47 protein-coding genes, 1 tRNA gene and 2 rRNA genes (1 of these 50 only partly in view) are annotated in these 47,500 nt (G+C 60.4%); 29 read left to right on the top strand and 21 right to left on the bottom strand.

The features are described 5' to 3' along the window. From ACTG2S_RS02035 to ACTG2S_RS02045, 3 genes are all read left to right on the top strand, one after another. Positions 1-1,477: ribosomal RNA gene (locus ACTG2S_RS02035) — 23S ribosomal RNA — on the top strand (it extends 1,413 nt beyond the left edge of the window). A 121-nt stretch (positions 1,478-1,598) separates the two neighbouring features. Next, positions 1,599-1,713 (top strand): 5S ribosomal RNA (gene rrf, locus ACTG2S_RS02040). A 97-nt stretch (positions 1,714-1,810) separates the two neighbouring features. After that, positions 1,811-1,887, top strand: a tRNA-Asp gene (locus ACTG2S_RS02045). Positions 1,888-2,153: 266 nt separating this feature from the next. Here ACTG2S_RS02045 and ACTG2S_RS02050 read toward each other — a convergent pair. After that, entirely contained in the window at positions 2,154-4,736 is a 2,583-nt protein-coding gene (locus tag ACTG2S_RS02050) for a bifunctional acetate--CoA ligase family protein/GNAT family N-acetyltransferase (protein WP_274161683.1), read from the bottom strand. A gap of 73 nt (positions 4,737-4,809) precedes the next feature. Continuing rightward, the gene (locus ACTG2S_RS02055) at positions 4,810-5,001 is read right to left on the bottom strand and encodes a hypothetical protein (RefSeq protein WP_274161682.1); all 192 of its coding nucleotides are present in this window, start codon (positions 4,999-5,001) and stop codon (positions 4,810-4,812) included. A 192-nt stretch (positions 5,002-5,193) separates the two neighbouring features. Between ACTG2S_RS02055 and ACTG2S_RS02060 the strand changes: the two genes are divergently transcribed. Beyond that, positions 5,194-6,054, top strand: coding sequence for a hypothetical protein (locus ACTG2S_RS02060; protein WP_274161681.1), 861 nt, complete (start codon positions 5,194-5,196; stop codon positions 6,052-6,054). Here ACTG2S_RS02060 and ilvY read toward each other — a convergent pair. After that, positions 6,043-6,936: an HTH-type transcriptional activator IlvY gene (ilvY, locus tag ACTG2S_RS02065; protein WP_005342097.1), complete on the bottom strand. Its 894-nt coding sequence runs from the start codon at positions 6,934-6,936 to the stop codon at positions 6,043-6,045. The genes ACTG2S_RS02060 and ilvY overlap by 12 nt on opposite strands. Before the next feature lie 221 nt (positions 6,937-7,157). Between ilvY and ilvC the strand changes: the two genes are divergently transcribed. Beyond that, positions 7,158-8,639: a ketol-acid reductoisomerase gene (ilvC, locus tag ACTG2S_RS02070; RefSeq protein WP_274161680.1), complete on the top strand. Its 1,482-nt coding sequence runs from the start codon at positions 7,158-7,160 to the stop codon at positions 8,637-8,639. 156 nt (positions 8,640-8,795) lie between these two features. Here the strand turns inward: ilvC and pgi are convergent, their stop codons facing one another. From pgi to coaBC, 5 genes are all read right to left on the bottom strand, one after another. After that, the gene (gene pgi, locus ACTG2S_RS02075; RefSeq protein WP_108572015.1) at positions 8,796-10,445 is read right to left on the bottom strand and encodes a glucose-6-phosphate isomerase; all 1,650 of its coding nucleotides are present in this window, start codon (positions 10,443-10,445) and stop codon (positions 8,796-8,798) included. Positions 10,446-10,792: 347 nt separating this feature from the next. Then, positions 10,793-11,629: a mechanosensitive ion channel domain-containing protein gene (locus ACTG2S_RS02080; protein ID WP_182938624.1), complete on the bottom strand. Its 837-nt coding sequence runs from the start codon at positions 11,627-11,629 to the stop codon at positions 10,793-10,795. Between the two features lie 165 nt (positions 11,630-11,794). Continuing rightward, positions 11,795-12,391 carry a nucleoid occlusion factor SlmA gene (gene slmA / locus ACTG2S_RS02085; RefSeq protein WP_005339495.1) on the bottom strand — a complete coding sequence of 199 codons (597 nt, stop codon included), beginning with the start codon at positions 12,389-12,391 and terminating at the stop codon, positions 11,795-11,797. Between the two features lie 68 nt (positions 12,392-12,459). Next, entirely contained in the window at positions 12,460-12,918 is a 459-nt protein-coding gene (gene dut, locus ACTG2S_RS02090; protein WP_005339498.1) for a dUTP diphosphatase, read from the bottom strand. An 80-nt stretch (positions 12,919-12,998) separates the two neighbouring features. Beyond that, on the bottom strand, positions 12,999-14,201 hold the full coding sequence (gene coaBC / locus ACTG2S_RS02095; protein WP_274161679.1) for a bifunctional phosphopantothenoylcysteine decarboxylase/phosphopantothenate--cysteine ligase CoaBC: 1,203 nt from the start codon (positions 14,199-14,201) through the stop codon (positions 12,999-13,001). A gap of 147 nt (positions 14,202-14,348) precedes the next feature. On the opposite strand from coaBC, the gene radC reads away from it, so the two are divergent. The 6 genes from radC to ACTG2S_RS02125 all read left to right on the top strand — a co-directional run bounded on the left by radC (position 14,349) and on the right by ACTG2S_RS02125 (position 18,011). After that, entirely contained in the window at positions 14,349-15,023 is a 675-nt protein-coding gene (gene radC, locus ACTG2S_RS02100) for a RadC family protein (protein WP_005339502.1), read from the top strand. A 136-nt stretch (positions 15,024-15,159) separates the two neighbouring features. Further along, positions 15,160-15,396 carry a 50S ribosomal protein L28 gene (gene rpmB, locus ACTG2S_RS02105; protein ID WP_005307492.1) on the top strand — a complete coding sequence of 79 codons (237 nt, stop codon included), beginning with the start codon at positions 15,160-15,162 and terminating at the stop codon, positions 15,394-15,396. A gap of 11 nt (positions 15,397-15,407) precedes the next feature. Continuing rightward, on the top strand, positions 15,408-15,575 hold the full coding sequence (gene rpmG / locus ACTG2S_RS02110; RefSeq protein WP_005307500.1) for a 50S ribosomal protein L33: 168 nt from the start codon (positions 15,408-15,410) through the stop codon (positions 15,573-15,575). Positions 15,576-15,668: 93 nt separating this feature from the next. Next, complete coding sequence (locus tag ACTG2S_RS02115; RefSeq protein WP_439981925.1) at positions 15,669-16,124, top strand: hypothetical protein; 456 nt, start codon at positions 15,669-15,671, stop codon at positions 16,122-16,124. Positions 16,125-16,148: 24 nt separating this feature from the next. Then, positions 16,149-16,961: a bifunctional DNA-formamidopyrimidine glycosylase/DNA-(apurinic or apyrimidinic site) lyase gene (mutM, locus tag ACTG2S_RS02120; protein WP_274161677.1), complete on the top strand. Its 813-nt coding sequence runs from the start codon at positions 16,149-16,151 to the stop codon at positions 16,959-16,961. A gap of 177 nt (positions 16,962-17,138) precedes the next feature. Next, positions 17,139-18,011, top strand: coding sequence for a VirK/YbjX family protein (locus ACTG2S_RS02125; protein ID WP_274161676.1), 873 nt, complete (start codon positions 17,139-17,141; stop codon positions 18,009-18,011). A gap of 105 nt (positions 18,012-18,116) precedes the next feature. On the opposite strand, the gene coaD is transcribed toward ACTG2S_RS02125, so the two are convergent. Continuing rightward, positions 18,117-18,599 carry a pantetheine-phosphate adenylyltransferase gene (gene coaD / locus ACTG2S_RS02130; protein ID WP_040069411.1) on the bottom strand — a complete coding sequence of 161 codons (483 nt, stop codon included), beginning with the start codon at positions 18,597-18,599 and terminating at the stop codon, positions 18,117-18,119. 134 nt (positions 18,600-18,733) lie between these two features. Here coaD and ACTG2S_RS02135 point away from each other — a divergent pair, with 134 nt between their 5' ends. Next, positions 18,734-19,771, top strand: a complete 1,038-nt coding sequence (locus tag ACTG2S_RS02135; protein ID WP_110304584.1) for a glycosyltransferase family 9 protein — start codon at positions 18,734-18,736, stop codon at positions 19,769-19,771. A 51-nt stretch (positions 19,772-19,822) separates the two neighbouring features. Here the strand turns inward: ACTG2S_RS02135 and ACTG2S_RS02140 are convergent, their stop codons facing one another. Next, positions 19,823-20,599, bottom strand: a complete 777-nt coding sequence (locus ACTG2S_RS02140; RefSeq protein ID WP_127008528.1) for a glycosyltransferase family 2 protein — start codon at positions 20,597-20,599, stop codon at positions 19,823-19,825. A gap of 276 nt (positions 20,600-20,875) precedes the next feature. Between ACTG2S_RS02140 and waaF the strand changes: the two genes are divergently transcribed. Next, the gene (gene waaF, locus ACTG2S_RS02145) at positions 20,876-21,910 is read left to right on the top strand and encodes a lipopolysaccharide heptosyltransferase II (RefSeq protein WP_064335094.1); all 1,035 of its coding nucleotides are present in this window, start codon (positions 20,876-20,878) and stop codon (positions 21,908-21,910) included. Position 21,911: 1 nt separating this feature from the next. Then, positions 21,912-23,177 carry a lipid IV(A) 3-deoxy-D-manno-octulosonic acid transferase gene (gene waaA / locus ACTG2S_RS02150; RefSeq protein WP_274161675.1) on the top strand — a complete coding sequence of 422 codons (1,266 nt, stop codon included), beginning with the start codon at positions 21,912-21,914 and terminating at the stop codon, positions 23,175-23,177. 98 nt (positions 23,178-23,275) lie between these two features. Here waaA and ACTG2S_RS02155 read toward each other — a convergent pair whose 3' ends face one another. The 3 genes from ACTG2S_RS02155 to ACTG2S_RS02165 are packed head-to-tail and all read right to left on the bottom strand — an operon-like array spanning position 23,276 to position 25,353. Then, on the bottom strand, positions 23,276-24,535 hold the full coding sequence (locus ACTG2S_RS02155; RefSeq protein WP_274161674.1) for a PTS ascorbate transporter subunit IIC: 1,260 nt from the start codon (positions 24,533-24,535) through the stop codon (positions 23,276-23,278). A 51-nt stretch (positions 24,536-24,586) separates the two neighbouring features. Continuing rightward, on the bottom strand, positions 24,587-24,874 hold the full coding sequence (locus tag ACTG2S_RS02160) for a PTS sugar transporter subunit IIB (RefSeq protein ID WP_005356014.1): 288 nt from the start codon (positions 24,872-24,874) through the stop codon (positions 24,587-24,589). Positions 24,875-24,909: 35 nt separating this feature from the next. Further along, complete coding sequence (locus tag ACTG2S_RS02165; protein ID WP_274161673.1) at positions 24,910-25,353, bottom strand: PTS sugar transporter subunit IIA; 444 nt, start codon at positions 25,351-25,353, stop codon at positions 24,910-24,912. A gap of 251 nt (positions 25,354-25,604) precedes the next feature. Between ACTG2S_RS02165 and ACTG2S_RS02170 the strand changes: the two genes are divergently transcribed. The 4 genes from ACTG2S_RS02170 to ACTG2S_RS02185 all read left to right on the top strand — a co-directional run bounded on the left by ACTG2S_RS02170 (position 25,605) and on the right by ACTG2S_RS02185 (position 28,310). Beyond that, on the top strand, positions 25,605-26,627 hold the full coding sequence (locus ACTG2S_RS02170; RefSeq protein ID WP_201993658.1) for a LacI family DNA-binding transcriptional regulator: 1,023 nt from the start codon (positions 25,605-25,607) through the stop codon (positions 26,625-26,627). 32 nt (positions 26,628-26,659) lie between these two features. Then, complete coding sequence (gene acuI / locus ACTG2S_RS02175; protein ID WP_111901316.1) at positions 26,660-27,640, top strand: acrylyl-CoA reductase (NADPH); 981 nt, start codon at positions 26,660-26,662, stop codon at positions 27,638-27,640. A 74-nt stretch (positions 27,641-27,714) separates the two neighbouring features. After that, positions 27,715-27,840: a hypothetical protein gene (locus ACTG2S_RS02180; protein ID WP_005339521.1), complete on the top strand. Its 126-nt coding sequence runs from the start codon at positions 27,715-27,717 to the stop codon at positions 27,838-27,840. Between the two features lie 137 nt (positions 27,841-27,977). Then, on the top strand, positions 27,978-28,310 hold the full coding sequence (locus tag ACTG2S_RS02185) for a DUF2799 domain-containing protein (RefSeq protein WP_201298783.1): 333 nt from the start codon (positions 27,978-27,980) through the stop codon (positions 28,308-28,310). A 20-nt stretch (positions 28,311-28,330) separates the two neighbouring features. Here ACTG2S_RS02185 and ACTG2S_RS02190 read toward each other — a convergent pair whose 3' ends face one another. Beyond that, entirely contained in the window at positions 28,331-28,495 is a 165-nt protein-coding gene (locus ACTG2S_RS02190) for a hypothetical protein (RefSeq protein ID WP_005339525.1), read from the bottom strand. A gap of 112 nt (positions 28,496-28,607) precedes the next feature. Then, positions 28,608-29,042, bottom strand: coding sequence for a flagellar basal body-associated protein FliL (locus ACTG2S_RS02195; RefSeq protein WP_005339527.1), 435 nt, complete (start codon positions 29,040-29,042; stop codon positions 28,608-28,610). Positions 29,043-29,187: 145 nt separating this feature from the next. Between ACTG2S_RS02195 and ACTG2S_RS02200 the strand changes: the two genes are divergently transcribed. Both ACTG2S_RS02200 and ubiA read left to right on the top strand, forming a co-directional pair. Next, positions 29,188-29,724 (top strand): chorismate--pyruvate lyase family protein, encoded by a 537-nt coding sequence (locus ACTG2S_RS02200; protein WP_005339534.1) that lies wholly within the window; start codon positions 29,188-29,190, stop codon positions 29,722-29,724. Next, the gene (ubiA, locus tag ACTG2S_RS02205) at positions 29,721-30,590 is read left to right on the top strand and encodes a 4-hydroxybenzoate octaprenyltransferase (RefSeq protein WP_005339536.1); all 870 of its coding nucleotides are present in this window, start codon (positions 29,721-29,723) and stop codon (positions 30,588-30,590) included. The genes ACTG2S_RS02200 and ubiA overlap by 4 nt, the downstream gene beginning before the upstream one ends. A 69-nt stretch (positions 30,591-30,659) precedes the next feature. On the opposite strand, the gene plsB is transcribed toward ubiA, so the two are convergent. Next, positions 30,660-33,083: a glycerol-3-phosphate 1-O-acyltransferase PlsB gene (gene plsB, locus ACTG2S_RS02210; RefSeq protein ID WP_139733740.1), complete on the bottom strand. Its 2,424-nt coding sequence runs from the start codon at positions 33,081-33,083 to the stop codon at positions 30,660-30,662. Positions 33,084-33,287: 204 nt separating this feature from the next. Between plsB and lexA the strand changes: the two genes are divergently transcribed. The 4 genes from lexA to ACTG2S_RS02230 all read left to right on the top strand — a co-directional run bounded on the left by lexA (position 33,288) and on the right by ACTG2S_RS02230 (position 36,811). Continuing rightward, the gene (gene lexA / locus ACTG2S_RS02215) at positions 33,288-33,911 is read left to right on the top strand and encodes a transcriptional repressor LexA (protein WP_005339540.1); all 624 of its coding nucleotides are present in this window, start codon (positions 33,288-33,290) and stop codon (positions 33,909-33,911) included. Positions 33,912-34,394: 483 nt separating this feature from the next. Further along, a complete protein-coding gene (locus ACTG2S_RS02220; RefSeq protein ID WP_019446524.1) occupies positions 34,395-34,610 on the top strand; it encodes a hypothetical protein in 216 nt (71 codons plus the stop codon). Positions 34,611-34,820: 210 nt separating this feature from the next. Continuing rightward, the gene (locus tag ACTG2S_RS02225; protein WP_439981929.1) at positions 34,821-35,447 is read left to right on the top strand and encodes an SCO family protein; all 627 of its coding nucleotides are present in this window, start codon (positions 34,821-34,823) and stop codon (positions 35,445-35,447) included. A 74-nt stretch (positions 35,448-35,521) separates the two neighbouring features. Continuing rightward, positions 35,522-36,811 (top strand): MATE family efflux transporter, encoded by a 1,290-nt coding sequence (locus tag ACTG2S_RS02230; RefSeq protein WP_274161684.1) that lies wholly within the window; start codon positions 35,522-35,524, stop codon positions 36,809-36,811. Between the two features lie 13 nt (positions 36,812-36,824). Here the strand turns inward: ACTG2S_RS02230 and trmL are convergent, their stop codons facing one another. From trmL to ACTG2S_RS02245, 3 genes are all read right to left on the bottom strand, one after another. Then, positions 36,825-37,289 carry a tRNA (uridine(34)/cytosine(34)/5-carboxymethylaminomethyluridine(34)-2'-O)-methyltransferase TrmL gene (gene trmL, locus ACTG2S_RS02235; protein WP_274161670.1) on the bottom strand — a complete coding sequence of 155 codons (465 nt, stop codon included), beginning with the start codon at positions 37,287-37,289 and terminating at the stop codon, positions 36,825-36,827. A gap of 74 nt (positions 37,290-37,363) precedes the next feature. Beyond that, positions 37,364-38,734, bottom strand: a complete 1,371-nt coding sequence (locus ACTG2S_RS02240; RefSeq protein WP_005339547.1) for an ATP-binding protein — start codon at positions 38,732-38,734, stop codon at positions 37,364-37,366. Beyond that, positions 38,716-39,411 (bottom strand): response regulator, encoded by a 696-nt coding sequence (locus ACTG2S_RS02245; RefSeq protein WP_040069396.1) that lies wholly within the window; start codon positions 39,409-39,411, stop codon positions 38,716-38,718. Before ACTG2S_RS02245 ends, ACTG2S_RS02240 begins: the two co-directional genes overlap by 19 nt. 85 nt (positions 39,412-39,496) lie before the next feature. Here ACTG2S_RS02245 and fieF point away from each other — a divergent pair, with 85 nt between their 5' ends. The 4 genes from fieF to ACTG2S_RS02265 all read left to right on the top strand — a co-directional run bounded on the left by fieF (position 39,497) and on the right by ACTG2S_RS02265 (position 42,953). Next, the gene (gene fieF / locus ACTG2S_RS02250) at positions 39,497-40,408 is read left to right on the top strand and encodes a cation efflux pump FieF (RefSeq protein WP_236294631.1); all 912 of its coding nucleotides are present in this window, start codon (positions 39,497-39,499) and stop codon (positions 40,406-40,408) included. An 8-nt stretch (positions 40,409-40,416) separates the two neighbouring features. Beyond that, a complete protein-coding gene (cysE, locus tag ACTG2S_RS02255; RefSeq protein ID WP_019446522.1) occupies positions 40,417-41,196 on the top strand; it encodes a serine O-acetyltransferase in 780 nt (259 codons plus the stop codon). Positions 41,197-41,216: 20 nt separating this feature from the next. After that, complete coding sequence (locus ACTG2S_RS02260; RefSeq protein WP_274161669.1) at positions 41,217-42,497, top strand: hypothetical protein; 1,281 nt, start codon at positions 41,217-41,219, stop codon at positions 42,495-42,497. Between the two features lie 246 nt (positions 42,498-42,743). Beyond that, the gene (locus ACTG2S_RS02265; RefSeq protein ID WP_005339554.1) at positions 42,744-42,953 is read left to right on the top strand and encodes a cell division protein ZapB; all 210 of its coding nucleotides are present in this window, start codon (positions 42,744-42,746) and stop codon (positions 42,951-42,953) included. A 72-nt stretch (positions 42,954-43,025) separates the two neighbouring features. Here ACTG2S_RS02265 and elbB read toward each other — a convergent pair whose 3' ends face one another. Further along, positions 43,026-43,676: an isoprenoid biosynthesis glyoxalase ElbB gene (gene elbB, locus ACTG2S_RS02270; RefSeq protein WP_274161668.1), complete on the bottom strand. Its 651-nt coding sequence runs from the start codon at positions 43,674-43,676 to the stop codon at positions 43,026-43,028. Positions 43,677-44,076: 400 nt separating this feature from the next. On the opposite strand from elbB, the gene polA reads away from it, so the two are divergent. Next, positions 44,077-46,842 (top strand): DNA polymerase I, encoded by a 2,766-nt coding sequence (gene polA, locus ACTG2S_RS02275; protein ID WP_274161667.1) that lies wholly within the window; start codon positions 44,077-44,079, stop codon positions 46,840-46,842. Between the two features lie 88 nt (positions 46,843-46,930). Here polA and ACTG2S_RS02280 read toward each other — a convergent pair whose 3' ends face one another. Beyond that, a complete protein-coding gene (locus ACTG2S_RS02280) occupies positions 46,931-47,470 on the bottom strand; it encodes a gamma carbonic anhydrase family protein (RefSeq protein ID WP_274161666.1) in 540 nt (179 codons plus the stop codon). Positions 47,471-47,500: the final 30 nt, after the last annotated feature.

The following is a 47,500-nucleotide window of genomic DNA, read 5'->3' on the forward strand; positions in this document are numbered from 1 at the left end:
ACGGAGAAGGCTAGGTGGGCCAGGCGACGGTTGTCCTGGTGAAAGTGCGTAGGTGGTGTTTCTAGGCAAATCCGGAGACACAACACTGAGACACGAGACGAACGCACTACGGTGCGGAAGCCATTGATGCCCTGCTTCCAGGAAAAGCCTCTAAGCTTCAGATTACAAGTCATCGTACCCCAAACCGACACAGGTGGTCGGGTAGAGAATACCAAGGCGCTTGAGAGAACTCGGGTGAAGGAACTAGGCAAAATAGAACCGTAACTTCGGGAGAAGGTTCGCTCCTGACAGTGAAGTCCCTTGCGGATGGAGCAGTTGGGAGTCGCAGTGACCAGATGGCTGGGACTGTTTATCAAAAACACAGCACTCTGCAAACACGAAAGTGGACGTATAGGGTGTGACACCTGCCCGGTGCCGGAAGGTTAATTGATGGGGTTAGCGCAAGCGAAGCTCTTGATCGAAGCCCCGGTAAACGGCGGCCGTAACTATAACGGTCCTAAGGTAGCGAAATTCCTTGTCGGGTAAGTTCCGACCTGCACGAATGGTGTAACCATGGCCATGCTGTCTCCACCCGAGACTCAGTGAAATCGAATTCGCCGTGAAGATGCGGTGTACCCGCGGCTAGACGGAAAGACCCCGTGAACCTTTACTACAGCTTGGCACTGAACATTGAACCTACATGTGTAGGATAGGTGGGAGGCTTTGAAGGCGTGACGCCAGTTGCGCTGGAGCCGTCCTTGAAATACCACCCTTGTATGTTTGATGTTCTAACGCAGGCCCATGAATCTGGGCCGCGGACAGTGCCTGGTGGGTAGTTTGACTGGGGCGGTCTCCTCCCAAAGAGTAACGGAGGAGCACGAAGGTTGGCTAATCCTGGTCGGACATCAGGAGGTTAGTGCAATGGCATAAGCCAGCTTAACTGCGAGACGGACAGGTCGAGCAGGTACGAAAGTAGGTCATAGTGATCCGGTGGTTCTGAATGGAAGGGCCATCGCTCAACGGATAAAAGGTACTCCGGGGATAACAGGCTGATACCGCCCAAGAGTTCATATCGACGGCGGTGTTTGGCACCTCGATGTCGGCTCATCACATCCTGGGGCTGAAGTCGGTCCCAAGGGTATGGCTGTTCGCCATTTAAAGTGGTACGCGAGCTGGGTTCAGAACGTCGTGAGACAGTTCGGTCCCTATCTGCCGTGGGCGTTGGATGATTGAAGGGAGTTGCTCCTAGTACGAGAGGACCGGAGTGAACGAACCTCTGGTGTTCGGGTTGTCACGCCAGTGGCACTGCCCGGTAGCTAAGTTCGGAATCGATAACCGCTGAAAGCATCTAAGCGGGAAGCGAGCCCTGAGATGAGTCATCCCTGACCCCTTGAGGGTCCTAAAGGGCCGTTGGAGACCACAACGTTGATAGGCGGGGTGTGTAAGTGCAGCGATGCATTGAGCTAACCCGTACTAATTACCCGTGAGGCTTAACCATACAACACCCAAGAAGTGTTCTAAGGCTTGTAGCAAACCTAAGCGAACTACCAATTCAGTGATAGTGACAAGGCAAACTAGCCAAGTTGTTATTCACTTCAGCTTTCTAGATTAAGAATTTGCCTGGCGGCCATAGCGCCGTGGAACCACCTGATCCCATGCCGAACTCAGAAGTGAAACGCGGTAGCGCCGATGGTAGTGTGGCATTCGCCATGCGAGAGTAGGACACTGCCAGGCACCCAATTAAACGGTGATGTGAAGAATCACATCACTGGCTGCGAGGTTGACACCTCAAAAGAAGCAGCAGAAGATTTAGCGAAAGCTAACCGAATGCGGAGCGGTAGTTCAGTCGGTTAGAATACCGGCCTGTCACGCCGGGGGTCGCGGGTTCGAGTCCCGTCCGCTCCGCCACTAATTCGAAGGCCTTCCCGATTGGGAAGGCCTTTTACTATGGGCGTTTTTATCAAGTGACCCACAGGTTTGCATACCAGAACAAATACAAAAGCCCGGCTTCATGACCGGGCTTTTGTATTTTTAGCGCCTTAAACCACCGATATCTGGCTTTTCTCTGCCAAGTAAGAGTGCCAGATAGCCGATTATTCCCACCATTTTCTGGCTATATCCGAGCCCTATCAGTTTCATTCACTGCCATTTGAACGACTCTACAGATGGTCAAATCAGCCTTCTGCTGCCTGCTGGTTGCAGGGCAGTTCCATATTGACCACCCCCTCTTCCATTTGCACATCGATCTTGAAGCCAAGCCGTTTGGCGAGGTTGACCATGCCACGATTGCTGGGCATGGTCATGCCAGATAACTGGCCAATCCCCTGCTCTTTGGCGTAACGGATGATCTTCTCCATCATCAATTTGCCGAGCCCCACCCCTTTCAAGTCCGATCGCACCAGAATGGCAAACTCGGCATCGCTCATGTCCGGGGTCGAGATAGCGCGTACCACGCCGAGGATTTGATCCTGCAGCTCGCCATCTTGCCCCACCGCCACAAAGGCCATCTCCCGGTCGTAATCGATCTGGGTCATGCGAGCCAGCTCTTCATGACCCAGCTCGCCCACATCGGCGAAGAAGCGTTTGTACCTGTCTTCATCGGAGACCCGCAGCACGAACTGCTTGTGAGCCGGTTCATCTTCCGGCCGGATCGGGCGCAGCAGGATATGGCGCTGATCTTTAAGCCAGGCACCCTCCTCCAGTTCGGTAGGATAGGGGCGGATTGCCAGTCGGTTGATTGTCGGGATGGTAGGGTCACTCAGTGTGAGGCTGGCATCCAGCACCACCATTTCGGCGCCGTACGCTTGCAGCGGGTGCAGGTCCAGCTCCTGAATTTCAGGAAAGGCGAGCAGCAGTTCGGAGAGCTGGCAGAGCACCTGACCGAGAGCATCGATATCCAGTCGTTCCGGCGTCGCTTGCTCACGGATCTTGCGGCTCTTGAGGGCTCCTATGATCTGGTAACGAGCCAGTGCCTGATTGAGCGGTGGCAGGGCAGCCACCATCTCCTGCGGTTCCGCACCCGACTCACCCAACAGAATGACGGGGCCAAAGATGGCGTCTTGCTGGATGCGTACCCGCAGCTCGAGGCCGCCGCTGCGGCGAGCCATGCGTTGCACCAGCAAGCCTTCGATGCGGGCGCCCGGATCATGCTGTTTGACCCTGTCCAGAATGGCATCTGCAGCTTGCGCCACTTCGGCCGAGGTGCGCAGATTGAGCACCACCCCGTGCACGGCAGACTTGTGCAGGATATCGGGCGATCGCAGTTTCACCGCCACCGGATAGCCGATCTGCTCGGCGGTCAGGGTCGCTTCGATGGCGTCGGTGACGATCCAGGTTGGCAGGGTCGAGAGACCTGCGGCTTGTAAAATTGGGTGAACCAGATGGGTATCCAATCTTAGCTGTTTGCGCTCCTGCGCCTGACGGATCAGCTGCTGGCACAGCTCGACATTGAGCTGGTTGCCATGTAGTGACGCCGGTGTCTCCATCAACTGCTTCTGGTTGCGGCGGTATTCCACCATGTGCATGAAGGCGGCCATGGCGCTTTCCGGTGTGCGGTAGGTCGGGAAGCCCGCTTCAGTAAAGAGTTTACGTCCCTCCTGCGCCGAGTATTCACCCGCCCAGTTGGTGAGGATGTTGAAACGGCGCGCTCTGGGGTGCTGTTTCAGATGGGCGATTAGATGGCTGGCCAGCGGCGCGCTCGGTGCCGTGAGCGAGGGGGCGTGGATGATCAGGATGGCGTCGATGCCATCCTCCTGCAACACGCTGTCCAACGCCTCCTGATAGGTGGCGATGGTGGCATCGCTGCCGATGTCGAGCGGCGGGCGAGCCAGCTTGCCGCCACGCTCCAGTAGTACATCTACCGCCATATTGGCCAGCCCTCGGCCGTTGGAGATGATGGCGAGCCGCTCTCCCTTGAGGGTCATGGAGTGGCTCAAGGTTTCTACCGCGGCGAATAGTTCGTGGGTATCCCGCACCCGTAACATGCCGGCGCGGCGGATGGCGGCATCATAGACATTGTCGAGACCGTGGGCCGGTTCGTGGCGCCCGCTTTTCAGTACCAGGATCGGCTTGTTGCGCGAGGCTGCCCGCGCCGCCGAGAGAAAGTGGCGGGCGTCGTGCAACTTGTCCATATAGATCAAAATGGCGCGGGTGACGCTATCGCGGGAGAGTTGATCCAGCAGCTGGCCGAAGTCGATATCGCAGTGATCGCCAAGGGAGATGAAGGCGGAGAAGCCCAGCTCATGCTGCTTGGCCCAATCCAGAATGGTGGTGCTGACGGCGGCGGATTGCGACAGAAAGGCGACTTGCCCCGGCTTGGCGGCAATGGGTGAAAAGCTGGCGTTGATCCCTTGGCCGGGCAGCAGCATCCCCATGCTGTTGGGGCCGAGCAGGCGAATGTCATATTGCTGGCAGACCCGTTTCAGCTCCAGTCGCTCCTCGGGGGAAAAGTCGGCGGCCAGTATGATGGCCGCCCCCGCCCCCTTCTGGCCAAGCGCTTCCAGCAACGGCAAGACCCGCTCCCGCCTGGTGCAGATGATGGCGAGATCCGGGGTTAGCGGCAGGCTGGCAATATCGGGATAGGCCAGCACGCCGGCGATGGACTTGTTGCGCGGGGTGACAGGGAGGATGGGCCCTTTGAACTGGCCCGCCAGCAGGTGGCGCACGATCACATGACCCGCCTTGAGCGGGTCGGTCGAGGCGCCGATCACGGCGATTGAGTGGGGTTTGAACAGCCGATCCAGACCGCTTGCTTTCATGGGCACTCCCGACAAAAGGGGGAAGATACCAGTCTAATACGCCTTTGCTGCGGGTTCTGTGACCGGATCCTGATCACCGTTTGTTCAGGGCATTGGCACGCAAATAAAAGCGCAGTTCGCCTTGTACCCGGCGAATGGCTCTCAGGTGGCGTTCCTGCAGATAGATATCCTGCTCCCGGTCGAGCGCCGTGCTGGGCACGCCCATGCTTTGCAGATACTCGTCAAACAGGGTTGAACCCTTGATCTCTACCAGATGCTGTTTCATGGCTCTCCTCCCTGCGCCTTGGCGTTTGTTGATGAACGTCCAGTCTGCGATAACCTGCCGGGTTTGCCTATTGTCACTTTTGACACGAGATTTGACACGAGAGCGCTCACACATCTTTCAGAGAGGGCGCCGTTGAGGCGCTGGCTGGCGTTATAGTATGGCGAGGAGCACGAGGCATAGTTGGTGCACAGGATGATCAGAGTCTGGTGGTGGTGCATGGCACTGTGGACGGTTGGCGTATCGGCAACCGAGCAGCCTATCCGCGCCTGGAATCTGCTGCTGGATCACCCCAACCCCGCCGTCGTCCAGTTGCTGCGGCTCTCCCTCGATCTCACCGTGCCCGATTATGGCCCTTACCAGCTGGTCTCCAGCCCGCAGATGGAGCAGGGGCGGGCGGTGAAGGAGCTGCACAGCGGCGAGCTGGTTCAGGTCGGTGTTTTTGCCCCCGATGGTGAGCGAGAACGGGAGTTGCTGGCAATCCACATTCCGCTGGCCAAGGGGTTGCTGGGATGGCGGGTGTGTCTGGTTCGGCAGGGGGATGAGGGGCGTTTTGCCGCGATCGGATCGTTGGCGGACTGGCATCGCGCCGGGCTCTCCATCGGCCAGCACAGATCCTGGCCAGACACCCAGTTGCTGCGGGCTAACGGCCTCAAGGTGACGGTGGGCAATCTTTATGAGGCGCTCTTCAACATGCTGCGCAAGAAGCGCTTTGACTGCTTCCTGCGTTCGGTCATCGAGATCGAGGATGAGCTAAGGCAGCATCCCGATCTCGCCATCGAGCCCCGTCTGGTGTTTCGCTATCCGCTGGCGCTGCTCTTCTTTGTCTCGCCAAAATATCCGGAGCTGGCCCAGCGCATCGAGCTTGGCCTGCTGCGAGCGCGGCAGTCTGGTGCTTTTGACCGGGTCTTTGAAGAGGGATTTGGCAGCACCATTCGGCGGTTGAAACTGGATGAGCGGGTGCGCCTCGAGTTGCACAACCCCGACTTGCCGCAGCCCAGTCGCGTCATGATGGTCGATCCGGCCCTTATCTATAATCCGGTGTCAGCGCAGTGAGCCCTGATTCTGCGCGGTATCCCAGAAGGCGCGGATCAGCGGCTCCTCCAGCCGCTTCTTGAGCACCCCGATCCCCACATCAAATGGCTTGAAGGCGGGTTTGAGGTCGATGATCCGTACCTTGTCGCCGAGCGGGCTGTGGTCGATCACCGCCGCCGGCACCAGTCCCACGCCACAGCCGAGCGCCACCATGGCGACGATTCCCTCGTTACCCGCCACTTCGGCATAGATGTTGGGGGCGATCCCCTTGTTGCGAAACCACTGATCGCTGCGTTTGCGGGCCAGCCCCTGCTCGGAGAGGATGACTGGCAGTTGCTCCCAATCAGGTTCTCCCTGACGGAACCACTGGTTCAGTTGCGGGGCGTTGCGCGGTGCGATAAAGACCAGCGGTACCAGCTGCAGGCTGGCGAACTCCAGCTTGGCGGGCAGGGCATCGGGGCGGGCGGCGATGGCGAGATCGGCCTCATCGGCCAGGATCTTGTCCACCGCCAGCGCCGGGTCACCGGTCTCCAGCTTGATCTCCAGCTGGGGGTAGCGGCGGCGAAAGCGCTCCAGTACCTCGGGCAGCAGAAAGTAGCTGGCAGTGACCGAGCAGAACACCCGCAGCCGCCCCTGCAGCGGTTCATCGCTGCGTTTGAGCTCCTGTTTGAGCTGACGCCACTCCTGCAACAGGCCGCCACCAAACTCCCGCAGCTTCTCGCCGGCGGGAGTGAGCCGTACCGAGCGGTTGTCCCGCTCGAACAGGATGCAGCCGGTCTCCTGCTCCAGCCGCTGGATGGCGCGGCTCAGGGTGGAGGGGCTGACCGCCATGGCATCGGCGCTTTTGCCGAAATGAAGGGAGTCGGCGAGGTGGAGAAACAGCTCGAGATTGCGAAGGTCCATCTTTCAGCTCCTGGCGCGGCATATGTGCCCGATATCCAGCGGTTGGCGGCTTGTTTCTGCCATCTCGCGGTACATTCAGCAGGCAATTATGAAGGGTGATCGTTTCAGTTATTGCAACGTACTGTTTCGAATATATCAGTTCAGGCAATAAGTGTCCCGCGCTATAGTGGTTCAGACAACGCCGCTATCCGGCATGGAATCAATCGAACGGAGCAATCACCATGGCTAACTATTTCAACACCTTGAACCTGCGTCAGCAGTTGGCCCAACTGGGCAAGTGTCGTTTCATGCAGCGCGAAGAGTTCGCGGACGGCTGCAACGTGCTGAAGGGCAAGAAGGTGGTGATTGTGGGCTGTGGTGCTCAGGGTCTGAACCAGGGTCTGAACATGCGTGACTCCGGGCTGGATATCTCTTACGCCCTGCGCAAGGCCGCCATCACCGAGAAGCGCGCCTCATGGCAGAAAGCCACCGACAACGGCTTCGCGGTCGGCACCTATGAAGAGCTGATCCCGACCGCCGATCTGGTGCTGAACCTGACTCCGGACAAACAGCACTCCGACGTCGTGAAGACCGTGATGCCGCTGATGAAGCAGGGCGCCGCATTGGGCTACTCCCACGGCTTCAACGTGGTGGAAGAGGGTCAGCAGATCCGTTCTGACATCACGGTCGTGATGGTGGCTCCCAAGTGCCCGGGCACCGAGGTGCGTGAGGAGTACAAGCGCGGTTTCGGCGTACCGACTCTGATCGCCGTTCACCCGGAGAACGATCCCAAGGGCGAAGGCATGGCCATCGCCAAGGCGTGGGCTTCTGCTACCGGCGGCGACCGTGCCGGGGTGCTGGAGTCCTCCTTCGTGGCGGAAGTGAAATCTGACCTGATGGGCGAGCAGACCATCCTCTGCGGCATGCTGCAGGCCGGTTCCCTGCTCTGCTACGACAAGCTGGTTGCCGAAGGCACCGACCCGGCCTACGCCGGCAAGCTGATCCAGTTCGGCTGGGAGACCATCACCGAAGCCCTGAAACAGGGGGGCATCAGCCTGATGATGGATCGCCTTTCCAACCCCGCCAAGCTGCGCGCCTTCGAGCTCTCCGAGCAGCTCAAGACCCTGATGCGCCCGCTGTTCGAGAAGCACATGGACGACATCATCGCCGGTGAGTTCTCCCGCGGCATGATGGCCGACTGGGCCGAAGACGATGCCAAGCTGTTCGGCTGGCGCGAAGAGACGGGCAAGTCCGCCTTCGAAAACGCCCCGGTGTTCGCTGGCAAGATTGCCGAGCAGGAGTACTTCGACAATGGCGTGGTGATGGTGGCCATGGTCAAGGCGGGTGTCGAGCTGGCGTTCGAGACCATGGTGGCCTCCGGTATTTACGAGGAGTCCGCCTACTACGAATCCCTGCACGAGTTGCCGCTGATCGCCAACACCGTTGCTCGCAAGCGTCTGTACGAGATGAACGTGGTCATCTCCGACACCGCCGAGTACGGCAACTACCTGTTCGCCAACGCCGCCGTGCCCTTGCTGCGCGAGTACTTCATGCCGACCCTGAAAGCGGGCGATCTGGGTGCCAGCAAGGCGGAAGGGCAGAGCGTCGACAACCTGGCGCTGCTGGCGGCCAACGAAGCGACCCGCAACCACCCGATCGAGAAAATCGGTCAGGTACTGCGTGGCTACATGAAGGACATGAAGCGCATCGCTGTTGGTGGTTAAGCCAGCATCGGGCTGGAGGATGAAGGGGCGGGGATGACGATCCCCGTCGCCGGTCGGACTGGACACCCGACCGGCCAGCCAGAAAAATCAGCCTGACAGTCATAAAAAAGCCCCGCTCATCGAGCGGGGCTTTTGCATTCAGAAAGGCCGGATAAATCAGGCTTTCCACGCTTTCCAGGTGTTGATCAGACCGTTGGTGGAGCAGTCGTGGCTGGTGACCGCCTCGTTGTTGCCCAGCTCCGGCAGGATCTTGTTGGCCAGCTGTTTGCCCAGCTCCACGCCCCACTGGTCGAAGGAGAAGATGTTCCAGATTGCGCCCTGTACGAAGATCTTGTGCTCGTACATGGCGATCAGGGCACCCAGGGTTTTCGGGGTCAGGCTCTTGAACAGGATGGAGTTGGTCGGGCGGTTGCCTTCGAACACCTTGAACGGCACCAGATCCTTGACCTGCTCCAGGGTTTTGCCAGCAGCCAGGAACTCGGCTTCGACCTCTTCCTTGCTCTTGCCGAAGGCCAGCGCCTCGGTCTGGGCGAAGAAGTTGGCCAGCAGTTTCGGGTGGTGGTCACCGATCGGGTTGTGGCTGATGGCTGGTGCCAGGAAGTCGCAGGGGATCAGCTTGGTGCCCTGATGGATCAGCTGGTAGAAAGCGTGCTGGCCGTTGGTGCCCGGCTCACCCCAGATGATGGGGCCAGTCTGGTAGTCAACCGGCTTGCCGTTGCGATCCACGTACTTGCCGTTGGACTCCATGTTGCCCTGCTGGAAGTAGGCAGGGAAGCGGTGCATGTATTGGTCGTACGGCAGAATGGCTTCGGACTCGGCACCGTAGAAGTTGTTGTACCACAGGCCGATCAGCGCCAGCAGCACCGGCACGTTCTGCTCATAGGAGGCAGTGGCGAAGTGCATGTCCATCTCGAAGGCGCCTTGCAGCAGGGCTTCGAAGTTCTCGAAACCGACGGACAGGGCGATGGGCATGCCGATGGCAGACCAGGAGGAGTAGCGGCCGCCAACCCAGTCCCAGAACTCGAACATGTTGTTGGTGTCGATGCCGAACTCGGCCACGGCCTTGCCGTTGGTGGAGAGCGCGGCGAAGTGCTTGGCAACGTGGGCCTTGTCACCGGCGATCTTGATGAACCAGTCGCGGGCGGTCAGGGCGTTGGTCATGGTCTCCTGGGTGGTGAAGGTCTTGGAGGCCACCAGGAACAGGGTGGTTTCCGGATCGATCTTCTTCAGGGTCTCGGCGATGTGGGTGCCATCGACGTTGGAGACGAAGTGCATCTGCAGGTGGTTTTTGTAGGGACGCAGTGCCTCGGTGATCATCACCGGGCCCAGATCGGAGCCACCGATACCGATGTTGACCACGTGCTGGATCGCCTTGCCGGTGTAGCCTTTCCACTCGCCGGAGATGATCTTCTCGCAGAAGCCTTTCATCTTGGCCAGTACGGCATTCACTTCCGGCATCACGTCCTTGCCGTCGCACTCGATGGGGCGGTCGGAGCGGTTGCGCAGAGCAACGTGCAGTACGGAGCGCCCTTCGGTCATGTTGATCTTTTCGCCATTGAACATGGCATCGATCGCGCTGCGAAGATCGGTCTCTTTGGCGAGATCAACCAGCAACTTGAGGGTTTCTTCGGTGATCAGGTTCTTCGAGTAATCAACCAGGATGTCGCCGCCGAAGGTAAGGGAAAACTTGTCAAAGCGCTTCGGGTCCTGCGCGAACAGATCCTTGAGTCGGGTCTCTTTGTTTGCTGCAAAATGGGCTTCCAGTGCCTGCCAGGCCTGGGTTTGGGTTGGATTGATATTTTTCATAGGATTCCTGAAATGCCAAGTTGTGTTTGAACCTTGCAGGCAAGGTCCCGCCAAACCTTATTATCCGAGCATTATAGCGAGCCGATCGGGCGGCCCGTGTAACAGATTTTTACCGATTGTCTTTTACCGCAATGGGTCACTGTCGGGAGCATACAACCAGAACATTGGGATTATGTGTCACGAAAGCAAGGCGGATCTTGCGCTTGCTCATGATTGGGGCCACCCCGATAGCCTGAAATTGTTTTCATCCGGTTGGCGTGGTTATGCACCGACATGGCCATGGGCTGGGGCCAGAAACGACAATGCCAGCCCGAAGGCTGGCATTGTGGGTTGCTGCTTTACCGCGATCACGCCTGCGGTTTTTGCATGTGCATCACCATCTGCGGGAAGGGAATTTCGATCCCTTCGGCATCAAAGGTGAGTTTCACCTTCTCGTGGAAGTCGAACCAGACACCCCAGTAGTCGCCAGTCTTGACCCACGGGCGCACCACGATATTGACCGAGGAGTCGGCCAGTGCGGCGACGGCGATGGTGGCGGCCGGATCTTTCAGGATGCGCGGCTCTTCGTTCACCAGACGCTCCAGGATCTGCTTGGCCTTGCGCAGGTCGGAGCCGTAGCCGATACCGAAGGTCATGTCGACGCGGCGGGTATCCATGCGCGAGTAGTTGACGATGGTGCCGTTGAGGATGGCGGAGTTCGGTACTACCACCATCTTGTTGTCACCTGAGGTGAGGGTAGTGGTAAAGAGCTGAACGGACTGTACTACACCCGCGGTACCTGCCACTTCGATAAACTCGCCCGCCTTGATGGGGCGGAAGATGATCAGCAGGAAGCCGGCAGCGAAGTTGGAGAGCGAGCCTTGCAGCGCCAGACCGATGGCCAGACCGGCGGCACCGATAATGGCGACGAAGGAGGCGGTCTGCACGCCGACACGGCCCAGCGCGGCGATCACTACGAACACCAGAATGGCGTATTTGAGGATGCTGCCGACGAAGTGGGTGACTGTGGTGTCCAGCTTGCGGGCCTGCATCACCTTGACCACGCCACCGCTGATGAGGTTGGCGGCGATATAGCCGACCAGCAGGGTCAGCAGGGCGGCGGCGATATTGACGCCGTATTCGATCAGCAGTCCCTGATTATTGACCAGCCAGGTCTGCGCTTCGGTAATGATTTCGGGTTCCATAGGATGTCCTGTCAGGTTCTAAAAGGTTTATGGTGGATAAATCTAACACCGCAGCGCGACAGTACGGGTCGCATCTGGTACTTCTTTTCTGCCATAAAAACCTGACACAAAAAAGAAGGGAGGCCAAAGCCTCCCTTCTTTTTGCTGAATGATGCGAAAAAACCATCAGCTCTGCAGCAGTTGGCTGCGGATAAATTGCCACTGATCTTCAAAACCGGCGGTCGGCTTGAGCTTGAACTCGGAGCGCACGAACTGGCTGATGCGGCCTTCGGTGTAGGCCAGCAGCAGATTGGCCAGCATAGTCTCGTCGAGCTGGAAGCCCTGACCTTCGCGTAGCCGCTTTTCGCGCAGCACCTGCTTGATCTGGGTCTCCAGCTTGTCGAACAGGATGCTGATGCGATCCCGCAGCCGATCGTGCTCGCCCAGCAGGGCGTCGCCATTGAGGATGCGGGTGATGCCGGGATTGCGCTCGGCGAACACCAGCAGCAGCTGCAGGATATGGTGACAGCGCGCCATGGTGTCCTTCTCTTCCGCCATGATCAGATTGACCCGTGACAGCAGGGAATCCTCGATAAAGTCGATCAGCCCCTCGAACATCCGCGCCTTGCTGGGAAAATGTCGATAGAGGGCTGCTTCAGAGACGCCGACCTCGGCCGCCAGACGGGCCGTGGTGATGCGCTGACCCGGACTGGTTTCCAGCATATGGGCGAGCGCCTGCAGGATCTGATCGCGCCGACTCTGTTTCTGATTACTGCTTGCCATGGATTCCCCTAAAAAAACAATGGCTTGATTCTATTATTAGGCACCGCCCATCGGGCTGGTGTGGTCTGTTATTGGCGACCAGAAGAACCAAAACCGCCTTCACCCCGTTCGCTCTGATTGAACTCATCGACCAGTTGGAAGCTGGCCTGAACCACCGGCATGATCACCAGCTGGGCGATGCGCTCGCCGGGTTGCATGGTGAACTCATCTTTGCCGCGGTTCCAGACCGATACCATCAGCTGACCCTGGTAATCGGAATCGATCAGACCGACCAGGTTGCCCAGCACGATGCCGTGCTTATGGCCGAGGCCGGAGCGGGGCAGGATGGTGGCACACAGACCCGGATCCTGGATGTGAATGGCCAGACCGGTCGGCACCAGGGTGGTATCACCCGGAGCCAGAGTCAGCGGCGCATCCAGCAGTGCGCGCAGATCCATACCGGCAGAGCCCGGTGTGGCGTAGGCGGGCAGCGGGTACTCGGTACCGATACGGGCATCCAGAATCTTCAGTTCAATTTGTGTAGTCATGAATCGCTTTTTCAGTTGGATCTTGTATTGGCGCCCCTCTTGGCAGGCGGGGTGCCGTGAGTCTTGTTCTTTCGGGACGCTCAGTGCCGGTAGTGGCGTGCAATCAGGGCGATCAGGTGACGAGCCAGCGTCAGCTTGTCGGCCAGCGGCAGCGGGGCCTGGCCCCCTTGCCAGAACACGGTCAGGGCGTTGTCATCGGCGTTGAAGCCTTGCCCCTCGCGGGACACATCGTTGGCGGCGATCATGTCCAGCCGCTTACGCTGCAACTTGTCGAGGGCGTATTGTTCCACATCCACGGTTTCGGCGGCAAATCCGACGGTGAAGGGTTTGTCTGAAAGGGCACCAACGGCCGCGATGATGTCGGGGTTTTTCACCAGCTTCACCACCATCTGGTCGTTGTCGCCGGTTTTCTTGATCTTCTGGCTGGCCACCTGCTCAGGACGATAGTCGGCTACCGCCGCGCAGCCGATGAAGAGATCGCACTCGCCCACCCGGCTCATCACCGCCTGATGCATCTGCTCGGCGCTCTCGACATCGATGCGGGTGACTCCAGCAGGTGTAGCCAGCGTCACCGGGCCGCTCACCAGCGTCACCTCGGCGCCTGCTTCACGGGCAGCGCGGGCGATGGCGTAGCCCATCTTGCCGGAGCTGTGGTTGCTGATGTAGCGCACCGGATCCAGCGCCTCGCGGGTTGGCCCTGCGGTGAGCAGCAGCTTGACGCCTGCCAGCAAGGGCTCGGTGGCCAGCTGCTGGCAGCAGCGATCCACCAGTTCGAGGGGATCCAGCATCCGCCCCGGGCCCACATCGCCACAGGCCTGGCTGCCGGCATCCGGCCCCCACAGCAGAATGCCGCGGCTGGCCAGGGTCTTGAGGTTGGCCTGGGTGGCGGCGTTGAGATACATCTGCTGGTTCATTGCTGGTGCCAGCGCGATGGGCGCCGGAGTGGCCAGACAGAGGGTGGTCAGCAGTTCGTCGGCCATGCCTGCTGCCATCCGCGCCATCAGGTTGGCGCTGGCGGGGGCGATCAGCACCAGATCGGCCCACTTGGCCAGCTCGATATGGCCCATGCCCGCTTCGGCGGAGGGATCCAGCAGGCTGTAGGCCACCGGATGACCGGAGACCGCCTGCAGGGTCAGCGGGGTGATGAACTCCTTGGCGGAGCGGGTCATCACCACCCGCACTTCGGCGCCCTGATCTTTCAGGCGGCGTACCAGCTCGGCACTCTTGTAGGCGGCGATCCCGCCACTGACACCCAACAGGATGCGTTTATCGGCCAATCTCATCTGCTGTTTCTCTATCCGGCTCATTCTGACTGGTCGGCTAAGATACCACAGGCAATGGATGACGACAGGGGTTGGCATCAAGGGGTGTGGTCGGGCGCGCGCAATTTTTTGCTATGTTTTTTCTCAACAGGGATGAGGGAGAGACAAATGAGCATCAAAGAGTGGCCGGAAGATGAACGCCCCAGAGAGAAGCTGCTGCGCCAGGGGCCCGCGGCGCTCTCCGATGCCGAGCTGCTCGCCATCTTTCTGCGCACCGGCGTCAATGGCCTGAGTGCAGTGGATCTTTCACGCAACCTGTTGAATCAATTCGGCTCTTTGCGCAGCTTGCTGGGGGCGGATCAACGGGCATTCTGCGAGGCGCACGGCCTTGGCCCGGCCAAATATGCCCAGTTGCAGGCGGTGCTGGAGATGGCCAGACGCCATCTGGCCGAGCAGTTGCAGCGGGGCGATGCCCTCACCTCGCCCCAGCTGACCCGCGACTATCTGCAGGCCCAGTTGCGGGATCGGCCGCGTGAGGTGTTTGCCCTGCTGTTGCTCGACAATCAGCACAGAGTCATTCAATTTGTTGAGCTTTTTTTCGGCACCATCGACTCGGCGAGCGTCTGGCCAAGAGAAATCGTGCAGATCGCGCTCAAACATAATGCAGCCGCGGTGATTCTGGCGCATAATCACCCGTCCGGCGTCGCCGAGCCCAGTAGGGCCGACCGCCAGATCACGGATCGGATCACGGCCGCTTTGGCCCTGATCGATATCAGAGTGCTGGATCACTTGGTGATCGGTGATGGCATCACGGTTTCTTTTGCCGAGCGCGGTTGGCTATAACTGTGCTCTGGCACCGTATTAGTTGATCTTTGATCACGGATGCTGTATAAAATGCCGCCTTCTGTTTGCCCCGCAATCGAAGGCCAGCGGGGCAGATATTTGCTCGAGCAATGAAGTAAGATTTGGAGAGACTGACATGTCTAGAGTATGCCAAGTAACCGGCAAGCGCCCGGCAGTTGGTAACAACCGTTCGCACGCTAACAACGCCACCAAGCGTCGTTTCCTGCCGAACCTGCACACTCACCGTTTCTGGGTTGAGAGTGAAAAACGCTTCGTAAGCCTGCGCGTATCCGCAAAAGGCATGCGTATCATCGACAAGCGTGGCGTTGAAGTGGTTCTGGCTGAACTGCGCGCCAGCGGTGTTAAGGTATAAGGAATTAGATCATGGCTAAAGGTATTCGCGAGAAAATTCGCCTGAACTCCAGCGCCGGTACTGGTCACTTCTATACCACTACCAAAAACAAGCGCACCATGCCCGAAAAAATGGAGATCAAAAAGTTTGATCCCGTTGTTCGTCAGCATGTGATCTACAAGGAAGGCAAAATCAAGTAATTACTTGATGCTGCATTCCCAAAAACCCGGCTTCGTGCCGGGTTTTTTTATGCGCCGAATTCAGTACACTGCCGGTTCAAAGGGAGGCTTGCCATGTTCAAATTGAGCCGCAAAGGCTGGAATAACGTGATCATTGTGGTGGTGCTGATCGTGATCACCCTGTTGCATCGTATGGAGACTGCCCAGCAGGAGAACAGCGCCAAGCGGGCTCGCCCCTTGCTGCCGGATGCGTCTGTGGTGCTCACCTGGCAGGGACCGAGCTGGCAGATTGAGCGGATCGGTCAGGGCTGGCGCAGCATGCCGGATCTGGGGCTCGACACGGTGCAGCTGGATGCCCGGCTGGCACGCTGGCAAGGCTGGTTGCTGCCCCCCGGCGAGGTGGTGCGCGGCACCCCGGTGACCATCAAGGTGTGGATTGCCGGCCAGAACGATCCGGTCGAGATCGGCCTCTATCAGAACAGCGGCCAATATGGCGCCCAGCCGCCCTCCGGTCTCTGGCTCGCCCTCACTGCCGAACAGTATCGCGATCTGCTGCGTCCTGCCCCCTGAGTTCCTTTTCCTTGCGAGGTGCCCATGCCCGAATTGCCAGAAGTTGAAGTCAGCCGCCAGGGGATCTCCCCCTGGCTCACCGGTATCAAGGTGACGCGCGTGGTGGTGCGGGATGGCCGCCTGCGCTGGCCGATCCCCGGTGAAATTCAGGAGCTGGTGGACCTCACCATCCATCGGGTGCGTCGCCGCGCCAAATACCTGCTGCTGGAGACCGATTTCGGCACCGCCATCCTTCATCTGGGGATGTCCGGCAGCCTGCGGGTGCTGGATATCGGCACGCCAGCCGAGAAGCACGACCACGTGGATATCGAGCTGGAGAATGGCAAGCTGCTGCGGCTCAACGATCCGCGCCGCTTCGGCGCCCTGCTCTGGACTCGCGAACCGGCCGAAGCCCACGCGCTGCTCGCCAAGCTGGGGCCAGAGCCGCTCACCGATGCCTTCAGTGCTGATTACCTGCAGGGGCGCGCCAAGGGGCGCAGCACCGCCATCAAACAGTTCCTGATGGACAATCAGGTGGTGGTCGGGGTGGGCAACATCTACGCCAACGAGGCGCTCTATGCTGCCGGCATTCACCCCAAACGGGCGGCGGGTAATATCAGCGCCGAGCGGCTGGGAACCCTGGTGGCCGAGATCAAGCGGGTGTTGGCCGAGGCGATTCGCCAGGGCGGCACTACCCTCAAGGATTTCACCAGTGCCGATGGCAAGCCGGGCTATTTCGTGCAGCAGTTGCAGGTTTATGGCCGTGGCGGTCAGCCCTGTTTCCACTGTCACACCCTGCTGAGCGAGATCAGAATGGGGCAGCGCACCACGGTTTTTTGCAGCCATTGCCAGCGCTGAGCGCACTTTTTGCCCCGATCCGGGGGAAGTTGTAACAGCGTATTTCCACTCTGTTGAAGATTTGCACAGTCAAGACTAGAATCGCGCCCGTTCAGGCAGTATGAGAATCGGATCGTGATAAAAAAAGCAGTAGATTGGGGCGATTTGTCTCAGTCAGGGCGTTACTGTGCCCAAGATATGGCTCGTTACTTATATCCGGAGGATAACGATAGGAAGGTTTTTAATCGTGGCAAGTTCGTTTTACGCAGCCTGCTATATCGTCGACAACTGAGCAAGGTTTTTGACCTGTTTCAGGTATCTCATCTGAATGCATTGCCAGCAAGTCATCCTGAGTTGCTTGATAAACCGATGCGCCCGTATTGTTTTGCTGGTTCTACTCCTGCCCAACGTGCCGACATGCTGGAAAACCACTATCGTTTGTTGCTGGAGAGCTACCCGCAACTGATCGACCCCCTCTATCTGGGTGAGGGGATCGCGCTGGGGCGTTATCCACTGAGCGGTTGTGGCATTGTCTTGCGTTACGATGGCACCTTCCGCCGCGAGGCCGAGCTGGCGCTCTCCATCGTCAACGGCGAGGGACAGCGCCTCTACAGCTGCGCCTTTTCGCTGGCGGGCAGCGTGGATCGTTTGATTCTGATGATCGGCTCCATGCAGGGGCCGGAGCCTGCAGTCGAGAATGCCCAGGATCGGGTGCGCGAGCTGACCAAAGAGGGGCACGGCCTGCGGCCCAAATCCCTGCTGGTGCAGCTGGTGCTGCAACTGGCGCAGAGCATGGGTGCGGCGGAGGTGCTGGCGGTGCGCAAACGGGCCCACGTGTTTCAGGCCAAGCGCTACAGCAGCAAGCAGAAAGCCAATTTGCAGGCCGATTATGACGAGCTGTGGCAGGAGTTCGACGCCCGGGATGTGGATGCCAACTTCGTCGCACTGCAAGCCCAGCCGCGCAAGCCGCTGGAGGAGATCGCCTCCAAGAAGCGGGCCATGTATCGGCGCCGCTACGAGTGGCTCGATCAGCTGGTGCAGGAGATGAATGAGCGGTTTGCCCGTCAGTAACCGGCAAGCAGGCTGACCTCTCCATGCGAGAGAGATACAACAAGGGCTACCCACGGGTAGCCCTTGTTCGTAGTTGCCGTCGGGAATGGCCAGTGTGGAAGGGGATCACCCTTTCTGTTTGGCTGCGATGGCCTGGGCCACCACGGGATCGACAAACTGACGAATGTCGCCACCGTGCAGCGCCACCTCTTTCACCAGAGTGGAGGAGATAAAGGAGTTCTCCTCGGCCGGGGTGAGGAAGACGCTTTCCAGCTCAGGCATCAGGCGGCGGTTCATGTTGGCCAGCTGAAACTCGTACTCGAAGTCGGAGACGGCGCGCAGGCCGCGGATCAGCACGTTGGCCTGATGCTCTTTGGCGAAATCGACCAGCAGACCGGAGAAGCCCACCACCTTGACGTTGGGAAGCGTGCTGGTCACTTGCTGGACAAGCTGGACACGTTCTGCCAGATCGAACAGAGGTCGCTTGCTCGGGCTGTTGGCGACCCCGACCACCACCTCGTCAAACAGCTTGGCGGCCCGGCCGATCAGATCGGCGTGGCCATTGGTAACGGGATCAAAAGTCCCGGGATAAATTACCCTGGTAGTCATCTTTGCGGTCCTGCAACCTGGAAATTTGGTCGCATTATAAGGTCGTCGCTTGAGAATAGCAGTGCATCAGGCAAGAATACGCCATCGCGCATCAAGCCTCCTTGCATTGGTGACAGGGAGCAAAGGGATTTTTTATGAAACGTATTCTGGTCGTTCGCAATGACAAGATTGGTGACTTCATGCTGGCGTGGCCGAGCTTCGCCATGCTCAAAGGCTCCATGGAGTGTCATGTGACTGCCCTGGTTCCGGCCTACACGGCGCCGCTGGCCCGGCTCTGCCCCTGGATTGACGAGGTGATCATCGATCCGGGCGTGCGGGCCGACAAGGAGCAACAGCGAGCGCTGCTGGCGCGGATCAAGGCGGCGGCGTTCGACGCGTCCATCTGCCTCTTCTCCAACTCCCGCAACGCCATGCTGGTGTGGAAGGCGCACATCCCTTACCGGCTGGCCCCGGCGACCAAGCTGGCGCAGGTGCTCTACAACCAGCGACTGGTGCAGCGTCGCTCCCGCTCCCAGAAGCCAGAGTCCGAGTACAACCTGGAGCTGATCCGCCGCTTCCTGGCCGATCAGCAGGTGGCCGTGGTGGAGCCCAAGACCCCCTTCCTGCAGTTCGATGATGAGACCCTGCTGCAGGTGCGCGAGCAGTTGGCACTCAAGCTCAAGCTCGATGCCAGCCGCCCCTGGCTGATGGTGCATGCCGGTAGCGGCGGTTCGGCCAACAACCTCTCCATCGAGCAGTATGCCCGCATCATCATCAAGCTCAATCAGGCCTGCCCCGAGCTGCAGTGCGTGCTGACCGCAGGCCCGGGCGAGGAGAAGATGGCCGAACAGCTGGCGGCCGAGTTGCTGGCCCACGGCGGCAACGGCTGGATCTACCGCTCCAGCGATGGTTTGCCGATGTTCTGTCAGGTGTTGGCCAACGCAGCCCTGTTCGTTGCAGGCAGTACTGGCCCGCTCCATATCGCCGGCGCGCTCGATGTGCCGACCATCGGCTTCTTCCCGATGCGCCGCTCCGCTACTCCGCTGCGCTGGAAGCCCCTCAACAGCGAAGGGCGTCACCTTGCCTTCAGCCCGCCGGAGGATAGCGACCATCCTGAGGATATGAGCCAGCTCGATCCCAAGACCATGGTGCCGGTGATGGCCCGCTGGGCGGCGCCTTTCTGGCGCAAGTAACGTATGCAGCAATGCAAACAGGGCCCCGCGGGGCCCTGTTTCGTATGACGGTTATTCCGGCTGCTGCGGCTGCTGGCGCACCCAGAGGTCGGCGTATTTGACGAAGGTAGAGTGGGCGGAGAGGATCGCCAGCAGCAGCCCCTGTTTGCCATCGAGGAAGCCCGCTTTGAGCAGGTACATCTTGAGGAAGCAGCCAACCGCGTGGATCAGCCCCTGACTGAGGGAGCCCTTCTTGCCGCGAGCGGTGCGCTGATCGGCCCAGGCGCGGGCATAACCGGCCGATTTGACCAGATAGTGCTCCAGATCCCGATAGGTGAAGTGGAGCAGGTCGCCATGAATATTGACGATCTTCATGTTGGCCCGTACTTCTACCTTTTCGTGAACCAGCGCCTCGTTGTAGCTGGTGAGCGCCTTGGGATAGAGGCGCAGCACCCGATCCGGATACCAGCCACTGTGGCGGATAAAGCGGCCAAACACCCAGGAGAGGCGCGGGATCGAGTAGATGGTATCGCTGGCCGGATTGGTCATCACGTTGGCTATGGCGGTTTTCAGCTCGGGGGTGAGCCGCTCGTCGGCATCCAGCCACAGCACCCAGTCGGATTGCACGTGGGACTGGGCCAGTCGGCGCTGTTTGCCAAAGCCGGGCCACTTGGCGTTGACGAAGAAGCGGGCCCCAAATTCGGCGGCAATGGCCGGGGTCTCGTCCTGGCTGCCGGAATCCAGAATGACGATCTCGTCTACCAGTCCGTCGAGGGAGGCGAGGCACTTGCGCAGGTTGTCGGCTTCATTCTTGACGATCAGAACGGCAGCCAGAGTCGGTTTTTTCACGAAATGGGGCTCACGGTTATTGCCCGGCTGGCGGGTCGAATGCGTATTGATGGGCCATTCTAACGGAAAAACGGGTCAAAGAGAGAGCCGCCATTGCCCGTTTCTATCAGCTGTTTGCCTGTCTCGTCTCGTCTGGTTGGAAGCGGGGCACCGCTGGAAAAATGGGGTGACGGCAGCGTCTGCCAAGGATCTTCTGTTATTTATCCAGTCATTCTTGGGGCATAATCTCGCCCAGTGATGATTAACTGCCGGGCCAGTCCCGAGAGAAGACGCGTGATGAAAATATTGGTGATCGGCCCCTCCTGGGTCGGCGATATGGTGATGTCCCAGAGCCTCTACAAGGCGATCAAGGCCAACCATCCGGAGTGCGAACTGCACGTGATGGCCCCCGCCTGGTGCTGCGCCCTGCTGGAGCGGATGCCGGAGGTGGACAAGGCGATCACCATGCCCCTTGGCCACGGTGACTTCAAACTGGTGGCGCGCCGCCGCCTCGGCAAGCAGCTGGCGGCGGAGAAGTACGATCAGGCCATCGTCCAGCCCAACTCCATGAAGTCGGCGCTGATCCCCTGGTTTGCCCGCATTCCGGTCCGTACCGGCTGGAAGGGCGAGAGCCGCTACGGCCTGCTCAACGACCTGCGTAGCAACAAGTCCGCCTTCCCGCTGATGGTGGAGGGCTATCTGGCGCTCGCTTATCCCAAGGAGCAGATGAAGAGTCGGGCCGATATCCCGACCATTCCGCATCCGGCGCTCCATGTCGATCTGATAAACCAGAGCAAGGCGCTGGAGCGACTGGGGCTGGATCGCGCCCGCCCGGTGCTGGTGCTCTGTCCCGGTGCCGAGTTCGGCCCGGCCAAGCGCTGGCCGGAAGGGCACTACGCCGTGGTGGCCCAGCAGCATCTGGACGAAGGGTGGCAGGTGTGGATCTTCGGTTCCAACAAGGATGTGCCGGTGGCCAATACCATCCGGGATCGGGTCAATCTGCTGACTCGCCCCAACTGCCACGTGCTGGCGGGCAAGACCAGCCTGCACGAGGCGATCGATCTGATGGCGCTAGCCAGCCGGGTCATCTCCAACGACTCCGGCCTGATGCACATCGCCGCCGCCCTCAACCGGCCGCTGGTGGGCGTCTATGGCTCCACTTCGCCGCTCTACACCCCGCCGCTGGCGGATCGGGTCGAGATCGTTCACACCGACATCGAGTGCCGCCCCTGCTTCAAGCGCACCTGCAAATTCGGCCATCTCAAGTGCCTGATCGACCTGGCGCCGGAGCAGGTGGTCGATGCCTGCAAGAAGCTGGAGCAGAGTCAGTAAGATGCCCTACCGTCTGCTCTACAACCTGCTGATCCATCTGGGATTGCCGCTGGCGCTGCTGGTCCTCTACAAGCCGAAGAAAGGCAAGCCCGGCTTTGGCAAGCGCTGGGCCGAGCATCTCGGGCGGCAGCCCGCCACCGGACAGGATGCGCCACTGTGGATCCATGCGGTGAGCGTGGGGGAGACGCTGGCCATCACGCCGCTCATTCGCGCCCTCAAGGCGGAGCGGCCCGATCTGCCGATCCTGCTCACCACCACCACCCGCACCGGCGCCGATCAGGCTGCCAGGCTGGGAGATCTGGTGCTCCATCGCTACGCGCCGCTCGACTACCCCTGGGCCATTGCCGCCTTTCTCGACACCTTCAAGCCGCGCGCGCTCTGGGTGATGGAGACCGAGCTGTGGCCGAACTGGCTGGCCGCTTGCGAGGCGCGCCATCTGCCGGTGACCATTATCAACGCCCGCCTTTCCGAGCGATCCTGCCAGCGTTATGCCCGCTTCCACGGCGCCTTCGACGCCCTGAGCCGGCCACTGACCCATCTGCTCTGTCAGCATCAGGATGACGCCGACCGCTTCGCCCGCCTCGGCATCGATCGTTCGCGGCTGGCGGTGACCGGCTCCATCAAGTTCGACATCCAGTTTGGTGACGAGGTGCAGACCAAAGGGCGTGCCCTGCGCCAGCAACTGGGGGCGGATCGGCCGGTCTGGATCGCCGCCAGCACCCATCAGGGTGAGGATGAGCAGGTGCTGGCCGCTTTCGACCTGCTGCTCAAACGCCATCCCGATGCGCTGCTCATTCTGGTGCCGCGCCACCCCGAGCGGTTCGACCGGGTGGCCGAGCAGTGTGCCCCTTACGGCTGCGTGCGGCGCACTGATGGTGCTGCGGTGAGTGCGGAGGATAAGGTCTACCTCGGCGATACCATGGGCGAGCTGCCGCTGATGCTGGCGGCGGCCGATGTGGCCTTCGTCGGTGGCAGTCTGGTGAAGATTGGCGGTCACAACCTGCTGGAGCCGGCAGCCCTCGGCAAGCCCTGCCTGACGGGGCCCGCCTACTTCAACTTCAGCGATATCACTCGTCAGCTGGTGGCTCAGGGGGGCGCCGCCATCGTGGCCGATGCCGCCGAGCTGGGCGAGCAGGTGAGCCAGCTGTTTGCCGACGAGAGCACCCGCCGCGAGATGGGCGAGCAGGCCCGCGCCGTGGTGCTGCGCAATCAGGGTGCGCTGGCGCGCACCCTCTCTCACAGCCTGGCTGCGCTGGAGAACGACTGAGTGTCAGCCTTTCATACAGCCCGCCATCCATCATCGATGGCCTACCATAAAAAAACGGAGCGCGATGCGCTCCGTTTTGTTTTTGGCGGTGGCCGGGATTAGCGAACGATCAGCCCCAGCAGGATGCCGACCACACCGAAGTCGGAGTCGCTGAAGGTGGTGTTGGCGAAGCCGAGGTCGCCCAGCACCGGCAGCAAGAACACCGGCAGAATGGTGAGCAGCAGCAGGCCGTTGGCGAAGGAGCCCAAAATCGCGCCGCGACGACCACCGGTGGCGTTGCCGAAGACCCCGGCAGCGGCGCCGACGAAGAAGTGCGGTACCACGCCCGGGATGATGACGGTCAGGCCCATGGCGTAGAGCAGCGCCATCCCCACCAGACCGGCGGCAAAGCTCGCCAGGAAGCCGATCAGCACGGCGTTGGGGGCATAGGGGAAGACGATTGGGCAGTCGAGTGCCGGCTTGGCGTTCGGCACCAGCTTGTCGGAGATCCCCTTGAAGGCCGGTACGATCTCGGCGATGACCATCCGCACACCCTGCAGGATGACGTAGACACCGGCGGCGAAGGTGATGGACTGCATCAGGGAGAACATGAACCAGTGCTTGCCCTTGGCGACGCTGGAGACAAACTCTGGGCCGGCGAAGGCGGAGGTCACCAGGAAGATGATGCCCATGGTGAAGGAGATGGCCACCGGGGTATCGCGCAGGAACAGCAAGCTCTTCGGTACCTGCACATCTTCGCAGCTGTGGGCCTTGTTGCCGAACTTGGCGCCGATCAGGGCGGAGAGCACGTAGGAGCAGGTGGAGAAGTGGCCCAGCGCCACGTCATCGGAGCCGGTGATCTGCTTCATGAAGGGGTGGGCGATGGCCGGGAAGAAGACCATGGCGACACCGACCACCAGACTGCCCACCGCGATCAGCGGCACGCCGCTCATGCCACCGGCGGAGAGGATTACGGCTACCATCATCGACATGAACAGGGTGTGGTGACCGGTCAGGAAGATGAATTTCCACGGGGTCAGACGGGCGATCAGGATATTCACCAGCATGGCGAAGAACATGATCATCGCCATCTCCTTGCCAAACGAGGTCTGGGCGATGGAGACGATGGCTTCGTTGTTGGGGACGACCCCCTTGATGCCGAAGGCGTGCTGGAAGATGACGGCAAAGTCACCCAGCGAGTTGATCACCAGAGTGGCACCGGCCCCCAGAATGACGAAACCCATGATGGTCTTGACCGTGCCCTTGATGCACTCGGTCACCGGTTTCTTCTGGGCAATCAGGCCGATAAGCGCGATCAGGCCGACCAGCACGGCGGGCTCGGACAGCACGTCAAACATCAGAAAGTTGAAAAATTCCATGGTCAGCTCCTGGCAACGGAAGATGCGGCCCGCAGGCCGCATGGAGGATCCTTAGAGGGCGCCCAGTTCGCGCAGGGCGGTGGCGAGCTTCTCTTTCATCGCGGCCTTGTCGACCATGTTGTCGAGGGCCACCAGACGGCCGTTGACCCCCATGGATTGCAGCTGCTCGGCGATGTCGCGGGTGGCGACAAAGATCTCGGCGGTTTCGCTGCCGGCGGAGGCCAGATCGCGGTGATCCACCTCGGCGGTGACAGCCAGCTCTTTCAGGATGCTCTTGATGCTCATCTCCATCATCAGGCTGGTGCCCAGACCGTGACCGCATACAACCAGAATTTTCATTGTCTCTTCCTCTGTCAGGTGCGCCGTGGCGCAGATCAGTAGCGCGCCAGAATGCGCAGGATGTCGTCTTTGGTGTCGGCCGCAATGATGGCCGCCACGTCCTCTTCATTCATAAACAGCTCGGCCAGCTGGGCGATGGTCTCCACATGGGAGCTGCTGTCGCTGGCGGCCAGGGTGATCAGCAGCCGGATCGGGTCGTTGCCCTCGGAATCGAAGTTGACACCCTGCTTGATGACGGTCAGCCCCAGACCCAGCCGGTTGACGCCGTCTTCGGGGCGGGCATGGGGCATCGCCAGACCGGGGCCCAGCACGTAGTAGGGGCCGAGCTCTTCATGAGAGCGAAACAGTGCTGCCACGTAGGAGGGCTCGATGGTGCCATTGGCCAGCAGGGGCGCCGTCGCCAGTTCGATGGCTTGGCGCCAGTCGCGGGCTGCGGGTTCGATGCGGATGACATCCTCGGTCAGCAGTTGAGTCAGCATGGTGGTGATCCGGCTAGTTAAGATGGCGCCAATCTATCGATCTTGCGGTGGTGAAACTGTGAGGGTGATCGCGAAAGTTAGCGCTATCAGATAGCGCTAACATCAAACTGTGATAGCGCTATCACTTCACCCATTAACGGGAGTCATCTTGCCCCCGTGATCCGGGAAAGAGGGTAGAATCGGCCCTGAGCAAATGGTCAGTGGCGCTCTTTTGCCTTAAAGTGAGCAGCCGCAAGTCGAGGATGGGATGGATGTCAGAAGCAAAGAAGCGCCGTAGCACGGGTCGGGTGACCCTCAACGATGTGGCCCAGCTGGCTGGTGTGGGGGCCATGACGGTTTCCCGTGCCCTGCGCACGCCGGAGATGGTCTCCGACAGGATGCGTGAGCGCATCGAAGCTGCGGTGGAAGAGCTCGGTTATATCCCCAATCGGGCCGCCGGGGCGTTGGCCTCTGCGACTTCCCAGACCATCGTAGTGATCGTCCCGAGTCTGGCGGAAGCGGGCTGTGGCGAGATGATCGCTGGCCTGCAACAGACCCTGCTCGACGAGGGTTACCAGATCATGCTGGGGGATGCCCAGCATCTGAAGCAGCAGGAAGAGCGCCTGCTGACCAGCTTTTTGCAGCACAATCCGGCGGCGGTGGTGCTGTTTGGTGGCGATCCCGGTGAGACGATCCGTACCCGCCTGAAAGCCTCCCGCCTGCCGGTGGTGGAAGTGGGCGCCATGGCCCGCAGCCCCATCGACATGAATGTGGGAGTCTCCAACTTCGATGCCGGTTATCAGCTGACTCGCCACCTTATCGAGCGGGGCTACCGCAATATCGGTTTTCTCTGCGCCCGTCAGGAGCAGTGGATGTTGCAACAGCGGATGCAGGGCTGGCAGAAGGCGCTGCTCGACAACTACCTCTCCCCCGATGCCATCATCAACACCTCGGAGCGGCCCAGCTTCAGCACCGGTGCCACCATGCTGGGTGAATTTCTGCTGCGCTGGCCCGAGCTGGACGCGCTGATCTGCGTCAACGACGAACTGGCGGCCGGGGTACTGTTCGAGTGCCAGCGTCGCCATTTGAATGTGCCGGGCAAACTCGCCATCGCCGGATTTGACGATCTGGATGTGGCGCGCGCCTGTTATCCGACCCTTACTTCGGTCAGGATCCCCTATCGCAAAATGGGGCAGGAGGCTGCCGAGCTGATCCTGCGCCAACTGGCCGGGGAGCCCGTGATGGGCACTGCTCTGGCTCTCGATTTTCAACTGCAAAAGCGCCAAAGCAGCTGATCCCCGTTTCACACGTCATCAAAGAGGCAACCATGTTCAAGGCTCTGTTACTGGAAAACCAAGACGGCAAGACTGTTCCGACTCTGACCCGGCTGGCCGAGAGCCAGTTGCCGGAAGGTGAAGTGCGGGTTGCGGTCGCTTACAGCTCCATCAACTACAAGGACGGGCTGGCCATCACCGGCAAGGGCAAGATTGTGCGCCAGTGGCCGCTGGTGCCCGGTATCGACTTTGCCGGTACCGTGCTCGAATCTGCCGACAGCCGCTATCAGCCCGGTGACAAGGTGGTGCTGACCGGTTGGGGCGTCGGCGAAGGGCATTGGGGCGGCATGGCCGAACAGGCGCGGGTCAAGGGGGACTGGCTGGTGCCGTTGCCCGCCGGGCTGGATGAGCGCCAGGCCATGTGCATCGGTACCGCCGGTCTCACCGCCATGCTCTGCGTGCTGGCGCTGGAAGAGGCGGGCATTACTCCCGAAAGCGGCGAGGTGCTGGTCACCGGCGCGGCTGGCGGCGTGGGCTCCACCTCGGTTGCCCTGCTGGCAGCCCTGGGCTATCAGGTGGCAGCGCTGACCGGTCGGCCCGAAGAGCAGGGCGCCATGCTCACTGCGCTGGGTGCCAGCCGCATCGTGCCGCGCAGCGAGCTGCTGGTGCCCGCCAAACCGCTGGAGAAGCAGCTGTGGGCCGGTGCCATCGATACCGTCGGCAGTCAGGTGCTGGCCAAGCTGCTGGCTCAGATGAACTATGGCGGCGCCGTGGCGGCCTGCGGGCTGGCGGGTGGCTTCGATCTGCCGACCAGTGTGATGCCCTTTATCCTGCGCAACGTGCGGTTGCAGGGGGTCGATTCGGTGATGTGCCCGTTTGAACGTCGTCAACTGGCGTGGCAGCGACTGGCACGGGATCTGCCCGCCAGCTTCTTTGAACAGGCGGTTACCGAGATTGGGCTGGAGCAGGTAGTGGAGGCCGCCGAGGCCATCACGCAAGGCCAGATCGCCGGCCGCACCCTGGTCAAACTTTGAACTCTCTCTGACTGGCGAGCCCGACAATTCCGGATAAAATTGGAGTGCGGGTGAACTATCCAAGGAGAGTGAAGATGGGTGGACACAAGCCGGATTACGACTCCTCTGATGATGATTGGGAGCCGGATTCCTGGGAAGAAGAGCTGGATCAGTGGGAAGATGAAAGCTGGCAGGATGATGACACTTTCGATGACCAGTGAACCACGGCATTGAACGAACAGGCGGGCTTTGGGCCCGCCTGATTTTTTTGCCGCGCTCACACGGCTGAGCGTTCGTCCTTGGTCAGGGGCGGGCCGCTGGGTAGAATGAACTGCCCAAATGACGCTCAAGGATGACTATGCGACTCTCCATCATATTGTTGGCTGCCCTGCTGGGTGGCTGTGTCTCCAACGATGATCCCTGCGAGAAGGTATGGAGTGAGGTTGGGGAGGCGGATGGCAAGTTGGGCTTCACCACCGAACGGGTCGAGTTCCATCAGGGCCAGTGTGGCAAGAAGGTGGATGCCGAAATGTGGAAGCAGGGACACCAGAAGGGATTGGCATGGTATTGCCGCCCCGAGCACCTCTATCTGGCTGGCCGCTCAGGCGAGGAGTATCGCGGCGTTTGCCCGAATGATACCCAGGCACGCAGATTGTTCGAACAGGGGCGTCAGGGGTGGACCGATCAATAACGCCCTGACAGGGAGGGGCGTTACTCCTCTTTCAAGCGCAGCGGTTGGCAGAGGTAACCCTTGTCATTGGCACTGCGGGCACACTTGCTGCAGACAAACTTGGGTTTGCGGACTATCTTGCGCAACGCCTTGAGATCGGTGGGGATCTCGTGACGGCGCCATTCACACAGGGTTTTGCTGCCCATAACGACTACCTCTACGACTTGACGGCCGTATTGTAATCGATTTTCATTTCGAATAAACCGGCAAAGCTCGCTTATTGGCCGATATGCCAATAAGCGATTGTTTCGGGAGGGATTACTGGTAGAGGAACTTGGTGAAGATAAGCTCGCGCACCGCTTTCTTGCCGGTCTCTTTCACCAGCAGTTCGTTGACGGTTGTCTCGCACTCCTTGCGCAGCTCTTCTCTGTTGGTCAGGGACTTCACTTGATCGGCATTTTTGCTGCCAATCAGACGGATGATGGCATCGCGGATCAGCGGGTCATGCTGCTCCAGCAGCTTGAGATCGGCCTCGTTTTCCGCCATCAGCTCTACCGTGACCCGGATATAACCGAGGGTTTTGCTATCACTCAGGTAGTTGGTGATGATGTCGGGATCGAGCGCGTGGTAGGAGAAACCGGGCTTGGCAGCCCCCTCTGCGCCCTCGGCGGGCGGCTCATCTTCAGCCAGAGCTTGCTGCTGCAGGGCGCCACAGCTCAGTAACAACACCAGCAGAATTTTGAAGATCTTCATATAGATGGCTCATCAGCAAGAGATAACCCATTTTTGATGTTGCCATCGGGGCCGTCAAGCACGGATGTTCTTACATTTCGCTATTGATTTACGGATAATAAACCGGATTTTAACCTGAACACGGAAATCTCTGGATGGTGAAGCTGTGAAGTCCGAGTTGACTGTTCCCCTCACGCCGTTAAGCGGGTGGCTGGCCCCCGAATGTTGCGAATTGCCCGCCAGCTTGCGCCCCTGGCTGCTGGAGCCCGGCTCCATGACCCGGCGGCTGCGTCAGCACAATCGCCACTTTTCGGTGGAGTGGCTGGGCAATCACCCGGTCGCCCTTACTGCCGATGAGCAGTGGCTGGTGGATTCGGCCTCGCCGGCCGGTACCTGCCGCGAGGTGATCCTGCACGGGGATCGTGGGCCCGCCGTGCTGGGCTGGACCCTGTTTGCCGATGACGCATTGCAAGGGAGCGGCATTGCCGAGCTTGGCGAGCAGCCGCTGGGTGAGCGGGTATTTGGCCATGAGCCTGCCCGCCGCGATCACCTGCAGCTGGCCCGTTTCGATATTGCCGCCAATCCCCGTTGCCCGGCCGCCACTGTCTGGGGGCGTCGTTCCCGTCTGTTTCTGGGGCAGTGGCCACTGCTGGTGCACGAGCTGTTTCTGCCCTCTCTCGTCTGTGACAAGGAGCTGGAGTGAATCTGTTAACCAAGGAGCGGGGACTTGCCTACATGCAGTTGGCCCGCGTCGACAAACCCATAGGTACTCTGCTGCTGCTGTGGCCAACCCTGTGGGCGCTCTGGCTGGCCGCCGGTGGCCTGCCCAATCTCTGGGTGCTGACCGTGTTTGTGGTCGGGGTCTTTCTGATGCGCTCGGCAGGGTGCGTGATCAACGATTATGCGGATCGCAACTTCGATGGCCACGTCAAACGCACCGCCGGTCGCCCCTTGCCCACGGGCAGAGTCAAGCCGTGGGAGGTGCTGGCGCTCTTCTTCGTGCTGGCGCTCATTTCGTTTGGTCTGGTGCTGACCATGAATCCGCTCACCATCGGTCTGTCGTTTGTCGCCCTGCTGCTGGCGGTGAGCTACCCCTTCATGAAGCGCTTTATCTCCAATCCCCAGCTGGTGCTCGGGATGGCCTTCTCCTGGTCGATCCCGATGGCCTATGCGGCGCAGGCGGATGCTCTGCCGCTGGTGGCCTGGCTGCTCTTCTTCGCCAACCTGCTCTGGACCGTGGCTTACGACACCCAGTACGCCATGGTGGATCGGGATGACGACCTCAAGATCGGCCTCAAATCCAGCGCCATCCTGTTTGGTCGTTACGACAAGCGGATCATCGGCGCATTGCAACTCTCGACGCTGCTGCTGCTGCTGGCGGTCGGGCAGCTGATGACGCTGGGGGGCTGGTATTACTGGGGATTGCTGGGGGCGGCGGTGCTGTTTGTCTATCAGCAGCGGCTCATTCGCGAGCGGCAGCGGGAAGCCTGCTTCCAGGCGTTTCTCAACAACAACTATGTGGGGGCGCTGGTGTTTGCCGGTCTGGTGCTCGATTACCTGCTGGCGTGACATGTTCCCGCGCAGACTCCGATAAAAAAGAAGGCCGCATGATGCGGCCTTCTTTGTTTGCGTTGCAGATCAGAGCTGATTGCCTGCCTGAATGGTGCGACGGATCTTGTTGCTCAGCAGCGGCACTATGTTGTCGGCCAGCGCCTGGAAGCGGCCAAGATCCGGCTTGCACTCGGGAGAGAGGTAGCCCTCTTTGCGCAAGGTGTGGATCAGGGTGCTAAACAGCTTCTGGTCGAAGAACTCGGGGGCGTTGATGCCGTGCAGGGTGCCGAGGCGCTCTGCCATCATCAGGCCATCCGCCTCCAGCTGCTCCGCCTCGATATGGGGCTGGGCCAGCACCCGGGTCAGCACGATGGCGTAGCGTTGCAGGGTCTCCTGAATGCTCTCCGCCAGCAGTAGCAGGCGCATCTGGTTGGCCGGATTGACCCAGTAGCCGTCATCGCGGGTCTCGATCAGTTGCTGGGTCTGCAGCGCGTCGAGCAGGCTGTCAACCAGCGCCGGCAGCTCATCCTCTTCATAGCGCAGGAACAGCTCGGTCTTGAGCAGCGGATAGATGTCGATGCAGCGGGCCATGATCTCGCTGCGGGAGATCCCTTCGCACCGTTCGATCAATGCCGCCACCAGAGAGGGCATGGCGAACAGGTGGAGGATGTTGTTGCGGTAGTAGGTCAGCAGGATCGCCTGATAGCGGTCGAGACTGATGATCTGACCCAGCTTGTCCTCGCTCACCTCGAACTTGTTGAGCTCCATCGCCTGATCCAGCAGGGTCTTGGCATCCTCATCCGGAATGGTGCTCTGCGGGCTGTAAGGCACCGCTTTGAGCAGATCCAGATAGGTGTTGAGCTGGGCCTGCAATTCGTCGCGGGTCAGGGCGTGGCGCTCGGCGGCCAGCAGCGCCAGCGCGCTCAGGGTCAGGCCGTTGACCGCGGCAGCGCCGTTGATGCGGGTCATCAGCAGTTCGGCCAGATTGTTGACGGTGCCCGCCATCCACTCCGGACGCTCCTCTTCCCCGATGTGCTTTTTCCAGTCGGGGATATGTTCGCTCAGGTAGCTGTTGAGGGTCAGCGGCTCGCCGAAGTTGACGAAACCACGGCCGTAGTTGCGCAGCTTGCGCAGGATACCGAGCACCTGCAGGAAGCTCTCTTTCTCCTTGCGACTCCCCTTGAGCTCGTTGTGGTAGGTGTTCACCTCCATCACGTGCTCGTAACCCAGATAGACCGGCACCAGAGTGACCGGCCTGTCCAGCCCGCGCATCATTGCCTGCAGGGTCATCGCCAGCATGCCGGTCTTGGGCGGTAGCAGACGGCCGGTACGGGAGCGACCGCCTTCGGTGAAGAACTCTACCGAGTAACCCTTGGCAAACAGCAGGTTGAGGTATTCCCGGAATACCGTGCTGTAGAGCGGGTTGCCCTTGAAGGTGCGGCGAATGAAGAAGGCGCCGCCGTGGCGGAAGATGGGGCCCGCCGGCCAGAAGTTGAGGTTGATGCCTGCCGCGATATGGGGCGGCACCATCCCCTGGTGGTAGATGACGTAGGAGAGCAGCAGGTAGTCCATGTGGCTGCGGTGGCAGGGAACGTAGACGATCTCGTGCCCTTCCTGCGCCAACTGGCGTACCTTCTCGGCGCCATTGACCGACAAACCGCGGTAGAGCTTGTTCCACAGCCAGCCGAGGAAGCTCTCGCCCAGGCGGATCAGCCGGTAGGAGAAGTTGGAGGCGATCTCGTCCATGTAGCCATGGGCGCGCTTTTGCGCCTTCTCGAGGCTGATCCCCTCGCGCTGGGCCTCCTCTTCAATCGCCTGCTGGATCACCGCGGAGTCGAGCAACTGCTTGAACAGCAGGTTGCGGTTCGGCAGTTTCGGGCCGGTAGCGGCCAGCTGCTGGCGGCTGAAGTGGGTACGGGCCACTCGTGCCAGCTTGTGGGCGATCGCCTCGTCGGTGCCATGCTTGTCGGCCATGTAGCGCAGGGAGAGCGGCGGCGAGAAGCGCACCAGATTTTCGCGACCCTTGAGGATCACGATAAGTGCCTTCTTCAGCCGGTTCGGCGCCAGGCTACTGATGATGTTGAGGCCGGAGGCTTCTTCCCCTTCCCGACCCGGAGCGCGGCCCCAGAACAGGGTGACGGGCACTACCTGGATATCCAGCGCGGGATCCTGCTTGTGCAGATCCAGCAGCTGGTGGAACTCCTGCAGGAAGGGGAGCGGTTTGCTGCGTTTGCCAAACAGGGGAGGCGGACGATCCAGACAGACATAGCGCGGCAGCAGCTGGCCGTTCAGTTCCAGCGGCGTGAAGGGGCCGGGCAGACCGAGATCCTCGCAGCACTGCTGCAGGGTCATCAGGTCGGTGATCGAACTGGTTTTCAGGGCATAGACGATGGGTCTGGCCGGATCCAGATTGAGTTCTGTGATGGGATTTTCCGGCAGGCTCTTGTGATTGACCAAGCCGCTGACCGGCCATTGCAAGATGGCTCTGGAAATCTTCTGTCCTAGGGACATGTGCGTCTGCTCTCCAAAAAAATGCGGCGTGAGCATAGCAAATCGGCGGCCCCTTGTCGCCGAGAGGTACGATGAGTCGGCTGCGCAGGATCAAAACAGTAGTAAATGAGGGGTTGGTTGCGACAAATGTCAGCTGCGCCTTGCCTTGGCCACTGCACTGTATATACTGCCAGTGTGCTGTATAAAAAGACAGGTGCCAATTCTATGAAACCCCTTACCCCCCGCCAGGCCGAAGTGCTGGAGCTGATCAAGGTGAACATGAGCGAGACCGGCATGCCGCCGACTCGTGCCGAGATTGCCCAGAAGCTTGGTTTCAAGTCGGCCAATGCGGCCGAAGAACATCTGAAGGCCCTGGCCAAAAAAGGGGTCATCGAGATCATGCCGGGCACGTCCCGCGGCATTCGCCTGTTGCTCGAAGAGGAAGAGGTGCTGGAAGAGAGCGGCTTGCCGCTCATCGGCAAGGTGGCCGCCGGTGAACCTATCCTGGCTCAGGAGCATATCGAGAGCCACTATCAGGTTGATCCCGCCCTGTTCCATCCGCGCGCAGATTTTCTGCTGCGGGTACAGGGGATGAGCATGAAGAACATCGGTATTCTGGATGGCGATCTGCTGGCGGTGCACAAGACCCAGGAGGTGCGCAACGGTCAGGTAGTGGTCGCCCGTCTCGATGAGGATGTCACCGTCAAGCGCTTCCAGCGCAAGGGCAGTCAGGTATGGCTGCTGCCGGAAAATGAAGAGCTCTCCCCCATCGAGGTGGATCTTTCCTGCCAGCAGCTCACCATCGAAGGGCTGGCGGTCGGGGTGATCCGCAACGCCGACTGGATGTAATCATCCCCGCCAACTGCGTTTGCCACACGGCCTCCTTTGGGAGGCCGTGCTGTTTCTGGCGCACTTTCCTTGTCATATCAAACAGATCATCGGTGGCGGCATTTTTGTCCTGCGCGACCGGCTACCAATCATCCATTTCAGATATATGCTCAGATCAGTGCCCTGTCGCCGAGACAGGGCTTGGCACCTCCCTCTGACCATCACAATGCGCAGGACGGGAGGGCCGGTAACAACGAGAATCGGGCAGTACACCTTCACGGGATATGAAGGGGGAGTGGGGAGATCCCGAGCCTTGTCAGGCAAAGGGGACCACTCGTAATGGTTGCAGATAGTCGTGACGGGCCTGTTCCCAGTTCAGGCCGACGAAGCAACATGACCTGTCGGTCAAGGAGGACTGGTATGGCATCAAGATCGCCATGGGATTCAGAGGCTGGGGCTGCGCCAGCGGAATCGTCAATCACCCGTTTCGTCAAAGGTAGCCGGATGACCTGGTTTTACGGTCTCTGGCTGCACCATCGTGGTTCGCACTGGACGCTCTGGCTGGGATGCCCGAAAGAGAAGGTGGTGCGTCTGGTGCTGCTGTTCAAGCGTGGTCACGGTGATCGCCAGGGGGAAGAGGGCTGGCTGGCCCCCGTGATTCCCATCGGCGTGCGGGCCATCGGCAAGATGTTGCAGCAGGGGCGTAACGCTCGCCCCTGAGCAGAAGAGACAAACAAATCCATCCATAACCGGCACCCGAGGGGGCCGGTTTTTTTATGGCCGCAACTGGCGATTAATTATGCCAAATGGTCGACTCCTGACAGGGCGTTGCACAAGGTTGAACCACCTTGGCGGCTCGCTGGGGTACAATGCCCCCCTCTTGTCCGGTCACTGCTGGCCATCTGCCTCGAACTGAAAGGGTCTCTTGTTATGATGAAGCTCCGCTATCCCCTGCTCTTTCTGCTGCTGACAGCCTGCCTGATCCTGGTGTTTTACGCCACGCAGCCAGAGCAGCCGGAACAGGCCGACTACTATCCGGCGGGGCGGGACATCAATGAGTTCGCCTTTACCGATGCGGACAACCAGCCGTTCACCCCTGCCAACCTGAAGGGGCACTGGACCTTCCTGTTTGTCGGCTACACCTTCTGCCCCGATATCTGCCCCACCACCCTGGCAGATATGCGCTCCGTCTATGACCAGCTGAAGAAAATGGCGCCCGACAGTCAGGTGGTGTTTATCTCGGCGGATCCCCAGCGTGACGACATTCCACGCCTCAAGACCTATACCGCCTTCTTCAATCCCGAGTTCAAGGCGGCCACTGCCCCCCACGACAAGCTGTTCCCGTTCGTGCGCAATCTGGGGCTCATCTACTCCATCGCTAATCAGGGGGAGAAGGATTACCTGATCGATCACTCCGCCTCCATCGTGCTCATCAATCCCAAGGGCAAGCTGCAGGCGGTATTCCGTCCGCAAGTGGCGCCGGGTCAGGTGCCCAGGGTGCAGATGGCCACCATGCTCTCTGACTTCTCCCGCATCCTGAAGCTGGCAGGCCACTGAGCGTGACCCCAGCTGTTGCCCCCTGGTGGCGAGATCCCTCTCGCCACCGCGCTGTCTTTGCGCTCGCCCTGCCCATGGTTTTCTCCAATATCACCACCCCCTTGTTGGGGCTGGTGGACACCTGGGTGATCGGTCATCTCGGTCAGGCCTGGTTTCTGGGGGGCGTTTCGGTCGGAGCGACCCTGATCAACCTCATCTTCTGGCTGCTCGGCTTTTTGCGGATGTCGACCACCGGCCTGACGGCACAGGCGTACGGCGCAGCTGATGGTCGTGCCCAGCTCGATACCCTGCTGCGGGCGCTGGGGCTGGCCATTGCTCTCGGTCTGGCGCTGCTGCTGTTGCTCTTCCCCCTGTTGCCACGGTTGATCGCCCTGAGTGGCGGCTCGCCCGAGGTGCAGCTCTATGCGGGCCAATATGTGGCGGTGCGGATCTGGAGCGCCCCGGCGGCGCTCTGCAATCTGGTGATCATGGGGTGGCTGCTGGGGATGCAGGATGCCCGCAGCCCCATGGTGATGTTGATCCTCACCAATCTGGTCAATATGGCGCTCGATGCCCTGTTTGTGCTCGGGCTCGGCTGGCAGGTGCGGGGTGTGGCAGCGGCCTCGGTCATGGCTGACTACTGCGCGCTGGCGGTCGGGATCTGGCTGGTACGCCGTCAACTGCGGCAACTGGCGCCGACGGTGTGGCTGGATGGCTGGCAGCGCTGGCGGCAGCTCGCGCCCATGGTGCGGTTGCTCGGCCTCAACCGCGATATCTTCCTGCGCTCCCTTTGCTTACAGCTCTGCTTTGCCTTTATGACTCTGCAAGGGGCGCGGCTGGGGGATGTGGCGGTGGCCGCCAATGCGGTGCTGCTCAACTTCCTGATGCTCATCTCCTACGGACTCGATGGTTTTGCCTATGCGGTGGAGGCCATGGTAGGACGAGCCATCGGTCAGCAGGATCGGCAGAAACTGCGGGAGGCCATCGTGCTCAATCTGGGCTGGGCCGCCCTCATCGCCAGTGGTTTTACCCTGGTGTTTGCCCTCTTTGGTGCCCACCTTATCGGCTATATCACCGATATTCCGGCCGTGGTGGCGGAGGCACATCATCAGCTTCCCTGGCTGATCGCCATGCCGTTGCTGGCGGTCTGGTGCTTCCTGCTGGATGGCGTATTTATCGGGGCGACCCGGGCGCGGGAGATGCGCAACAGCATGTTGCTGGCCGCGTTTGGCGGCTTCTTCCCGATCTGGTGGCTCTGTCAGTCGTGGGGCGTGGCCGCGTTATGGGCGGCGATGGCAGCGCTGATGGTGGGGCGCGGTCTGTCGCTGGGGGTCACTTGCTGGCGGCTGGAGCGCAGCGGGCATCTGCTCGACGCCCGCCACTGAGCATCGGTGGCGCTTACATGGCGCCGTCGTAACCGAGTTGGCGCCAGCTCTCGTAGACAAAGACAGACACCGCGTTGGAGAGGTTCATGCTGCGGCTCTGGGGCACCATAGGGATGCGCAGCCGCTGCTCGAATGGCAGGCTCTCGATGATCTCGATGGGCAGGCCGCGACTCTCCGGGCCAAACAGCAGGGCATCGCCAAGGGCATATTGTGCTGCCGAGTGCGCGGTGCGCCCCTTGGTGGTGCAGGCAAACACCCGCTTGGGTGCCACGGCAGTCAGAAAAGCCTCATAGCTCGTCCAGCGCTTCACCTCGGCAAATTCGTGATAGTCGAGTCCCGCCCGTTTTACCCGCTTGTCATCCCACTCAAACCCCAGCGGCTCGATCAGATGGAGCCGGTAACCGGTATTGGCGCAGAGCCGGATGATATTGCCGGTGTTGGGCGGAATTTCCGGCTGGTAGAGGACGATATCGAGCATGACGAGCTCCTGCAAAGAGATGTAAAGCCAAGAAGGGGCGCCAGCATACCCAGCGCCCGTCCGGATGAAAAGGATCAGGCGATGGGCAAGCGGATGGTGATGGTCAGCCCGGTCGGGTGATTGTTGCTGGCCGCAATGGTGCCGCCGTGGCGCTGGATCGCCTCCGAGGCGATGGCCAGCCCCAGCCCGGTACCGCCAGTTTTGGCGTTGCGGGCATCATCGACCCGGAAGAAGGGCTGGAACAGCAGCGCCTGCTGCTCGTCAGGCACGCCGGGGCCGTCATCCCGAATGGTCATCACCCACTCCTGCCCCTCCCGATACCAGTCCACCTTGATGAACTCGCGGGCATATTTGAGGGCGTTGCGCAGGGGGTTCTCCACCGCCCGGGCCAACAGCTCTGGCCACATCTGGATCGACTCTGCGGGCAGCGGCGGCAGTCTGAGTTGTTTGCCGCTCTGATTCGCTTCGAACATGGCATCTTCGAGGATGGGTTCCAGCAGGTCGGCCAGCGGGTGCACCACCGGTGCCTCCACATGCTGCTGCACCCGCGACAGATCCAACAGATCGCCGATCAGCTTGTCCAGCCGTCCGATCTCCGATTCGATCCGCGCCAGCTCGGCGCTGTCACCCTGCTTGCGGCGGATCAGCGCCTGCGCCAGTTGCATCCGGGTGAGAGGACTGCGCAGCTCGTGGGAGATATCGGAAAGCAGCTGTTTCTGCTTCTGGATCATGCTCTTGAGCGTCTCCACCATGCGGCTGACGTTATCCGCCAGCTGGCCAATCTCGTCGCCCCGTCCCAGGTTGGGGATCTGTACCTCCAGATTGCCGGCCGCCAGTTGGGAGACCGATTTCTGCAACTGCAGGATGGGGCGGGTCAGCCGCCAGGCGAGCAGCAGGCAGAGCGGGGTGCTGACTAGCATCGAGATGCCCAGAATGCGGATCGGGTGATCCAGCACCTGAATAAACAGGAACAGGTAGGGATTCTCGGCATTGAGGCCGAAATAGACGTGATAGCGATGGCCGTGGTGCTCCATCAGGAAGGGGCCGGCGATCGCCTTGCGATCCTCGTTGCCCAGCATGGGATTGGCCGGGTCATCGGCATCCACCATAAAGCGCACCACGAACTTGCGCGGATGGGTGGTGGACTGGATCTGCCCCTTCTCGTCGCGCAGGTAGACGTTGTCCACCGGCAGCATGGCGATCTTGTCCATCGCCTTGGCCAGATCGAAATCCTGATCCGGTTCGGCGGCGTTGAGCAGAGCCTGCACGTTGTTCTGCATCCGCGCGACTTCGTGGGTCGGCAGCGGGATCTGGTTGCGGGGATCCAGGGTCGGCAGGCTGATCACGGCGGCCAGCATCACCAGCAGCATGAACCAGAACCAGAGGAAGATGTGGGTCGAGATCCCGTTGAGGGAGTTGATGCGCTCTATTCTTGCTCTAGCCACAGGTACCCGCGCCCCCGTACGGTTTTGAAGCGGGGCTGGCCATCGGTGCGGTCCGGCAGCTTCTTGCGCAGGTTGCTCAGGTGCATGTCGATGGCCCGATCGAAGGGTTCCAGCTTCTTGCCCAGCACCTGCTCGGAGAGGTGGCTCTTGCTGACGATCTGGCCGGGATTGCGCAGCAGGCACTCCAGCAGCCCAAACTCGGTGGCGGTCAGCTCCAGCAGCTGTTCGCCGCAGCGGGCCTGCTGCAGGCCGGGTTGCAGCACGATATCCATGAAGTGCACTTCGTCGGAGGAACTGCCGCGCTGGGGCGGGGCGCTCTGGGTACGGCGCAGGATGGCGCGTACCCGGGCCAGCAGCTCCCTGTCATCGAATGGCTTGGCCAGATAGTCGTCGGCACCCGCTTCCAGACCGTTGACCCGATCCTGGCTGTCACCGCGGGCGGTCAGCATCAGCACCGGGGTATCGTGGGTCTTGCGCAGCTTGGTCAGCATGGCAAAGCCGTTGAGTTTGGGCATCATTACATCCAGCAGCACCAGATCGAAGCTCTGCTCCGCCAGCCGTTGCAGCCCCTCTTCACCATCCTCGGCGACCGTGACCTGAAATCCCTCCAGGGTCAGAATTTCGGTGAGCAGTTGGGTCAATTCAAGATCGTCGTCGACCAGGAGTATTCTGTTCATCTGGTGTTATTCCGCAGATTTTCGCGCCAAACTGACGCCGGGGTCAGGGTATAATAAGTTTTTCATCGCCAGAGGAAAGCCGGTTTTGAGCCATCAACAATATTCCCGTTGGGTGACCTTTGCCAGCCTAGCGGCGGTCACCACCGCTACCTTGCTGATCATCGGCAAACTGATCGCCTGGCTGATGACCGATTCGTCGACCCTGCTGGCGTCGCTGACCGACTCCTTCATGGATGTGAGTGCCTCCATCATCAACCTGCTGGCCATTCGCTATGCGCTGGCCCCCGCCGATGACGAGCACCGTTTCGGTCACGGCAAGGCGGAGTCGCTGGCTGGCCTCATCCAGTCGGCCTTTATCTCCGGCTCCGCCCTGCTGCTGGTGATGCACGGAATTTCATCCTTGCTCAATCAGGCGCCGATTCTGCGGCTGGAGGCGGGTCTCTGGGTCAGCGGCGGATCCATCGTGCTGACCCTGCTGCTGGTCAGCTTCCAGAGTTTCGTTATTCGCAAGACCAACAGTGTGGCCATCAAGGCCGACATGCTGCACTACCGTTCCGATCTGCTGCTCAATGCCGGTGTCTTGCTGGCGTTGGTGCTGGCGGGGCAGGGATGGTACTGGGCCGACGGCCTGTTTGCCATCCTGATCGGGCTGTTCCTGCTGTGGGGGGCGGGACACATCGGCTACGAGTCGGTGCAGGCGCTGCTCGATCGTCAGTTGCCAGCGGAAGAACAAGCGAGAATAATGGCGCTCTGCTGTGCCGTAGAAGGTGTACACGGCGTACATGACCTGCGCACCCGTCAATCCGGGCCGACCCGATTCGTACAGTTGCATCTTGAACTGGATGATCAGATCCCCCTGGTCAAGGCCCATCAGATCGCCGATGAAGCCGAACTGGCGGTACGCCAGGCATTCGAGCGGATGGATGTCATCATCCACATGGACCCCATCTCGGTGCTGACAAAAGAACAACAGAGCCCTCACCCAGAACAACAGTAGGCTGCAACATGGATGAACTGGTTGCCAAAACCTGGCACAAAATTCAGCAAGAAGCACAGTGCATGGCGGCCCAGGAGCCGATGCTGGCCAGCTTCTTCCACTCCACCATTCTCAATCACAAGAATCTGCGTTCGGCCCTCAGCTTCCAGCTGGCCAACAAGCTCGACAGCGCCACCATGCCCGCCATCGCCCTGCGCGAGGTGATCGAGCTGGCCCTGCGCAGCGAGCCCGAGCTGCTGACGGTAGTGGCGGCCGACATCTGCGCCGTGCAGGAGCGCGATCCGGCGGTCGACCTCTTCTCCACCCCGCTGCTTTATCTCAAGGGATTCCATGCCCTGCAGGGTTATCGGGTCGCCAACTGGCTGTGGCGTCAGGGGCGCCGCTCGCTGGCCCTCTATCTGCAAAACCAGATCTCGGTGGTGTTCGGGGTGGATGTGCACCCGGCCGCCCGCATCGGCAAGGGGATCATGTTCGACCACGCCACTGGCATAGTGGTGGGCGAGACGGCGGTGATTGAGGATGATGTCTCCATCCTGCAGAGCGTGACCCTCGGTGGTACCGGCAAGGAGAGCGGCGATCGCCATCCCAAGATCCGCGAAGGGGTGATGATAGGGGCGGGCGCCAAGGTGCTCGGCAATATCGAAGTGGGCGTGGGTGCCAAAATTGGCGCGGGCAGCGTGGTGATCAACCCGGTGCCGCCTCATACCACGGTCGCTGGCGTACCCGCCAAGATCGTCGGCCGTCCGGAGTGCGACAAGCCTTCACTGGATATGGATCAGTGTCTCTGATCTCCCGGCCGGAGTAGTCGATGGCCAAACGCTGGTCGGGTTATCTGATTTTGGGGATGTGGCTGCTCAACCTGCTGCATCTCTATCTAGGGCTCTCCCCCTGGCCAGCGGCCATTGCGGCCTGGGGGGCATCACTGCTCACCTGGCCCTGGCTGGTGGGAGCCGCCAAGCGGCAGGCGCTGGCCCTGTATGGCGCCGCCCTGCTGCTGCTCATCTTCTCCTGGTGGCAGGGCGCGCCCCTCACCGCCGGTGACTGGCTGCTGCCCAACATCAATATGCTCACCATGTTTGCCGCGGTGAGCACCCTCAACCTCGCCACCTCAGGTCTCTTGACCGGCACCACCTCCTGGACCGGGCGTAAAGGTCTGTGGAGCACCATGGCCAGCCTCAATCTGCTGGGGGCGGTCATCAACCTCTCGGTGTTGTTCATCATCGGCGATCGGCTGGAGCGCAATGGCACCCTGGAGCGGCGTCAGGTGATGGTGCTGAGCCGGATCTTCTGTGCCGCCGCCTTCTGGTCGCCCTTCTTTGTCGCCATGGCGGTAGCGCTCACCTATGCGCCGGGCTTGCAACTCTCCCATATTCTGCCGTTCGGGATCCTCGCCGCCTTGCTGGCGATGGGGCTGACCGCCTGGCAGGTTGAGCGGATCGGGGTGGCCGACTTTGCCGGTTATCCGCTGCGGTTGCAGACTCTGGGGTTGCCGGTCACGCTGGCGTTGCTGGTACTGCTCATCAAGCAGATCTGGCCCCAGCTCGGCATTCTGGCGGTGATCGCGCTGGTGGCCCCGCTGCTGGCGCTGCTCTTTATGCCGAGGGTCGGGCGCAAGGCGGCCCTCAAGCGGCAGGTGGTGGAGCGCTTCCCCGCCATCGGTGGCCAGCTGGTGCTGTTTCTGGGGGCCGGTTTGCTGGCGGCAGGCATCAACAGTGCGTTGTCGGTCATCGATCTCGGTGCTGGTCATGGCCTGCCACTGTTCAACCACTTTGGCTGGCTTGAGGCATCCGTCACCCTGCTATTGATTTTGCTGGTGGCCATCGTCGGGGTGCATCCGCTTATCAGTATCTCCGGGCTGGCGCCGCTGCTCTGGCCGCTGGCGCCGGATCCCAGCTTGCTCGGCATGTGTTTCCTGCTGGGGTGGGGGCTTGCCACCGGCACCAGTCCGCTCTCCGGCTCCAATCTGGCGCTGGCTTCCCGCTACAACCTCAGTGCCGGGCTGATCCTGCGCTGGAATCTGCTCTACGGCCTGCTGATGTATGTGGTCGCCTGTCTGTTGCTGGGGGCTTATATCGCCTTGCATGGATAACGGCGGCGCCGTCAGGAGGGGGCAAATGATGCGCGGGTGGCGGGGCCTTTTACGCACGGTTCAGTGTGTTGTCGCGGCTCGGGCGCAGGATGCGAGAAAAATAGACGCATATTTAGACAATACATCTATGGAAGGCGCATTTTACAGCGCACTGGCTTGTTTGTGCCGATGCGCTCGGGGTATGCTGGCTTCACGCGCTTGAATCGCCCTCTGTGGGGCATCGCAATTGAACAAACAGGTATGCATATGTCACTAGAAGTCCTTGAGCAACTCGAATCCAAAGTACAATCCGCCGTCGACAACATCTCCTTGCTGAAGATGGAGCTGGACGAGCTGAAAGAGCAGAACAGCAAGCTGCAAGACGAGAACCATCAGCTGCGCAACGAGCACACTGCATGGCAGGAGCGTCTGCGTGCCCTGCTGGGCAAAATGGATCAGATGGGCGAAACCATCTAATTCATCGCCTTCAGGCAGAATTGAAAACGGGCCGCTCCATGAGCGGCCCGTCTGTTTTTGGCAGGGTGAAGATTACAGCGCCAGCAGTTGCTTGACTGTCTTCTCGATGCCGTCTGCCGCTTCGACTATGTTGTTGGCCAGCATGTAGGCGGGGGTCGAAATCACCTTGCGCTCCTGATCCACCACGAATTCGTTGACCGGGCAGTTGAGATGGTTGCCGCCCATCGCCTCGATGGCGTTGGCGGTGCCTTCGTCATGGCCGATGGTCGCCAGCGTCCCGGCACCATAGATCAGCGGGATCATGGCGGGCGCGATGCAGATATAGGCGGCCGGTTTGTTGGCGTTGGCAAAGCTCTGGCACGCTTTCAGCACATCGGGCTGGATGTTGCATTCGGCTCCTTTGATAGCAAAGTCACACAGGTTTTTGGCCGCGCCAAAGCCGCCGGGTACCAGCAGTGCGTCGTAATCGGCCGCATCCAGCTCGGCCACATCCTTGATCTGGCCACGGCAGATGCGGGCCGCTTCGACCAGCACATTGCGGCTCTCTCCCTCGCTCACTTCACCGGTCAGGTGGTTGATGACATGGAGCTGCGCCACGTTCGGGGCGAAGCACTGGACGGCGGCTCCCTGACGGGCCAGCGCCAGCAGGCTGATGACGGCCTCGTGGATTTCGGCCCCGTCAAAGACACCGCAGCCACTCAAAATCACGGCCACTTTTTTCATGGCAAACTCCTCGTTGTTGAAAATGTGAGCCAGGATGGATTGTTGTACTTTTGTATGGTTATCGCTCGCCCTCCGCTGGTCAAGTCATCTTGCTGTGCTAGGATTGTTTCGTTTTGGATCCTGCCGTACCTACTCCCTTAAATCTTTTTCCACATTGATCGAGATCATTCTAACTGTCTCTCGATCGGTTTTTACGATCTCAATCAATTGTTTTTAATGGCTTTTTGTATTCTTATTCACAGCTTTATCACTGTGCACTCTGATGCGCCCCATTTTTGAACACAGAGTTATCCACAGACTGAGTCCCTTTATCAGGCGCTGTGTGCTGTTGCTGCGCCCCTTGGTGTGAGGGGGGCCCTGTGGCATCCTAGCGGCTGTTTATCTCTGGCAGGACGATTTCATGGCCCCTAGCAACCCCCTTATTCTGGTCGACGGCTCCTCTTATCTTTACCGCGCCTTCTTCGCCTCCCAGCAGGCTGATCTGCGCACATCGACCGGTTTGCCGAGCGGCGCCGTCCGTGTCATGGCCAACATGATGCGCAGCCTGCGCAAGCAATATCCTGACTGTCATGTGGCCGTGGTGTTTGATGCCAAGGGCAAGACCTTCCGCGATGACATCTATCCCGAGTACAAGGCGACCCGTGCCAGCATGCCGGACGATCTGCGCAGCCAGGTTGCCCCGATCCACCAGATGATCAAGGCGATGGGTTTCCCCTTCCTGATGGTGGAAGGGGTTGAAGCCGACGACGTGATCGGCACCCTGGCCCGCCAGGCGACCGAGAAGCAGCTGCCGGTGCTGATCAGCACCGGTGACAAGGATATGGCACAGCTGGTCTCCGACCATGTCACCCTGATCGACACCATGAAAGATGTGAAGACCGATCGGGAAGGGGTGATCGAGAAGTTTGGCGTACCGCCCGAGCTCATCATCGACTATCTGGCCCTGATGGGTGACAAGGTCGACAACATTCCCGGCATGACCGGTGTCGGCGAGAAGACCGCGCTGGCCCTGCTGCAGGGGATCGGCAGCATCGACGAGATTGCCGCCAACCTCGACAAGGTCGCCGCCCTCGGCTTCCGTGGCTCCAAGGCGTTCGCCGACAAGTTCCGCGAGCAGGAGGAGCAGGTTCGTCTCTCCTATCGACTGGCGACCATCAAGACCGATGTCGAGCTGGAACAGAGTCTGGAAGAGCTGTTGCTCAAGCCGGTCGACAAGGAGTCCCTGCTGGCGGTCTATCGCGAATACGAGCTGCGCAACCTGATCAAGGAGCTGGAATCCGGTGGTGAAGAGGGGAGCGAGAGCGCCGGACAGGGCGACGCTGGCGATGAGAGCGCCGCTCCGGTTGCCGCCATCGAAACCGACTACCGCTGCATTCTGGACGAAGCCGAGTTTGACGGTTGGCTGGAACAGTTGAAAGCGGCACCGCTGTTTGCCTTCGATACCGAAACCACCAGTCTCGACTATATGGAGGCGCGGATCGTCGGGGTCTCCTTCGCCGTCGAACCGGGCAAGGCTGCTTATGTGCCGTTTGGCCACGACTATCTGGGGGCACCGGTACAGCTGAGCGAGGCCGTGGTGTTGGGCAAGCTCAAACCGCTGCTGGAAGATCCGACCCGTCTCAAGGTGGGGCAGAATCTCAAGTACGATCGCAACGTGCTGCTCAACCACGACATCGACCTGCAGGGCATCGCCTACGACACCATGCTGGAATCCTACGTGCTCAACTCCACCGCCAGTCGTCACGATATGGATTCGCTGGCCAAGCGTTATCTCGGAGTCGAGACCACCTCCTTTGAAGATATCGCGGGCAAAGGGGTGAAACAGCTCACCTTTAACCAGATCGAGCTGGAGCAGGCCGCTCCCTATGCGGCGGAAGATGCCGATATCACCCTGCGTCTGCACCAGACCCTGTGGGGTCAGCTGGAGGCCGTGCCGGGTCTCGCCAAGGTATTCAGCGAGATCGAACTGCCCCTGCTGCCAGTGCTGGCGCGGATGGAGTTGCTCGGCACCACCATCGAGCCCAAGCTGCTGCATCAGCAGAGTCAGGAGATCGAAGTGCGTCTGGCAGAGCTGGAAAAACAGGCTCACGAGCTGGCCGGGCAGGAGTTCAATCTCTCCTCGCCCAAGCAACTGGGGGAGATCCTCTTCACCAAGCTGGGGCTGCCGATCATCAAAAAGACCCCCAAGGGTGCGCCATCCACTGCGGAAGAGGTGCTGGCCGAGCTGGCTGAGACCTATGAGCTGCCGCGCCTCCTGATGGAGCACCGTGGGTTGGCCAAGCTCAAGTCCACCTACACCGACAAGCTGCCGCTGATGATCAAGCCGCAGACCGGACGGGTGCACACCTCCTATCATCAGGCGGTGGCGGCGACCGGTCGGCTCTCCTCCACCGATCCCAACCTGCAGAACATCCCGGTACGCAACGAACAGGGGCGCCGCATTCGGCAGGCCTTCATCCCGTGCGCCGGTTACAAGCTGGTGGCGGCGGACTACTCCCAGATCGAGCTGCGTATCATGGCGCATCTCTCCGGTGACAAGGGTCTGCTGACTGCCTTCGCCGAGGGCAAGGACATCCACAAGGCGACCGCCGCCGAGGTGTTCGGTGTAGCGCTCGATGCGGTCACCAGCGACATGCGCCGCAGCGCCAAGGCGATCAACTTTGGCCTCATCTACGGCATGAGTGCCTTTGGTCTGGCCAAGCAGTTGGGTATCGGCCGTGCCGAGGCGCAGAAGTACATGGATCTCTACTTCGAACGCTACCCGGGCGTGCTGGAGTATATGGAGCGTACCCGCCAGCAGGCGGAAGCTCAGGGTTATGTCGAAACCCTGTTTGGCCGTCGTTTATATCTGCCGGATATCAAGTCGCGTAACGCCGGTCTGCGCAAGGCTGCCGAACGGGCCGCCATCAACGCGCCCATGCAGGGTTCGGCTGCCGATATCATCAAGCGCGCTATGATCAACGTGGACAGCTGGATCCGCGGGATTGAAGATGAGTCGATCCGCATGCTGATGCAGGTACACGATGAACTGGTGTTCGAGATCCGCGAAGAGAAGCTGGAGGAGTACATCGCCATCATCAAGGAGAAGATGTCTGCCGCAGCTGAACTGGATGTGCCGCTGGTGGTGGAGGCGGGCACCGGCGACAACTGGGATCAGGCCCACTGATCTCCGGTCAGCCGTTTTGCACTGCTATATAGCTATATAAGAAGCGAAGCCCGGTATCATGCCGGGCTTCCTGTTTCTGGCAGCTCTATCAGGTCTCTTGCAGATACTCATCCTTGAGCAGGACATAGTTGTCCGCCGAGGTTTTGAGGAAGGCGACCTCGGCGGGTTTGAGCGGACGAGCCTGTTTGACGGGATTACCTATATATAGAAAGCCCGATTCGAGTCGCTTGCCCGGTGGTACCAGCGAACCTGCGCCGATCATCACATCATCTTCAACCACGACGCCATCAAGCAGAATGGCACCCATACCGACCAGCACCCGGTTGCCGATGGTGCAGCCGTGCAGCATCGCCTTGTGACCGACCGTGACATCCTCACCGATCAGCAGCGGATAGCCGGTCGGGTTGCTGGCGCTCTTGCGAGTCAGGTGCAGCACAGTGCCGTCCTGAATATTGCTGCGGGCGCCGATGCGGATATGGTTCACATCCCCCCGTGCCGCCACCATGGGCCAGATGCTGGCATCATCGGCCAGTTCGATATCGCCCACCAGTGTCGCGCAGGGATCTACATACACCCGTTTGCCCAGTTGCGGGCGTGTTCCCTTATAGGGTCTCAGTCGCAAGTCCATCTTGGCCTCCTTGTTTTCGGCCATTCTAGC

Source organism: Aeromonas sp. 82P (assembly GCF_051919365.1).
Classification (GTDB): Bacteria; Pseudomonadota; Gammaproteobacteria; order Enterobacterales; family Aeromonadaceae; genus Aeromonas; species Aeromonas veronii.

Bases quoted from the DNA above. Each gene is read 5' to 3' on its own strand.
- ACTG2S_RS02050 (WP_274161683.1), bottom strand. From the start codon at position 4,736: ATGAAAGCAAGCGGTCTGGATCGGCTGTTCAAACCCCACTCAATCGCC.
- ACTG2S_RS02055 (WP_274161682.1), bottom strand. From the start codon at position 5,001: ATGAAACAGCATCTGGTAGAGATCAAGGGTTCAACCCTGTTTGACGAG.
- ACTG2S_RS02060 (WP_274161681.1), top strand. From the start codon at position 5,194: ATGATCAGAGTCTGGTGGTGGTGCATGGCACTGTGGACGGTTGGCGTA.
- ilvY (WP_005342097.1), bottom strand. From the start codon at position 6,936: ATGGACCTTCGCAATCTCGAGCTGTTTCTCCACCTCGCCGACTCCCTT.
- ilvC (WP_274161680.1), top strand. From the start codon at position 7,158: ATGGCTAACTATTTCAACACCTTGAACCTGCGTCAGCAGTTGGCCCAA.
- pgi (WP_108572015.1), bottom strand. From the start codon at position 10,445: ATGAAAAATATCAATCCAACCCAAACCCAGGCCTGGCAGGCACTGGAA.
- ACTG2S_RS02080 (WP_182938624.1), bottom strand. From the start codon at position 11,629: ATGGAACCCGAAATCATTACCGAAGCGCAGACCTGGCTGGTCAATAAT.
- slmA (WP_005339495.1), bottom strand. From the start codon at position 12,391: ATGGCAAGCAGTAATCAGAAACAGAGTCGGCGCGATCAGATCCTGCAG.
- dut (WP_005339498.1), bottom strand. From the start codon at position 12,918: ATGACTACACAAATTGAACTGAAGATTCTGGATGCCCGTATCGGTACC.
- coaBC (WP_274161679.1), bottom strand. From the start codon at position 14,201: ATGAGATTGGCCGATAAACGCATCCTGTTGGGTGTCAGTGGCGGGATC.
- radC (WP_005339502.1), top strand. From the start codon at position 14,349: ATGAGCATCAAAGAGTGGCCGGAAGATGAACGCCCCAGAGAGAAGCTG.
- rpmB (WP_005307492.1), top strand. From the start codon at position 15,160: ATGTCTAGAGTATGCCAAGTAACCGGCAAGCGCCCGGCAGTTGGTAAC.
- rpmG (WP_005307500.1), top strand. From the start codon at position 15,408: ATGGCTAAAGGTATTCGCGAGAAAATTCGCCTGAACTCCAGCGCCGGT.
- ACTG2S_RS02115 (WP_439981925.1), top strand. From the start codon at position 15,669: ATGTTCAAATTGAGCCGCAAAGGCTGGAATAACGTGATCATTGTGGTG.
- mutM (WP_274161677.1), top strand. From the start codon at position 16,149: ATGCCCGAATTGCCAGAAGTTGAAGTCAGCCGCCAGGGGATCTCCCCC.
- ACTG2S_RS02125 (WP_274161676.1), top strand. From the start codon at position 17,139: ATGGCTCGTTACTTATATCCGGAGGATAACGATAGGAAGGTTTTTAAT.
- coaD (WP_040069411.1), bottom strand. From the start codon at position 18,599: ATGACTACCAGGGTAATTTATCCCGGGACTTTTGATCCCGTTACCAAT.
- ACTG2S_RS02135 (WP_110304584.1), top strand. From the start codon at position 18,734: ATGAAACGTATTCTGGTCGTTCGCAATGACAAGATTGGTGACTTCATG.
- waaF (WP_064335094.1), top strand. From the start codon at position 20,876: ATGAAAATATTGGTGATCGGCCCCTCCTGGGTCGGCGATATGGTGATG.
- waaA (WP_274161675.1), top strand. From the start codon at position 21,912: ATGCCCTACCGTCTGCTCTACAACCTGCTGATCCATCTGGGATTGCCG.
- ACTG2S_RS02155 (WP_274161674.1), bottom strand. From the start codon at position 24,535: ATGGAATTTTTCAACTTTCTGATGTTTGACGTGCTGTCCGAGCCCGCC.
- ACTG2S_RS02160 (WP_005356014.1), bottom strand. From the start codon at position 24,874: ATGAAAATTCTGGTTGTATGCGGTCACGGTCTGGGCACCAGCCTGATG.
- ACTG2S_RS02165 (WP_274161673.1), bottom strand. From the start codon at position 25,353: ATGCTGACTCAACTGCTGACCGAGGATGTCATCCGCATCGAACCCGCA.
- ACTG2S_RS02170 (WP_201993658.1), top strand. From the start codon at position 25,605: ATGTCAGAAGCAAAGAAGCGCCGTAGCACGGGTCGGGTGACCCTCAAC.
- acuI (WP_111901316.1), top strand. From the start codon at position 26,660: ATGTTCAAGGCTCTGTTACTGGAAAACCAAGACGGCAAGACTGTTCCG.
- ACTG2S_RS02180 (WP_005339521.1), top strand. From the start codon at position 27,715: ATGGGTGGACACAAGCCGGATTACGACTCCTCTGATGATGATTGGGAG.
- ACTG2S_RS02185 (WP_201298783.1), top strand. From the start codon at position 27,978: ATGCGACTCTCCATCATATTGTTGGCTGCCCTGCTGGGTGGCTGTGTC.
- ACTG2S_RS02190 (WP_005339525.1), bottom strand. From the start codon at position 28,495: ATGGGCAGCAAAACCCTGTGTGAATGGCGCCGTCACGAGATCCCCACC.
- ACTG2S_RS02195 (WP_005339527.1), bottom strand. From the start codon at position 29,042: ATGAAGATCTTCAAAATTCTGCTGGTGTTGTTACTGAGCTGTGGCGCC.
- plsB (WP_139733740.1), bottom strand. From the start codon at position 33,083: ATGTCCCTAGGACAGAAGATTTCCAGAGCCATCTTGCAATGGCCGGTC.
- lexA (WP_005339540.1), top strand. From the start codon at position 33,288: ATGAAACCCCTTACCCCCCGCCAGGCCGAAGTGCTGGAGCTGATCAAG.
- ACTG2S_RS02220 (WP_019446524.1), top strand. From the start codon at position 34,395: ATGACCTGGTTTTACGGTCTCTGGCTGCACCATCGTGGTTCGCACTGG.
- ACTG2S_RS02225 (WP_439981929.1), top strand. From the start codon at position 34,821: ATGATGAAGCTCCGCTATCCCCTGCTCTTTCTGCTGCTGACAGCCTGC.
- ACTG2S_RS02230 (WP_274161684.1), top strand. From the start codon at position 35,522: ATGGTTTTCTCCAATATCACCACCCCCTTGTTGGGGCTGGTGGACACC.
- trmL (WP_274161670.1), bottom strand. From the start codon at position 37,289: ATGCTCGATATCGTCCTCTACCAGCCGGAAATTCCGCCCAACACCGGC.
- ACTG2S_RS02245 (WP_040069396.1), bottom strand. From the start codon at position 39,411: ATGAACAGAATACTCCTGGTCGACGACGATCTTGAATTGACCCAACTG.
- cysE (WP_019446522.1), top strand. From the start codon at position 40,417: ATGGATGAACTGGTTGCCAAAACCTGGCACAAAATTCAGCAAGAAGCA.
- ACTG2S_RS02260 (WP_274161669.1), top strand. From the start codon at position 41,217: ATGGCCAAACGCTGGTCGGGTTATCTGATTTTGGGGATGTGGCTGCTC.
- ACTG2S_RS02265 (WP_005339554.1), top strand. From the start codon at position 42,744: ATGTCACTAGAAGTCCTTGAGCAACTCGAATCCAAAGTACAATCCGCC.
- elbB (WP_274161668.1), bottom strand. From the start codon at position 43,676: ATGAAAAAAGTGGCCGTGATTTTGAGTGGCTGCGGTGTCTTTGACGGG.
- polA (WP_274161667.1), top strand. From the start codon at position 44,077: ATGGCCCCTAGCAACCCCCTTATTCTGGTCGACGGCTCCTCTTATCTT.
- ACTG2S_RS02280 (WP_274161666.1), bottom strand. From the start codon at position 47,470: ATGGACTTGCGACTGAGACCCTATAAGGGAACACGCCCGCAACTGGGC.